We start from the raw sequence: 57,671 nt of genomic DNA, 5'->3' as shown, positions 1-57,671 counted from the left end.
AGATGGTTTGGAGACCAAGTCGCTCGACTGGACGTTCGAGGTACCGGAAGCAGATGTATTCGAACCCTTGGTTGCAAACGTCTATTTCCAACTCTTCGCGTATCATGTAGCAAATCTAAAAGGTCGATCGATAGATAAACCGCGTAACCTAGCGAAAAGTGTCACAGTAGAATAATATTTAATAAATTATTTGTTGGTTATGGAACAGTACTCTATTGCGATGCTGTAAGGTTCGTCTGCGATACTGTAAAATCGTTGTAGCCGTCTTAATTTACTAGAACCATATTTATATAACTACTAGTCATTGCTTATTCTTTAAACCGCTAATGTCTGACTGTATATGTATTTTCGCCAATAAAGGCGTGTGAACAGAAGAATTATAATGGTATCGTAGTAACTCATGTTTTGAGTAACTATAAGCATCATCGTAACAGGCGTAGATGGCTACCTCGGCTGGCCGACAGCACTCCGAATTGCAAACAATACTCTGGATCGAGTCGTTTTAGTTGATAACTTCGGACGACGGGAATGGGTCGAATCGGTCGGTTCGACGAGTGCAGTGCCACTCGCGTCAATCGACGGCCGATTGGAGGCAACTGAAGACACGCTCGGGATTACCAACCTCTCGTTCGTTGAGGGTGATCTCACCAATCGAGCGTTCGTTGACCACCTTCTTTCCGTTCACGAGCCGGATACGATCGTCCACACGGCAGCCCAACCATCGGCACCGTATTCGCAAATCAACGGTGAACGAGCGAACTTCACCCAGCACAACAACCTTCTGGCGACGCGGAATCTCCTCTGGGGGCTTCATGAGCATGGCCTCGAAAACACTCATTTCATCGAGACCACGACGACCGGTGTGTACGGCGCTCCAGAGTTCCCAATCCCCGAGGGTGGAGCAACAATGGAAAATCAGGGCGACCGCGACGACGTCCCCTTCCCCGCAATGGCTGGCAGCTGGTATCACCTGACAAAGTCACATGATGCAGCCAACATGCGGTTAGCACACAAGCAGTTTGATATCCCTATTTCGGACGTTCGAACGGCAATTACGTACGGGACCGAAACCGAGGAAACGGCAGCCGATCCACGTCTGGCAACTCGGTTCGACTTTGATTATTACTTCGGCGTTGTCACTCATCGCTTCTGCGCCCAGGCCGTTGCCGGCTATCCGATGACGGTCTACGGTAAGGGCAAGCAGCGGAAACCCTTCATTGCGCTCGAGGACGCAGTTGAGGGACTCGGTTAGCGCTCGACGACCCTGACTCCAGGCCTGATGATCACGTCGTTTACAATCAAGTTACGCGCGCGATAAGCATCGTTGAAATCGCGGAAACGATCGCCGATGTCGCCGACGAGTTCGACCTTGAGGTCGCCGTCAAGCACTTCGAAAATCCGCGAGACGAAGACGAGACGCACAAGATGGAGATTGAGAACGATCGGTATGCCGATCTGACCGACGGACAGTCGACTACGTTCGAAGAAGGAGTTCGGCAGATACTCGGAACGTTGGTCGACTACGAAGATACGGTCACGGCACACGAAGATCGATTCCTCCCCAGCGTATTGACCGACAACGAGAACGACGATACCGTCGTCGAGTTCGAGGATTCAAGCTCCGCAAAGCCCGTTCAGTCATCGACTAGTGCAGAAGATGAATGAGATGCGCGTGCTCGTAACGGGTGGATGTGGGTACATCGGAAGTGCGCTCATCCCACTGTTGCTCGACGACAATCGGGTTGAGGATGTCGTCGTCCTCGATTCACTTGTGTCAGGGACGCCAGCCAACCTTAGTGGTTCTATCGGCGAGACCCTATGCTTTCGCCGTGGCGACGTGCGGAAATATGGTGATGTCGAAAGTGCAATGCGCGATGTCGATACCGTAATCCATCTTGCAGCGATCACGGGTGCGTCCTCCACACATGATCGTCGAGAGGAGACGTTCGCAGTTAACCTCGACGGGACAGACAACGTGCTCACTGCCGCCGGAAAATTCGGCGTCGATCACGTCGTGTTCGCGTCCTCGTGCAACAACTATGGACGTGCAGCCAGTACGAATATCGACGAAGAGACGGCTCAGGATCCGCTTAATCCATACGCCGAGTCGAAAGTAGAGGCTGAACGCGTCCTTGAGTCAGCGATGGATGAATACGGGTTTGACGGAACCGCGCTCCGAATGAGTACGAACTACGGGTGGGCACCGGGAATCCGGTTCAATCTCGTTGTAAATCATTTCGTGTTCCGTGGCCTCACTGGTCGGCCACTGACTGTGTACGGCGATGGGCAGAACTGGCGGCCATTCATCCACGTAAATGATGCCGCACGGGCATACGTTCACGCTGCATTGAACCCCGATTCCTGGACACAGACAGTGTACAACGTCGGTTCGAACGAGTGTAATCATCGCATTTCTGAAAATTCCAAGATCGTTCGCAATGAGCTTGGCCGAGAACTGGATATCACCTACCTCGAGGAGAAAAATCCTGGGCCGTCCTACCACGTGAACTTCGACTGACTCGAGAAAACAGGGTTCGACCTCGAGTGGACACTTCAAGAGGGTGTTCGTGATCTGGCAAACCGAATGCAGCGAACGACAACAAAACAGGTCAAGATATGACGAAACCAAACACGTCCAATACAGGTGCGTCTGATACACCGCCAACAGTTGCGGTAACCGGGGCAACCGGATTTATTGGCAGCCGGGTTCTCCAGCAACTACAGTCCGTCCACCCAGACTGGAACGTACGTGGACTCGATAATCAGTATCGGGGACAAGTCGAGTCTGTCGGTGACGTCGACATTTCACATATCGATATCAGAAACCGCCGCCGACTCGAGGAGTTCCTCGATGGTGCAGATGTCGTCCTCCACCTCGCAGCATTAAGCGGTGTCGACGATTGTGACGAAAATCGAGACGTGGCTTACAAAGTCAATGTTACGGGCACGAATAACGTCGCCTGGTTCTGTCGAAAGACCGGTACGGCGCTCGTGTTCCCGTTCAGTATGGCTGTTCTCGGTGACCCCGAGACGTTCCCGATCACTGCAAATCTTCCACGGGATCCGCTGAACTGGTATGGCCGAACGAAGCTCCTCGGCGAACGGGCGATCGAGTCGTTCGCCGATGGATCGTTCCCCGCACATCTGTTCCTGAAGTCGAACCTCTACGGCGACCACGTTGTCGGCGATACGGTCGTTTCGAAGCCGACCGTAATCAACTTCTTCGTCGATCGAGCGACGGCTGGCGAGTCATTGACAGTGTACGAGCCGGGAACGCAATCGCGTAATTTCGTCCACGTCAAAGACGTCGCCAGAGCGTACGTCCGAAGTACGGAACGACTGCTCGAGCAACTGGCCAACGGCGAGACGGGCACAGAGACGTACGAGATTGCAGGGAACGAAGATCCATCGGTTATGTCAGTCGCAGAGACAGTGCAGGAACTCGCCCATGACGAGCTCGACGTATCAGTCGATGTCGAACTCGTCGAGAACCCCCGGAGCGCTGAAACGCTGGTCGAGGACTTTACAGTTGATACCTCGAAAGCGAACGAGATACTCGAGTGGGAGGCCCGTCACACGGTTGAGGAGTCGGTACGAGAGCTGTTACAGCGGAACGCGTAGGAATCGTTGCTCGGTTTTCAAGATCGGGCGTTTGATCGCTTCGAACACTCGGGTTTACAGTCTTCCACCGCCAACCGGCCGCTAATGGGTACGCGAACCGGTTCGACGGACCTGCTTCAGCAACTGGACCTGAAAGAGTACGAGGCGACGGCGCTCGCCCACCTGCTGAATGCTGGCCGGACGACAGCTCCAGATATCTCTGAGGCGACCGGCATCCCCAAAGCACGGGTGTACGGCGTGCTCGACTCACTAGCCGAATACGGATTCATCAAAGTGATTCCCGGTCGACCGAAGCAATACCAGTCGAAGTCACCGGAAAAAATACTCGAGCGAGCGAAGGAGAACCGACGACAGCGATACGAGAATTACTGTAAACGAGGTCGATGGGTTACGGGAAGAGTTCCTCGAGGAGTTCAGTCCACTGTACGAACAGGCCGACGAAGAACTGACGCCGATGTCCGAGTTATTCTACGTCGTCGACGTCGGCGACCCCAGCGAGACGGAGACCCGACAACTCTATCAGAACACGTCCGAAGAAGTCTCCGTCATCACGAACAGTTTCGCGTACTTCGACGATGTTAGGCCAGCCGTGGAGGACGCACTCGAGCGCGGGATCGATATTTCGGTGTTGTTTCTCGATCCACGACTACTTCCAGAGGCAAAGGCTGCGGTACAAGTAGAGATCGTTGACGAGCTCGCCTCGGCGTACTCCCAGATCGATTACCGGTTCAGCGAGACGGTCCTCCCCTGGCGTGGGACGTTTATCGATCCGAGCATGGACTACGATTCGGGAAAGGCGATTTTCCTCGTCGAGGAGACTGACGTTCCGAATCACCGACGCCAAGCGGCGATCACAGAGAATGGGTCGTTCGTCGCCGGCATGAAACAATACTTCGATCTAATTTGGGAGTACAAAAGTCTCGTCGATCGTCCGTCACGGTGATCGATGAACGGAGCTCGGGTGGAACAGCTACCATTCGATCGCAAATATCACGAAACGTCTTTATCTCTATCATGGTTATCGGTTGCTAATGCGGGTCTCCGTCGTCCTCTGTACGTACTCACCGGACATGTATGATCACTTCCGGGAAGCAGCTGAGAGCGTGCTCGAGCAGTCGTACGAAGACGTCGAACTCGTCGTCGTCGTCGACGGGGACGACGAATTGTATCGCCATGTGAAAGACGAGTACGGCAGTCGTGACGATGTCGTGCTCCACTGTAACGACGAGAACGTTGGGTTGTTAGCGAGCCGCAACACGGGCGCAGAGTTGGCGACCGGAGATGTTGTTGCCTTCATTGACGACGACGCGGTCGCAAGTGACGACTGGATCATGCTGCTTGTTGAGGCTTATGAGACTCACAATGCGATCGCGGTCGGCGGGAAGATGATTCCCGAGTGGGTTGCAGGCAAACCGGCGTTTCTTCCTGAAGAATTCTACTGGCTCGTCGGCGTGACACACAGAGGATTCACAGACGGACCCGGCGAGGTACGCAATACTTTCGGCTCGAACATCTCGTTTCGGCGTGATGTGTTTCTCGAGTTGGGTGGGTTCGACACTGATATCGGGGGTCGGCAGGGCGACGAGAATCTTCAGGGTGGCGAGACGGAATTATGTGCGCGAATGCGGGCGAAGTACGGCCGCGGCGTCTGGTACGTTCCCGAGGCTGAAGTCGCCCACAAGGTGTTCGATTACCGGACAGACTTCTTTTGGTTGTTGGACAGGGCGTTCTGGCAAGGATATTCGAAGCGCGGCATGGAATTTCTGGTACCCGAATCGACCGGCGAGGAATCGGCGTTCTTGGGCCGACTACTCACAGAATACGTTCCTGGACGTCTCCGTGAGGTCGTTCTGTCTCCGGATTCGGATCAACTCATACAGCTTCTGATGCTGTTCATATTCACGGCCACCGTCGGCATTGGCTACCTGTACGGCGCGAACAAGTACAACTCGATCCAGAGTCCAGACGTATGACTGATCTGAGGATTCTTTGGCTGACGCCTGACAAGCCCGACGAGATCAGCGTCGGCCGCGAGCGCATCGCTGACCATCTTGAAACCGCCGGACACGACGTGACTCTCCGGGGGACGACAGCCCGCACGATCGCCCGATCACTCCGTGACCGCGGCCGATTCGACATCGTCGTCGGCACCACACGACTTGGTGCGATTGCCGGCGTGGTGGTGTCCCGTGTTCACGGCGTTCCGCTCGTCGTCGACCATATCGATCCGATCAGGCAGTTGCGGGCCACCGAGCCTGACGCCGTTGTCAGGACCGTTCGCCGCTTGGAACACCTCGCTTTCCGGCTCGCAGCACATGTTCTCTACGTCTATCCTGAGGAGGAATCGCGACTAGACGGACGCGCGACTGCGACTTCGAAGACCGACCTCGGCGTCGAATACGAGCGGTTCGCCGATCCAGATCCGGCCGTCGTAGAGCGCACACGCGAGCGACTCGGAACCGTGCCAAACAAACTAGCCGTCTACATCGGCGGTCTCGAGCCCATGTACGAAATCGAAGCACTGCTTGAAGCCGCTGACGAACTCGACGACTGGACGCTGCTCGTGATCGGGGCCGGATCGCTGGAACCCTCAGTCGAGCGCGAAGCCGCGGACTCGGAATCGATTCGGTTTCTGGGAACGGTCCCTCATAAGGAAGTGCCGGGATATCTTCACTTCGCAGACGTTGGTGTTTCACTGGTCGATGATCCGTATACGCTGAAAATACTCGAATACGGGGCCGCCGGCTTGAATGTCGTCCAGCGAGCCGGGCGTGCTGAATCGCGGTTCGGCGGTCTCGTCGAGTACTGCTCGACCGAGCCAGCGTCGATTAGGGCAGCGGTAGAGCGCGCTAGCGACGGTACTAGAGGAGAGGCCCTTCAACAATACGTACGGAAATTTAGTTGGAATACAATTGCGGACGACTATCGGCGAGCTATCGAGGTTATTCCGCTCGACAGAACGGATCATCCCCGTGTATAGAAAAACACTCGTATCTAGACCCCTATCGATGAAATATGACAGATATTGTTCTCGTTACTGTTGATTCTCTTTGCGCTGATCACGTAGGCTGGCGCGGATTCAAACGACCAGTGGCGCCACATCTGGATAATCTTGCCGCCGACGCGCTTTCCTCCATCAATCCCAATGAACTCGATCACATTCGAGATGAGGTCAATACGTTACGCGATAGAATCAAAGAAATCAAAGAGTGCCTTGCGATGCTCGGATGTCACGAGGAATGACCGAGAGCGAGCCCGACCGGACGGTATTATTAGTCTCAAACCGCCGACTTAACGAGAATACTGGTCGAGCGGAGAAATTTAAAACCCGGAAGAAGCTGCTCGCAGAACGCGGCTGGCAGCTTGAGGTCGGGTATGTTGAGCCGTCGCTAACCGAGTTGCCGATCGGAATGCGTACTGTTGTTCGAAAGGCCAGAGACGCAGATGTTATCAACTCCGTAAGTAATCCACCACACCTGCAGATAGCTGGCGGTATCGCAGGTCGAGTCACGGGCACGCCGTGGCTGGCGGAGTTCCGTGACCCGCTAGTCGAGAATCCGGACGTCAACCTCGGGTCGCCGGCGGCACGAATTAGAAAACAACTCGAGAGCTACATCATAACCCATGCCGACAAAGTCGTCTGGTACGACGGTATTCAGATCGCTGATGACTACTTCATCGATACCTACTCCGATGTCTCCAACGTCGAACAGCTCCCTCCAATCGGGTTTGAAGCTGAGAAATTCAACGCGATCACACCCGAATCGTTCGAACCATTTACAATCACGTACGCTGGCTCGTTCTACGACGGCTGGATCGAACCTTACGGATTTCTCCGAGGACTGGACGCGTATATCGAAGGAGCCAATAATCCGAATATACAGGCCCATTTCTATGGCGACTGGGACAGCGACTACCAGCACGCCGTATCGGAGGAGGGTATCGGTGACTACGTTCAGACACACTCGTTCGTGCCTCACGAAGAAATCGTTGGCGTGTTAAAGGGATCTGACGCGTTGCTATACGTCGGTGGAACTGATCCTCGCAATAGCAATAATCTCCCTTCAAAGCTGTACGATTATATCGGTGCTAGACAGCCGATTTTAGCACTTGTTGATCCGAACTTTCGCGTAGCAGAAGTAATTCGTGACTATGGATTAGGAATTGTAGCCCATCCGGAGAACACAGAAGAGATACATAAAGCTATTACCCGACTTGTGAACGGCGAGTTCAATTTCGAACCTGCCAGTGCTACAGAGTTCACGAGAGAACGGAGTTCGGCAGCGTATATAGAGGCGCTTGAGGCGATCAGTTAGACATTGTCGTCGTCTGCGTATCCCAGCGCGTTCAGCCGCGATTTGATCTCGTCCATGTCGTTATCGTTGATGGCGGCCGATCGGTCAGTGGCTTCTTCTACGATTCGCTCCTGCGTTTCCAATTCTGCTTCGAGCATGTTGGTGAGCCTAGAGATCACATCAGGATGTTCGTTGGCGATGTTCTTCGTCTCGTCTGGATCCTCAGTGAGATCGTAGAGTTCGGTCTCACCGTCACCGTCGTACCAGTACTGATGTCGGAGGTAGTCCAGATCCCTAGGGATGATAAGCTTCCAGTCATCGGTACGGACCATCTGCATTCGGTGTTCGATAGCCTCGGCGAAAGCGAACTCTCGAGTGTCAGGTAACACATTGCCCCGGAGATCGGTCGGCGCTTCGATTCCAGCGAAGTCGAGAATCGTCGGGACGATATCGGTGTGCTGGACGAGGCCGTCTACGCGTCGATGGTCACGACGCGGGTCGTGGATGATTAGCGGAACGTGAACGGAGGTGTCATATAATCCAGTGTTATCGGAGAAGATACCGTGTTCGCCAAAGTTGTGGCCGTGATCAGCGGTGACGACGATCATTGTTTCATCGAGTTTGTTGGTCTCTCGAAGATACGTGACGAGGCGACCGAACTGCTCGTCAACCCATTTGATAGCTCCGTCGTAAGCTGCTTTACTCTCGGACATCGTCGTGTGCTTTCCAGTTGCATAGGTCTGATAAGCAGCTGACATAGGGCCTTTGGCTTCGGTACCAAAATACTTCTCGAGAGACTCGTCCGGACGATCCTCACCGGTAAACTGAGATTCGTATTTTTCGGGCGGGAGATAGGGAGGATGGACGTCCCAGTAATGAAGCAGGGTAAAGGTGGGACTGTCACTGTCGTCGATTCGATCAATAGCGATATCAGTAAGTTCCTCACAGTTGACCCGGAAATCATTGTATCCTACTCGGCGGTAGTACTGCTTCATAATCGGAAACAGCAGCGGTTCCGGGAGATCTACTACAGTATCGGTAATACGGTCGAAGATTGCTTCTGAAATGGAATCGGTTCCAGAATCGGCGTCCTGCCCGCCGCCATCAACGCCGTAGTTGTCGTATCCCCATTCGTGCCAGCGCCCCATCCAGTCGACACCGATGGTGTTGTAGCCGTGATCGTGAAGAATTTCCGGCAAGAATTGTGGTGCGCGCTGTTCGATCCGTGCGAGGTTTTCCTCGGTATGGGCGGTACCATGATGGGTGACACCATGCTCTCTGGGCGGCTTTCCCGAGAGGATTGTCGACATACAGACATCCGTGTAGTTCGAGACCGAAAACGCTCGTTCAAACACCATGGAGTTGTCGGCCAGCGAGTCAATATGTGGCGTTGTCTCAGCGTCTCGTCCCAAACACCCCACATCTGAGGCACGAAGTGCGTCGATTACCACGACGACAATATTCATGTGCTTCGATATACCGGTAACCCATTTACATTGTTTGGTTTGTGCTAGGACACAAGATAGTGATTTTGATCGGTATCCGAATTTTCTCTTTTACGAGCAAAGCGGTCACGGTGATCCGCTATACTGTTCATAGCCAGGCAAAGCCACAAACTCTGTAATGGTGTAGTTTGTGAACTCCGAAGGCGTTTCGCGCACTTTAGCGAATCTGCGGAAGAGTTATGACTATTCCGAGAGAATATCATATTGTGCTGGCATTATTGGGCACATCGACTCATAACTGGCCGGAATTGCGTCCGGTACCGTGGCGAGCGCTCGCTGCCATCGATCGGTGGACTCATGCCAGTTCGTCGTTCGGAACCCGACTTGATGCCATTCTGTTGTATCATTCTGTTGGTGGCGTACCAGGAACTGATTACCGTTGGGATCTGCCGACAGATATTTTTCGCGAGCAGATCCGGGCGCTCAATTCCCGGTTCGAGATCGTGGATCTGAAACGGCTTGTGGCGGAGCCGAACACGGCCACGAAACGAGTCGCGATCACCTTCGATGATGGATTTCGAAACGTCTTCGAGAACGCGGTTCCGATTCTTAGAGAGTTCGGCGCGCCAGCGACGGTGTTTTGCTGTCCTACTTACATCAATGATGATAATTTGAGCCGTCTCCGTGAGCGACATGACATGGACGATGGAGCACACAACGTCATCATGTCTGACTCACAGATACAGGCCCTCGCTGACGATCCGCTGTTCGCGCTGGGAAATCACACGTCCACTCATCCGAATCTAAAGACAGTTACTGACGAAAACCAGCGTAGAGAGGAAATCGTCGGCGGAAAACAGGCTATCGAAGATCGGTTCGGTGTGACGGTTGATCGGTTCGCCTATCCGTACGGGAAGTTCGACGACACGGCCGCGAGGATCGTCGCTGAAACACACGATATCGCGGTCGCTTCAGAGCCGTCGTTGATCGGGTTGGATCGTGATGCCTACCGACTGCCACGGATTGACGGATGCCAGCCGGCGTCGGTCCTCTGCTTTGAGATGTCGGATATCTCTCACCGACTGCGGATGCTGATGCGCCGGATCGGCTAGTTTTCAGGACGCTTATTTCGGTGGGGGGAAGTTGGGTGGATGTGCGGCTAGGACAGACTTCGGTGATCAAATTTGGGTCAACACTGCTAGCATCGGTTGCTGGCTTCGTTGCCACTCTATACATCGCCCAAGAACTCGGCAGCGCGATGCTGGGAGCATACTCGCTATTTATCGCCGTGTTAACGTGGCTGAAAACCGGGTTCGGGTCCGGTCTACACTACGCGATTAACAAACGGGTGAGCGAGGACGGAGACAGTAGCCGTGATCTGGGTGCCGGACTGATCGTCCAAACAGTCGCGTTCGTCTTCGTTTCTCTGGGGCTGATCGCGGTCCGTGACCCTCTCAACAAGTACCTGTCCTTTCAGGGAGCCGCGCTGATGATACTCACGCTCGGCGTCCTACTGGCGTTTTCGTTCGTGATCTCAACGCTCCACGGCGAACAGAAGGTCCATGTTGCCTCCCTTCTGAGGCCCATTGATCGGGTCATCCGGAGCAGTGTCCAGCTCGGCGTGGTCTTTCTGTCACTCTTGGGTGGCGGTGTCGCTGGTCTCGTCTGGGGGTATGTGGCCGGTGCGATTGTCGCCACGGCAGTTGGTGTCACTCTCGTCTCTATTCGCCCGCGACTCCCGGATCGCAAGCATTTCGAGAACGTATTGGGATTCACCCGTTACTCTTGGCTCTCGGGTCTCGAAGAGCGTTCGTTCTCTGCGATGGATACCGTGGTTCTGGGCGCGTTTGTTGGCACGAACCTCATCGGCTATTACGAGATCGCTTGGAACCTCGCTTCACTGTTGGCGATTTTTGCAACCGCAATTGTACAGACGTTGTTTCCTACAATAAGCAACCATACAAGCAACGACGAACACGACGCGGTGAGCAATCTTGTGACTGATGGACTGGCGTACCTTGGACTGTTTCTCATTCCCGGACTATTGGGTGTGCTTGTTGTGGGTGAACATGTGCTACGAATCTACGGGAGCGAGTTTCAACGTGCGAGCACGGTACTAGTCATACTGGTGGCTGCACGACTCATCTACGCTTACGAAGCACAATTTATTAGCACTCTAGATGCGCTCAACCACCCTGAAGTCGCCTTCCGCGTTAACCTTGTCTTCGTCACAGCCAACCTTGTGTTGAACGTCGTCTTCGTATCCCTGTTTGGGTGGCTCGGTGCCGCTGTGGCAACCGGGACTGCAGCCTGCATCGGACTTATTCTGTCGTTTCGGGCACTCCGTTCGTTCATCGAATTCGACCTTCCGCTCCGGGAGTTTGCCAATCAGTTAATCGCTGCTGTTGTCATGGGGTGCGTCGTGTGGCTCGGTGAACCTGTCGTCGTCCAGACGCCTGCTGGGCCGATACTGACTGCACTCCTTCTCGTCGGTGGAGGTGCGACAGTGTACTTTTTGGTACTAATTGGTATCTCCAACCGATTTCGGACGACTGTCCGAAACAATATCGCGATCTAAACAGTCTGCACTCACACCTTGGATTAAATCGAAGTACCATTGATATCTGAACGAAAAAAGCTACGCGTCTGCGTGCCAGGCTTGTAACCAGGAGCGCCTCGCCAGCGAGCGCGTGCCGGATCGCGCCTAACATGTCGGCCGTCTCCTTATTAATAACCTATCTTTTTCTTGGCCGACACGAGCTATTTTGGGATGTGACCAGTTAAGAACTGGCCAATAGATGACAAGGCTTATTCTTGACTTGGGTCTGGTGCAACCTAATGAGTACAGACACCGAACACGTCGAGGAGGGGACCGACACCTCTCTCCTCGAGTCGTGGCGAAACTGGTATCACCTCCCCGTGCTCGGGGTCGTGATGCTGTTTATGCTCTGGGTGCGGACCCAGTCGTACGATCGATTCGTCACCGATGACGGCACGCCTGCTTTTGCGGGTATCGACTCGTGGTATCACTGGCGGACGATCAACTGGACGGCCGAGAACTATCCGCACACGATGCCGTACGAGATCTGGACCGGATTCCCGACTGGACAATATGTCGGCCAGTTCGGGACGCTGTACGACCAGCTTATCGTTACGGCGGCGATGATCGTTGGCCTCGGAGATCCATCCCAGCAAACTCTATACACGGTTTCGTTGCTCGCGGTTCCAGTCATGGCCACGCTCGTTGCAGTTCCCGTCTTCTATGCGGGTCGGCGACTTGGCGGGACGCTCGGTGGACTCGTTTCAGTACTCGTCATCGCGCTCTCGACGGGGCAGTTCCTCTCGCGCTCGACGGTCGGCCAACTCGATCATCAAGCCGTCGAACCACTCTTTATGGCAATTGCGGTCGTCGCGATGATGGTTGCTGTCACTGTGGGTGAACGCGAGAAACCGATTTATGAACTGGCCGCTGACAGAGACTGGGATGCTCTCCGCACCCCGGCTCTCTACAGCGGACTCGCAGGACTCGCCCTTGCGATCTACATCTGGGTCTGGCCAGCGGCAGTCCTGCTGATCGGTATCTTCGGCGTCTTCTTCGCCGTCCAGCTCTGCCTCGACTACGTTCGTGGTGTTTCACCGGATCACGTCGCATTCGTCGGCGCAGTGAGCCTTGGCGTGACCGCGATTGTGACGACGTTGCTGATCGAGCAGCCAGGACTCGGGGTTACGCACTTCGGATATCTCCAACCTCTCACTGCGATCCTCGTCGCGGCTGGCTGTGTCTTCATGGCTTGGCTTGCTCGAGAGTGGAATAATCAGGGGATCGAACGCCGATACTATCCCGTTGCGATAGGTGGTATCGCCGTTGCCGTATTGCTGGTTATGTGGCTTGCAGTGCCGAGTCTCTATAACACGCTAATTGGGAATCTCACAAGTCGGCTGCTACCACTGAACCCGTCCGAGGCAACTCTCACTGTCGTCGAGGCCCAGCCACCGGACGACTTCTTCAACCGCGTCTTCCAGGAGTTCGGCAGCGCCTTCTACACGATGCTCGCCGGCCTCGCGTTCCTCGCGATCCGGCCGCTGTTCGGCCGCAAGTTCCGCGCCGAACACGCCCTCGTCATCGTCTGGTCGCTGTTCCTGATCAGCATGGCCGCGACACAGGTGCGGTTCATGTACTACCTCGTGCTCGCGGTCGCGATCGTCAACGCGGCGTTCGTCGCGGAACTCGTCCAGCTGTTCAATCTCGACCTCGAGAGCGGCCTCAACTCCGTCAAATCCCTCGAGACGTACCAGGTGGTTGCTGTCGTGCTCGTGGTCGTGCTCCTCTTTGCGCCACTCCTACCGCCCCTCGCACAGGCCGGTGGAACGGCGTGGGAGGTCGGCGAAGCGACGGGCCCCAACTCCGACGCCACGACGTGGGAGGCGTCGAACGAGTGGCTGCAGGAGAACACGCCCGCGCCGGGGAACTACGGTGGGGCGGACAACGCCGACAAGCTCGACTACTACGGCACCTACACGCCGGGTGATGGTGACTTCGAGTATCCGGAGGGTGCCTACGGCGTTATGTCGTGGTGGGACTACGGCCACCTGATAACGACGCAGGCCGAGCGGATTCCCCACTCGAACCCGTTCCAGCAGAACGCCCGCTCGTCGTCGGCGTTCCTGACCGCTGAATCCGAAGACCGCGGCGAACTGGTCCTTGATGGAATCGCCGCCGGCGAACCCGTTGCCGATCGGTCGACCGAAGAACTGCAGCAGGCGGTCTCTGGCGACAATTCGGACGAGCAACTCCGCTACGTGATGATCGACTATGCGATGGCCGGTGGCAAGTTCGGGGCGATCACCCAGTGGACCGGTCCCGACTACGGCTATTACGTGACGCCGGAGGACTACAGCGGCCAGCCGATCAGCGCCGATGAGGTTGGCCAGGTCTTCGGTGACCTGCCGTACGACGACACGATGACGTCGAAGCTGTACTTCGACGACGCTGAAGACATGGAACACTACCGGCTCGTTCACGAGAACACTGACCCGGGAACGACCTTTTTCGTCAGCTACGCACAGGTCAGTGACGGCCAGGTCGTCCACATCGGCGAAAACGGCCAGCCAGTCCAACCCGGACAGGGACAGCCCGCCGTCGTCGTCAACCGACGCGTCTCCCAGCAGACGCTGCTCCAGCTCCGGAACAGCCCGAACTACCAAGTCTTCGACGCCAAGAGCACGGCCGCCGTGAAAACGTTCGAGCGCGTCGAGGGTGCGACGATCAGCGGCACCATCGGCGACAGTGTGTCGAACGCCGACAACGCCACGGTCGCTGCCACGGCCGAACTCGAGACGAATTCCGGCCGGACGTTCAACTACACGCAGCGTGCCGATCTCGCGGCCGACGGGAGCTTCGAACTGACGGTGCCGTACGCGACGAACGACGAACGCAGCGTCGAGGACGGCTACACCAACAGCAGCGTCGAGGCGACCGGTAACTACAGCGTCAGCGTCGTTGCGACCGGCGACGGCGAGCCAACCTACTACAGCGGCGAGACGGCTGTCTCCGAGCCCGCAGTGGTGGACGGCGACAGCGTCGACGTCTCGCTCGAGGAAGTCACAACGCAGCCAAGCGGTGTGACTGACGGAACCGAAACTGACGATGGATCGACCGACACGGAAAGTACCGATGCGTCGGAGAACGGAACGGAGACCTCGTCTACCAACGCGCTCGCGCCAGTTACGGCCGAATCAGCACACTGAGGAAGGCCGGCCGCGACAGCTCGCGTCGCGGCTCGAGCGTCGATCTTGATTTGACGTGTGGCTGTTTTTGATCGGCGCTACGATTGGAACGACACCACGCTCGCCGCTATTGTACACTGTGATCAGTTATCGTGTTCAGCTGACGAAGTCTGTTGCAGGGTAATCGATATTGCAGGTTGCGTGTGATGAGCAGTGGTGCGATTTGTGACACGCGCGGACAAGTAGCCACCGAGACGGGCTGCTGTAACGATCTACCGGTGGGGCCGTAGCGATCGCGGCCCCACCCACTGGCTTCAGTAGTCCGTACGACTCATTCTACCCAGCAATAATAACCGGAGAAGCCGCCGCAAGCCGCCGATTGTGGTGCCATGCACGTTTTTCGCTCAATTATGTAATCATATATATGTAAGTATAAGATAATTTTATTTCGATCGGTGACAACCATTGGAATGCAATGTCCGAAGCAGACAGCATGAAGGACTACCTCGCACAGAACCCACGAATGATCGGCGCCCTGTTCACCCTGTTCGTCCTGCTCAGTCAGGCGGGCACGGCTGCGGCAGGCATGACGACTCAGGTCGGTCCCTAAACAGGTACGCGCAGTTAGTTCCGAATAGACGCTCCTTCTATCGCAGATTCGACTAAGCGTTCGAGTCTATCTCCTCGTCAGAAACGAGGGGGTTAGTCTATCGAAATCGATCCGATACCCTCGTTCCAGTGGAGAGTTCCATCGACGAGCACCGGCAGTTCGACCCACGTGAGATACTCCTCGAGTGCGGTTCGGTCGACCTCGAAAAACGGTGTGGAACTGGGGGTAAGATGTCGATCCTCGACGGACTCGAGAGTAGAAGCAGTCGCGCTCCCGAGTTTGAACTCTTTAGTCGAATACGACCGTGTCGCGAATTCGAACGCGTCGTCCGCCCCGTGTTTGAGTTCGATGATTCCCGGTGTGCCGCCATCGGATTGGGCAATGTCTGCCGACCCGTCACCGACGATGAGATACTGGTTGCCCAGCATCGAATTCTCGCGAGCGATCTCGAGCGCCCCTCGAAGCGGGAAGCCGCGATTTAACAGTCTGGCCATGGTCTCGCCGGCTGTTACTGCATGCTCGTTGATGACGTCGGCGTACGTGCTGACACCGCCGAACGCGCCTCGCCGGGTGAGTGCGAGCCCCTGTTCGTAGGAGCGACAGGCGTTCAGGAAGAAGACACCCACGTCGACGGACTCGAGGGTCCGGATGTCGAGGTCGCCGTCGGGACAGCGGAGGCCATCTTCGGTCGCGTGGCCGATGAAGTGAAAGAAGTCGTAGCTGCCGTCGGTCAGTAGGGTCGCCAGCTGGTCAGCGTCGACGCCGAACTTCGAGTCGATCTCGAAGGGAAGATCGGACCGGTTGCCGTAGCTGCCGTCAAGCAGGTCGTGTTCGTCTATCATGCGCGCGTCGTTACAGACGAGCAAAAGCTCGATCGATTCGACGGGTTCCCGGTGCTGGAGTTGATGTTGGTACGCCTCGAGCGTCGCTTTCGAGGCCTGCTGGGGCACGCCGTCACCGAACCAGGCGTGTTCAACGGATTCGTCCGTTACCGCCGGCACGATGAACTCCGACTCGGCCGGTCCCGGCGAAGACGAGCGTGCGGTCGTCGCCGAGCGGACGAGTTGAGAACTCGTCGCGTCCGTGTTCGGGATCGACTCGGGTGGTTGACTCGCCGTGTCGCGAACGATTCCAAGTTCGTTGACGATGAACGGCAGCAGCGTTGCGCTGTCCGGCTCGGACGGAACGTGGGCGGTCAGCGGCCACCGCGGAATGTGTGGTTCGAGAACGTCGAAAGGGACCGCGAGATATTGCTCGAGGCGCTCGGCGAGTGAGCAGTCGTAGGTGGCCGCAAAGTCAAAGGGAAGGTCGTCTTCCAGCATCGATCGCTCGAGGAGGTCGTACTGGAAGACCCCCTCAGTCCGAACGATGCAATCGAGGAAGAAAAACCGCTTCAGGAGGTTGGCGACCTCGTCTTCGAACGCATGGCCAGCCGAGATCGGATGGGTAAACGCTGGCGTCTCGAGTGCCGGCTCGTCACCCGGTTGTATCGTGGCACCCAGGAAAAACGCGAGCGGCGCGACCTGATACAGCGAGGCGTACGATCGCGGCACGGTAATCGTGATGTCGCCGTCCGGCCGGCCGACGGTGTCGGGGATCTCGAGTCGGTCGCCGAGTTCGATCAACGGCGGATGGCCACGCAGCGTCGGCCACGTTCGCTCGGGCGAGGTGGTCTTCAGTGCGGACGGGAGCGCAGAGACGGCGTCTATCATCGCGTCGATATCGGGAGGCGTGGTGATCGTTCCCCGCGGCTGGTCATGCAGCGATCGGACACCGAGCTCGATCGTCGTCTCGCGGTCGGTCGTGATCGTGATCGACGTCAGCCCGATATCGATCGTCCCTGGTGCGTCGATGCGACAGTAGAGCTTGATCGGGCCGCTCAATCCGACGAACTGTGTCCGATCCTCGAGTCGACCCGTTTCGCTGGCGTCGAAGCTCGCTTCCGTCTGCCCGGCTGCGTCGTGGACGGTGACGGAATACAGCTGATTGAACCCGAGTTCGTCGGTCTCGAGCCGGCAGGTCCGATCGACCGGGAAGCAAAACTGTGCTGGCTCGCTGGTGTCGAACGAGACGGAGCCGGGGGTCTCGATCTGGAGGCGGCGTTGCTCGATCGAGTCGTACACCTCGAGCCCGGTCGGGGCAGCCGTTTCCGCGAACGAGATCGTCATAGCTCAGCTGGTAGTGATTGCACCCTCTCGCCCCATGGTCAAAAAGAATTGTATCGGCCGGTCGGCCTATGCTCTGTCGATCCCGTTGGCCGACGGGATCGATGCCGCAGTGAGCGCTTGGAACGCAATCGTCGGGAACAGTGGGCTGACCGTACTCGGCTGGCGACCGCTGCCGCGATCCGGCGTCGACAGCGGTACCCGTTCGATGACGCCGCGATCCGCGAGTTCGTACAGAAACCGTTTGACCGTGCCGGCGGTCAGCGACGATCGAGCCGCGATCGCGGTCGCAATTTCACGAATCGGGCGGTCGGTTGCATCGAGCTCGGTAAGCGTCACCAGCACCTGCTGGCGCGTTTCCGGAAGCGCCAGCGCGCGACCGACGTGGACACCGTTTTCGGGCACGTCGGCCCGTGCAGTCTCGAGGTGGCTGTGCTCGATTCGATCCGCGTCCCCCTCGCGTGCGAGGACGGCAGCCCCGAACAGCGCCGCGAGCGCGTCGTGAGCGTTTCCATCGGCCCAGGCAGCCAGCTCGCGCACGGCTCCGTGATCGAGCGCGCCCGCTGCAAGCCCCGTCGAGGCGCGGTCGGTGATCACGTCGACGAGTTCGTGATCACGGTAGGCCGGTACGGTGACAGTCGCACCGTCCCACCCGTCGGGTTCGCGCTGGCCGACCGGGACGATCGCGACGTGTGCGTCGACTGGTGTCAGGAGGTCGCGAGCGCGCCCGACGTCGAGCGTCTCGGGTTCGTCGTGGTGATCGATCGCGACGATCACGCGACGATCGGGACGGTCGAGCCTGTTGCACAGCCGCGTGCGCAGTTCCTCGGTCCCGATGCCGCTCTCGGGGACCGGCTCGCTCGAGATCAGCGAGAGGACGGCCCGATAAAACGAAAAGGGGCTTTCGATACGACGACCGTCGACGGTCCCAAACCACGTGATCGGGCCAGCAGCCCCGGCCCGCGTCGTCGTGCCGATCGACCGCGCCGAGCCGCTGAACTGGTCGTTGAGCGCATCGAACAGCGCGGTCACGATCGCGGACGTTCCCGATCCCGGCGGGCCGACCACCGCGACCGGCGGCGGCAATTCGTCGTCGAAGACCGGTTCGAGCGCATCGAGCAGTTGCTCTAAGACGGGGCCACGGCCCACCGGCTCCGGCCGGTGGACGACGGGACTGAGCTGGTCGCGGTCGACGATAATGCGCCCGCTCTGTCGCGATGACCGCCGGCGAGCGATTCGCTCCTGTAAGTCCATTACTGGCCGTCTGCCTCCGCTGCCGGTCCGACGAGCGCTGCCTCGAGCACCTCGAGTGTGTGGGTAATCTCGTAGCCGGTGCCGTGTTCCATCTGCATCGAGCAGGTCGGACACTCCGTGAGTCCAGCCTTCGCGTCCGCGTCTTCCATGTGCTCGAACATTTCTGCCCCGATTTTCATGGAGGTTTCGTAATTCTCTTCCTTCCAGCCGTAGGTGCCGGAGATCCCCGAACAGGAGTCACCGACGTCGTGGGCATCGATGCCGTCGATTGCCTCAAGCACTTCGACCGTCTGGCCGTCCAGCCCCTGGTTTCGGGCGTGACACGGTGCGTGATACGCGAAGTCGTCGAACTCGTCGCCGACCGAGGTACCCTCGAGTTCGGCCTCGAGATCCTCGTGGACACGGAGGTACTCGACGGCGTCCCAGGTGTTTGCGGCGACATCCTCCGTGCCCTCGAAGTCGAACAGTTCGGGGTACTCCTGGCGGAGCGACATCGAACACGAACTGCAAGAGGCGATGATGTCAGCGCCGTCTTCGAGGGCCCAGGCGAGTTCGCGTACGTTCGTCTCGGCCGACCGGCGTGCGTCCTCGAGCATCCCGTTTGCGAACATGGGCGTCCCCGAGCAGTGCTGGTCGGGGACCATGATCTCGTAGCCGAAGTGTTCGTAGACCCGCACCAGCGCCTTGGCCACTTCGGGGGGGTTGTAGTTGGCGTAGCAGCCGTGGAAGTAGGCGATACGCTTGTCGGGGTTCTGGACCTGCGCACCGCCTCGTTTGGTCCACCACTCCCGGAAGGTCTCGGTCGCGAACTCGGGGAACTCCCGTTCGCCGGTGATTCCGAGGAGCTTTTCGCCGAGCCACTGCGTCGCCGACAGCCCCATCACGAAGTTCGTCGTCCGCGGGAACATCGACCCGAGCGGGGCGAGCCGGCGGTAGTTCGCGAGCATACGGTTGCGCCAGTACTCCCGCGAGAGTTTGCTCATGTTTTCTTCGACGTACTCGGCGCGGGCGGTGTTGTGCATCTGCGAGAGCGGCACCTCCGAGGGACAGGCGCTGTCACAGCGCATGCAGTTCGAACACTTCATCACCGAGTCGTCGATGTCGTGGTCGTCCTGGCGCTTGAGCCGCCACTGTTCGGGGCCCTGGAACTTCGGGCCGGGAAACTCGTCGTCGACCTCGGCGACAGGACAGTTGGTATCGCACGTCGAGCACTTGTAGCAGTTGTCCGCCCCCGGTCGGAGGTCCATCTCCCCGGCCTCGGGAAAGACCTGAATCGGCTCGAAGTCGTCGTCTCCCGGTCCGCCATCGTCGGTCGGCTGTTGTGCATCGCTCATCGAATCACCAGAGTCAGTCGGTCGCTGTCGGTCGCATCGGTCGGTCGGCTCCGTTCATCCATACTCGGTCGATCGCGTTCGCCACTCGAGTCGCGTGACTCGCCCGTGCCGGTCATTGTCCCGCCTCCGTCCCCGCACGCTGGCCTGCAACGTAGCCCGTCGCGAGCGAGACGCCGCTGCCGGATTTCTCTGCCGCGAAGTCGTAGCCGCCAAGCACCGCGCCAGCTGCACGAAGATTCGAAAGTTCGGGCTCGTCGCCGGGATCGAGCGGTCGGAGGTCGCGGTCGACCGGCAGGCCGAATCGTGCGTAGGGTTGGTCGCCGAAGACATCGTCGACGAACCAGTCGTAGCGGTCCGCCGGATGGGGAACGTGACAGTCAAAGATCGGCTCGAACACTCGCTTGCGCTCCGATCGCACGCCCTTACCGACCAGCCCGCCCGTCGCAAGCACGTACTGGTCGGCGTGATGGGGGATCTCGGTTCCGTTGCGGTCGACGACGACGTGGTCGATTCGCCCGCTGGTGTCGGTCTTGTACTCGATTACCGGCACACCTGTCGTCACTCGGACGCCGGCGTCCTCGAGCGCGTCGTAGAGCAGGTCCTCGAGTCGTAGCCCGGGCAGGCTCGGCGGCCCCATCGGGACCTCGAAGACGTCGACGCCGAGTCGCTCCGCGAGGTCGGCTCTGACTGCGTCGGCGTGATCGTCTCCGAGGATCGCGGGGAAGCCGACGCGGCTCTCGTCCTCGAGTTGGGACCGGACGATATCGGCGAGCGCATCGCGCGCGGTCGTCTCGCCCGCTGCCGTCTCCACGGTTTCGTCGTGGTCGAGCAGGTGAGCATAGCGCGTGACCTTCGCGTCGTCTCGGACGACCCCGGGGAACCGAACCGTCACGCCACGGGCCGCGAAGGGAGCGCCGGCGGCCTCGAGATGCGCGGCCGCAAGGGGGGCCTCGAAGTCCGGCAGCGTCTCGAAGCCGACGAGCAGGGTATCGCGGTCGTCGCTTGCGAGGCCGGCGGCGGTCGAAACTGGGTATCTGGCGGTCGGCTTGACCGTGCCGCCATGGGTCGGGACGAGTGCGTTCGCGTCCGTGTGGCCGCCGTCGTAGGCGTCGCCCGCGATCTCGTCGAAAAACGCGAGGGCCTCACGGACCCCCTCGAGCCCCACGCGCTCGTAGGGGTGGCCCTCCGGGAGGTCGGCCAGCGCCTCGAACGGGTCCACGAGCGGGCCGTTGCCCGCCGGTGTGTATCCCAACACGTCGATCAACCCGCTGGCGTTGCGAAGCGTGCTCTGTTTGTGCGAAACGAGTCGCACCTGCGCGCCTTCGTCTACCGCGGCGAGTGCAGCGGTTGCGCCTGCGAGGCCGCCGCCGATCACGAGGACGTCGTCTTCGATCGCCATCTAGCGGCCCCCTCGGATCCCGTCGATCCGGTCTCTCTCGGCTCGGCCGTCGTCGAAGGCCGCGAAATCAACGGTCGACGTCTCGCTTGCGGGATCGCGATCCCGATTCATCGTCGTCGCATGCAAGGCGTAGTTGAGCATCGCTTGCGAGAGCTGTTCGCCCCACAGCGCGTGGCGCTCGCCTTTCCAGCGTTCCTGAAAGAGTTCGTCGAGTGCCTCGCGGACCATCTCCTCGTCGTATTCGGGGTGGAGTTCGTTCGCCATGGGTTGACAGCAAAAGCCACCCTGGCAGTTCCCCATCGAGGCCCGCGTCCGGATGCGAACCGCGTTCAGGTCCGTCCCTGACTGGGCGATGGCATCTTTGATCTCCGCGCGCGTGACGCCCTCACACTGGCAGATCACCGGGTTCGGCTCGTCGGTCTCGAGCACCTCGCACGCCCGACTCCCGAGCCGCTGTCTGCTCCGGCGGGCGACCGGCGAGCGCAGGCCGAAGTCGTCCATCCCGGCCTCGAGCGTCGCGATGTTTTCGCTGCCGGGCAGTGGCTCGTCGGCGGTCGTACAGGCAGCGTTTACACCCAGTTTCTCGCAGACGTGATCCGAGATCTGTTCGGCCATCATCCGATAGGTAGTGAACTTGCCGCCGACGATGCTGGACATCCCCGCGACACCGTCGCGGTCGGCGTGATCGAGCAGGAAGAAGTCCCGGGTAATGTCGGTCGGGTCCTGCGTGCCGGTTCCCGGCGGCTCGTAGAGGGGGCGGACGCCCCAGAACGAGCGGATTGTCCGGGCTTCCTCGAGGATCGGCACCAGTTCCGAGAGGGTGTCGATCATCTGATCGACCTCCCACTGTTCTTCGGGATAGTCGTCCGGATCGGCGACCTCCTCGTCGGTCGTGCCTAAGATTGCGGTCGTCTCGTGGGGGACGACGATGTCAGCGTCGCCTTTCGGATGGCAGCGGTTGATTACGGTGTCGACCTGCCGGACGTTCATGATCGTCATCACGCCCTTGGAGGGGCGGACTGCGATCTCGAGGTCGGCCATCGCACCGATCTGGCCGGCCCATGCGCCGGTCGCGTTGACGACGTACTCGGCGGTGATCTCCTCGGTGGTCCCGGACGTGGCGTGCGTGCGTTTGCCGGGACCCGAGTCGTGGCGCACCTCGACGCCGTAAATGTCGTCGCCGTCGCGCAGGAGGTCGATCACTTCGGCGTGAGTCTCGATGCGTGCGCCGTGGTTCTGGGCGTCGATTGCGTTCGCGACGCAGAGTCGGAACGGGTCGACAGCACCGTCGGGGACCTCGATCGCCCGTTTGATATCGTCCGCGAGGTAGGGTTCGACCTCGCGGGCTTCCGACCCCGAGAGCACGCGGGCGGGGATCCCACACTCCCGACAGCCCTCGAGTTTCTCCTGGAAGTAGTCGTCCGAGTCCTCGGGTCGCTGGACGAACAGCCCGCCGGTCTCCTCGACGCAGTGACCGGCGATCTCCCGAAGGACCTCGTTTTCTTCGATACACTCCGTCGCACTGGCCTGGTCGGAGACGGCATATCGCCCGCCGCTGTGGAGCAGGCCGTGCATCCGACCGGTCGTTCCGTCTGTGAGGTTGCCTCGCTCGACGAGCGTGACCTCGAGGCCCCGCATCGCCAGATCGCGGGCGATGCCACAGCCAGTCGAGCCGCCGCCGAGGACGAGAACCTCCGTGTCACGGGCCATTCCTTCAGAAGCCACTACGGACAGCCACACCTTTATTTTATCGACGGCAAAGGAACAGCCATAACAATGGGCTGATATCGGGGCTGGTAGTCAGTTGATCCGAACGACACACAGCGACCGCATGTCGATTTTCTTCTGAGAATAGCGCTTATAGCGTTCACACTGCCTAAATTCTCACACCATCTTATGATGGCCGTGTTATGAGTTCGGTAACTTTTATAATGATTGTAGGAATTGTTTACTATTAGAACGCGTCCGTCAGTAAAGACATCGCGCGCGAGTGTGGATAACACCTATGACAACCAATACCTACGTCGGTGCGGTAGACCAGGGAACGACCGGCACCCGCTTCATCGTCTTCGATCACGAGGGACAGGTCGTCGCGAACGCCTACGAGAAACACGAACAGATCTATCCCGAACCCGGCTGGGTCGAGCACGATCCGACGGAAATCTGGGAGAACACCAAAGCCGTCATCAGACAGGCCCTCGGGCAGGCGGGTATCGGCCCCGATCAGCTCGAGGCTATCGGCGTGACCAACCAGCGAGAGACGACGCTGCTGTGGGATGCAGACACCGGCAATCCCGTCCACAACGCCATCGTCTGGCAGGACCGTCGGACGACCGATCGCGTCGAGCAACTCGAAGAGGAGGGAATGGTCGAAACCATCCGCGACAAAACCGGCCTCGAGGCCGACGCCTACTTCTCGGCGACGAAAGCCGAGTGGCTCCTCGACAACGCCGACCCGATCAAACTCGAGCGCACGCGCCCCGCGGACATCCGCGACCGCGCAGAGCAGGGTGAGGTCCTGTTCGGGACCATCGATACGTGGTTGATCTACAACCTCACGGGCAACCACATTACCGAAGTCACGAACGCCTCGCGGACGATGCTCTACAACATCCACGATCTCGCGTGGGACGACGACTTGCTGGCGGAGTTTAACATTCCCGAGGCGATGCTCCCCGAGGTCCGCCCCTCGAGCGACGACGCCACCTACGGGACGACTGATCCCGACGGCTTCCTCGAGGCCGAGGTGCCCGTCGCGGGTGCGCTTGGCGACCAGCAGGCGGCCCTGTTCGGTCAGACCTGTTTCGATGCCGGCGACGCGAAGAACACCTACGGCACCGGCTCGTTCTTCCTGATGAACACCGGCAACGAGGCCGTCGAATCCGACCACGGCCTGTTGACGACGATCGGGTTCCAGCGCTCGGGTGAAGACGTCCAGTACGCACTCGAGGGCGCGATCTTCGTCACCGGCGCCGCGATCGAGTGGCTCGAGGACATGACGCTGATCGACGATCCTGCCGAGACGGCGGAACTGGCCCGCAGTGTCGATACGACCGATGGCGTCTACGTCGTCCCCGCGTTTACTGGACTTGGCGCACCCCACTGGGATCAGCGCGCACGCGGCACCATCGTCGGGATGACACGTGGCACCCGCAAAGAACACGTCGTCCGCGCGACCCTCGAGTCGATCGCCTACCAGACCCGCGACGTCGCCGAAGCGATGGAGGCCGACTCGGGGATCGAGATGACGTCACTGAAAGTCGACGGCGGCGCGGTCAAGAACAACTTCCTCTGTCAACTCCAGTCGGACATCATCGGCTCGGAGATCGTCCGCCCGGTGGTCGACGAGACGACGGCGCTCGGGTCGGCCTACGCGGCTGGCCTCGCAGTCGGCTACTGGAGCGATCCCGACGAGTTGCGGAGCAACTGGCAGATCGACGCCGAGTTCGAACCCGAGATGGATCCGGACACCGCCGATCAGCGATACGACCGCTGGGATGACGCCGTCGACCGAGCGCGCGACTGGGCGCGGGACAGTGAGGAGTAAGCGATGGTCCAGACGCTGCTTCAGATTCCGGTTATCGGAATGGAGACCGACGCGTTCGTCCTCCTGCTCATTACCGCCCTCGCTGGCGGTGCGTTCGGTGCAGCACTCGGTGCACTGCCGTCGTTCGTCTTTACGGGCTTCGTCGTCTTCCTCGGCGAAGGTATCGCGATCCTGCAGCGCGAAGTCGGTGCGGTCGAAGGAATTCCGGCAGCCGAACTCGGCGCTGGCATTACCGGGACGATCGGCTTCGGCGCGGTGACTGGTCCCCATATCGCCTTCGCTGGCGGTGTCGCCGCGACAGCCTATGCCGGACGGCGCTATCCCGAGATGGAACCCGCCGGCTGGGACTACCACTTCGGAAAGAACATCCTGTACGCCTTCGGGACCAAACCAGACATCCTCGCCGTCGGGGCGATCTTCGGCGTAGTCGGCATGCTCATCACGCAGGTGCTAAACGGAATCGGCTTCCCGACGGACAACATCGCGCTCTCGGTCGTCGCGACGGCCTTCCTGGCTCGCCTCGCCTTCGGCTACCCGCTCGTCGGCAAGGTGGCTGGCTCGAGCATTCTCGATATGTCGCCGTTCGAGCGCGAGGAAAAACGGATGGCTGCCGACGGCGGCACAGAAACCGACCGGTTAGCGACCGAGCCCTGGCTCCCCCACCAGTACGAGTGGTCCGGCGTGGCGACCATCGGCGTCATCGGTGGAATCCTCGGCGGGTACATCTGGCTCGAGACCGGGAGTATCTTCCTGGGGTATGCGATCTCCGCGATGAGCCTGCTGTTTCTCAACCTCGGCGTCGAGAAGATTCCGGTCACCCACCACATCACGCTGCTTGGCGCGGTCGGTGCGATCATCGCGATGCCGGCTCTCGGAAGTGAACCGGTTGCATTGCTCGTCGCCGGTGTCTTCGGTGCGATCTCCGGCCTGCTCGCCGAGGTAAGCCAGCGAATCTTCTACTCCCACTCCGGGACCCACGTCGACCCGCCGGCGATGGCGATCACGGAGTTCATGTTCGTTCTCGGGGTGCTCTATCTGGTCGGACTGTTGCCCAACGCGGGCTACCTCGCACTCTGATGCGGGACGCTTCATCCACGGCCCGCTTTCCTGCGGTTTGTTTGACAACCAACACATGGCGCTGTTGTCGCCCGTCGCAAGTAATCGGTTTGCGGCCGTCAGTATCGATCACGCTTGAACCGACCGCTTTAGGTCACCCAGCCCTCGAGTCACGGCTATGACCGCTGACCCGCCGCTCGTCCTCGACGTCGACGGTACCCTGACCCGTCCCCAGGGATGGGGTATCGATCCCCGCGTCTTCGATCCGCTCCGCGAATGGGACGCGCCCGTCGTGATCGCCACCGGGAAGGCCTTTCCCTACCCCGTTGCGCTCTGTCACTTCATCGGAATTCCCGAACTCGTCGTCGCCGAAAACGGCGGCGTCGTCTACACCGGCGACGACGTCTTTTTCACCGCCGACCGCGAGGCTGCCCAGGCCGTCACCGAGGAGTACCGAGCCGCGGGCTACGACCTCGGCTGGGGCAACGAAGACACCGTCAACCGCTGGCGCGAAACCGAAATCGCTGTCAACTTAGAACAGCCCCTCGAGCCGCTGCGCGAGATCGCCGCCAAGCACGGGCTCGAGGTGATCGACACCGGCTACGCCTACCACGTCAAAGATACGAATCCGAGCAAGGGGGCGGGACTCGAGACGATCGCCGAGCAGACCAGTATCGATCTCGAGGACTGCGTCGCGATCGGCGATTCGGTCAACGACGTTTCGACGTTCGAGGCCGTCGGTCGTGGGTTCGCCGTCAACAACGCCGACGAGGTGGCCAAAGCGGCCGCCGACGAGGTCCTTGAGGAGGTCCGCGCCGACGGGACGCTCGCGGTGCTCGAGCGGGTTCGCGGAACGCGCTGATCAGTTCTGGCTTCTCGGAGGGCGCTATTGTCCGATAGGCGTGCTCGCCGTCTGAACCGACGCCGCTTACCCCTCTGCGTACCACAGCGCCAGTACTCCGATGAACACTCCCGCGAAAAACGACCCAACGACGACCAAGCCGCCGATCCGATCGCTAAAAACGATGATTGTGAGGACAATGCCAAGCAGCAGTGATACAAGTGCGATGAGGGCATCGAGACGGCGACGGACGCCACGTTCCATGTTTTACTGTCAGCTTGGCTGAGTATAAACCTGAAGGTAAACTGTAGAATCTCGTAACCGCCGATCGACAGCAGTCCGACCGGACGTGACGAGTGTCGAGCGTCGTGACCCGCGTGTTTGAGTTACCTTTCGCCGGTGCTCGAGTCGCCGTCGCCAGCCGTGTCGGTGCTCTCGTCGGTGTCCTCGTCGACCGACGACTGAACGCCGTCGATATCGATAGGCGTGCCGAGTTCGTCCGTGTCGATCGCCGAGTCGACTGTCCCGTCGTTCGTCGACGATTTCAGCGCTCGCCGGACGACAATGTATCCAGCCAGTGCCGCTCCGCCGGAGGCGATCGCCCCGGTACCCCGTATCGTCTGTACCCGAACGTGGCCGATTTCTTACCGATTGTATAGGCACCGATCATGGCCGACGATTGCACTGGGACGTGCAAGAGAGCGAGGCTTCCGTGCGGAAGCGAGGAGAAACGTCGGCAACCGTAGACGCTCTATATAGCTGTCGGATATTCTAGGAGCGTGATTGTGTGGCGGAGATACGCATTCGAAAGCGTATCGAGCAATCCATCGAGTCGAATTGAGGGCGCATCTCGGCAACACTCTATAGATTTGCCCATATTTATATTCGATCGGTCGAATCCCGCTATATGGAGACGCGAAAGGTCCAGGTGACGGGTGGATCGACCTACACCGTCTCGCTACCAAAGACGTGGGCGACCGAGAACAACGTCAGCGCCGGCACGACCGTGGAGTTCTACCCCGAAGACGACGCGCTGTTGCTGACGCCCCGGAGCGAAACCGAACGGCAGGAGGGAACCCTCGACATCTCGCAGCTCGAGGGCGAACGGCTTACCCGGGCCGTGATGACGATGTACGTCAGCGGGTTCGACATCATTCGCCTCGAGGCGGGCCGAATCACGACCGACCAGCGCCGGGCGATCCGCAGTGCGACGCAGGGACTGGTCGGCGTCGAAGTCTTAGAGGAGACGACCGATAGCGTGGTCATTCAGGACTTACTCGATTCCTCGGAGCTGTCGATCGTCAACGCCGTCACGCGGATGCGCCTGATCTCCCAGTCGATGCTCGAGGACGCGATTACGGCGTTGATCGAGAACGACGACGACATCGCACACGACGTGATCGAGCGCGACGACGACGTCGATCGACTCTGGCTCGTCGTCTCACGGATCTTCCGGGCGACGCTTCGCTCCCCGCGAGCGGCCGAAGAACTCGGTGTTCCCCGCGAGGACTGTTTCGACCTCCACTCGAGTGCCCGCCAACTCGAGCGCGTCGCCGACCACGCCGCCAAGATTAGCAATCTCGCACTCAAACTCGACGAGATTCCCGCGGACGTCGCTGAGGCGCTCGAGGCCCTCCACGAGGACGCAGCAACGATCCTGGAGAAATCGATGGACGCACTGTTCGCCGAGGAGACCGACGAGGCAAACCGGCTCGGGCACAGTGCCCGCGAGGCCGTCCTCGAGATCGACCAACACACCCGCCAGATCGACGATATGCTTCGGGACCTCGACCCGGTGCAGGCCCAGTCGCTCGGGTTGATCGTCGACTCGCTGTCCCGAAGCGCCGACTACGGCGGCAATATCGCCGAGACGGCACTCCAGAAGGCCGCACCGCGCCCCTGACGGTCGCTTGACTGGTCGTCGCTGTTCACTTCCACCCTCCTGCGGGAACGCTTTTTAAGCCCCACCTCGAAAGGAAAACGATGGAACTCGACGAGCGTGCCGAGGATCTCGCCTCCGACCTCGGTGTCGACAAAGAGGAGGTCAAAGCTGACCTGCAGAATCTAGTGGAGTACAGCGTCCCGATCGACGAAGCCGTCCAGAGCCTCCGACGGAAGTACGGCGATGGATCCAGTGGCGGTGGTGGGGCACCATCGTCGAAAGACGTTGCGGAGATCACGCCAGAGGATAGCTCAGTCACCGTTACCGGCGTCGTCCTGACGGCCGGCAAACGATCGATCCGCTATCAGGGCTCCGATCACGTCATCGTCGAAGGCCGACTGGCTGACGAGACCGGTGCCATCGACTACACGGCGTGGGAGGACTTCGGGCTCTCGCCGAGCGAGACGATCACCGCGGGCAACGCGGGCGTCCGCGAGTGGGACGGCGAGCCCGAACTCAATCTCGGCGAGAGCACCTCGCTTTCCTTCCTCGAGGAGTCGCTCGAGGTCCCATACAAGATCGGCGGCGACGCCCAACTGGCCGATCTGCAGACGGGCGATCGTGCCGTCACGATCGAAGTCAGCGTCCTCGAGTGTGAACGGAAGACGATCGATGGCCGCGACGGCGAGACGGACATCCTGAGCGGTGTTTTCGGCGACGAGAGCGGTCGGCTTCCGTTTACGAACTGGGACCCCGCCCCCGAAATCGAAGAGGGCGGCTCGGTTCGCATCGAGAACGCTTACGTCCAGGAGTTCCGCGGCGTCCCCGAAGTCAACGTCTCCGAGTTCTCGACGGTCACCGCACTCGACCGCGAGATCGACGTCGGCAGCGATACCGCGACGATGGATATCGGCGACGCGGTCGCCACCGGCGGCGTCTACGACGTCGAAGTCGTGGGCAACCTGCTGGCGGTTCGTGACGGCTCCGGGCTGATCCAACGCTGTCCGGAGTGTTACCGCGTTATCCAGAAAGGGCAGTGTCGTACCCACGGCGACGTCGACGGTATCGACGACCTGCGCGTCAAGGCGATCCTCGACGATGGGACTGGTGCCGTCACGGTCGTCCTCGACGACGAACTGACCGAACGGGTCTACGGCGGAACCTTAGAAGACGCCTTAGAACAGGCTCGTGAAGCCATGGATCAGGAGGTCGTCGCCGAGACGATCCGCGAGCGCATCGTCGGCCGCGAGTACCGCGTGCGCGGACACCTCTCGGTTGACGAATACGGGGCGAATTTAGACGCCGAAACGTTCGCCGAGAGCGACGACGATCCGGCCGCGCGTGCGACGGCCTTCCTCGAGGAGGTGGACGCATGAGCGCGAACGGCAACGAGAACGGCGACGAGATTCCCGGACGGGAAATCGCTTACCGCCTGTTCGCGGCCGAGTACGATGACGCCTCGCTCTCGTATGCCGAAAGCGACGAGGAACGCGCGCCGAACTACGTCATCTCGCCGACCGGCGCGCGGCTCAACCGCGTGTTCGTCGTCGGGACGCTCACCGAAGTCACGTCGGTCAATGACGAGATGGTCCGTGCCCGCGTCGTCGACCCAACCGGCGCGTTCGTCGTCTACGCCGGCCAGTACCAACCCGACGAACTGGCATTCCTCGAGCAAGCGACACCTCCCGCCTTCGTCGCGGTGACGGGCAAGGCCCGGACCTTCCAGCCCGACGATTCGGATCAGGTCTACACCTCGATCCGGCCCGAGAGTATCGCGGCGGTCGACGCCGATACCCGCGACCGCTGGGTCGTCAGCGCGGCCGAGCGAACGCTCGAGCGCGTCGGCACCGCCGCCGGAGCAGCCGAACTCGATGTCGAGGGCGACGCCCTGACCGACACCCTCCGTGAGGCTGGCGTCGAATCCGGCCTTGCAGCCGGGATCCCGCTTGCACAGGACCACTACGGCACGACGCCGTCGTATCTCGCGGCGCTGCGTGACTGTGCACTCGAGGCGGTCGAAGTCGTCGCGGGCGAACGCGACCAGGTGACCGGCCTCGAGCTCGTCCCTGACGCGACGAGCCCGGACTTCGACGCGACGGCGGCGTCGCTTGCCGATCTCGCCGATCTCGAACTCGACGCGCTCGAGGCCAACGTCGAACCCGAGCCCGACACGCCGTCGGACGACCGATCGGTGGAACCGGTTGCGGCGACGGCCGGCGATACGGCGGACGCAGGTGCCGGGGCCGCGGCCGGCACGGCGACGAGTACGCCGTCGGAGACGGCAGACCTCGAACCCGAAACCGACCTCGAAACCGAGACGGTCGACGCCGACCACGAGACAGACGGTGACGAGACCGCCGAGCCGGAGACCGAGTCCGAGCCGACAGCCAGTGAGCCAGCGAGCGACGAGCCAGCGGAGAGCGATGCCGCAGCCGCCGACACGCTCGAGACCGAAGACGAGGACGACACGACGGACGACCGCGGTGACTTCGACGCCGGTGACGTTGACGACGGGATGTACGAGATGGACGAGGAGGAACGCGAACAGCTCGAAGCGGAGTTCGGCGCGGAGTTTACGACCGGGAGCGAGGTCGACGATCCCGGCGAAGCCGATATCGAGGTGCCCGACCCTGCCGAAACCGAGGACACGCTCGCGGGAGAATCGGCACCCGAGGACGCCACCGAACAGGACAGCGAGATCGGCACAGCGCCCGAGTCCGGCCTCGACACAGCGGCGTCCGACGAACCGGCACCCGAAACCGTGGAACCAGAACCCGCCGCGGACACCGATGACGCTGCGAGCGACGACGAACCAGCCGCCGACGTCGACCTCGAGGACTACGTCGTTGAGACGATGGAGGAACTCGACGACGGCGACGGTGCCGACCGAACCGCAGTGATCGAGACGGTCGTCGACGACACTGGCGTTCCTGCCGACGAGGTCGAAGATGCGATCCAGGACGCGCTGATGGGCGGGCAGTGTTACGAACCCGACGACGAGACGCTGAAAGCGATCTGATCGACCGCGATGCGAGGCGATTCAACTCGTTCCGATCCTGGGGATGTGTCGCCGCCAGCACGCGTCGAACCCGTCCCCGGCGAACCGGCCGCGACCGCCACGATCGCAGGCGAGCGCGTGTTACTCGTCGCCGACTACCACGCTGGCTACGAGGCTGGCCTGCGATACGACCGCGGCGTCGAGGTTCCAAATCATGCGGCCGACCGCCGGGAGCGATTGCTGGCGCTGTGTGACCGCACCCGGCCCGATCGGCTTGTCGTCCTCGGCGATCTCATGCACTCGATCGGCGACCCGGGCGGGGCCGAACGCGGCGAGCTCGAGGTACTGTTCGAATCGTTCCCGGCCGACCTCGCGGTGACGGTCGTCAAGGGCAATCACGACGGTCGCATCGAGACCTGGCTCGACGAGAGCGACGAAATCGATGCGACGGTCGACATCGTCCCCGGCGGGGGGATCGCCCTCGGCAATCTCGGCGTCTGCCACGGCCATACCTGGCCCGATCCGGCGGTCCTCGAGACTGAGGTCGTCTGTCTAGGTCACGAACACCCCTGCGTGCGGCTTACGGACGAAGTCGGCGGGAGTCGCGTCGAACGCGCGTGGCTTCGCGGTCGCCTCGAACCCGAGCCGTTTCGCGAGCGGCCCGAGTATGAGGGCGTGTCGTGGCTCGTAGCAGAAACGGACCCGCCGCGCGTGGTCGTCATGCCCGCGTTCAACGACCTCGTTGGTGGGACGTGGATCAACGTGGCTGGCCAGTCGTTTCTCTCGCCGTTTCTGCCCGCGGGGGTGGCTGACGGCGAGGCGTACCTGCTCGATGGAACGCGACTTGGCGCGTACGAGTCGGTTTGACGGCGCGGTCGATCGGACGAGAAACTACCGCCGTACCGTTTCCGACCGAATCTCGTCACCGTCACGCCATTGATAATAGTAGTACTCGGTTCCCGCGATTTCCGTCACCGAGACTGTCGCTCGTTTCGGGACGCCGTCGGGATACGTCTCCGGCTCGAGACCGTCTGACGATGACGTGTCCTCGCCGTCGTGCTGGTCTTTCCACGCGGCCAGCGTTTCGAGATAGGAACTCACAGCACGCAGCGTCGCTTCGTCTTGTGCGATGAGTTCGTCGCGCGTCTCGTCGCTTACGCTGTCCAGTTCCGGCGGCGGAGTCGGTCGCTCGTCCGGAGTCATGTCTCCTGCTGGGAACGGGAGACCCGTAAAACGTCGTTTTTGCGTCGTGGTCGGGTCGCTCGACGTAGTTTGTTACTTGATGGCGCAACACATATAGAGTCATAATATTCACTAGTACCCCAACTACGTGCAAATTTATATACAAGAACGTGGCCCGTTCTGTCGACAATGACGTCACAAACGCACCGTCCTGCGACGCAAATCGGTCCCGTTCCGGACGACCTCGAGTCAGCCCGCGCGAAACTCGTGTATATCTATCTTGAAGCCAGCGGCGGGGCAACGGCCGACGAGCTCGGCGAATTCCTCTCGATGAAACAGATCAACATCCTGAGTGTGCTCAACTCGCTGTCGAATCACGGCTACGTCGAGCAGTCGGGATCGGAGTACGTCGTCGCGAACTGATCGTCGAGACGTGGCGTGGGAGACGCGGTGGTCGTCGCTTGTTCTGTCGTGTGATCACCACTCGTCGGAAGCCGTGTCGCCGCTCGACGCGCAAAAACGCGGGCGGTCTCAGAAGGTCTCGAGGTAGCGGTCGAGTTCCCACTCGGAGACGTCGATGAGGAACTCCTCGAACTCCTGGCGTTTGGCCTCGACGAACTTGGAGGCGACGTGATCGCCGAGTGCGCTGTAGATCACCTCGTCTTCCTCGAAGGCGTCGACGGCGTCGCCGAGATTCGACGGGAGCGTGTCGATCCCGTACTCTTCGCGTTTCTGTTCGTCGAACTCGTAGATGTTCTCGCGAACCGGGTCGGGACACTCGAGGTCGCGCTCGATGCCGTCGAGACCCGCGTGGATCATGACCGCAAGCGCGAGGTAGGGGTTACACGACGGGTCCGGCGAGCGCAGTTCGACACGTGAGGCGGCGGGAACGCGGGCTGCGGGCTTGCGGATCAGCGCCGAGCGGTTGCGGTCGGACCAGGCGACGTAGACCGGTGCCTCGTAGCCCGGCACCAGCCGCTTGTAGCTGTTGACGGTGGGGTTTGCGACCGCCGTGATCGCTGGCGCGTGCTCTAAGATGCCGGCGATGAAGGCGTGGGCGGTCTCCGAGAGGTCGAACTCGTCGTCCGGATCGTGGAAGGCGTTCTCGCCGTCTTCGGTGAACAGCGAAAGGTGGGTGTGCATCCCCGAACCGTTGATCTTCGGGATCGGTTTGGGCATGAACGTCGCGTGCTGGTCGTGCTGGGCGGCGATCGCACGGACGACGGTGCGGAAGGTGCCGACGTTGTCGGCCGTCGTCAGGGCGTCGTCGTACTCGAAGTTGATCTCGTGTTGGCCGCGAGCGACCTCGTGGTGGCTGGCTTCGATCTCGAAGTCCATCTCCTCGAGGCCGTAGATGATGTCGCGGCGGACGTCCGAGGCGAGGTCCTTGGGTGCGAGGTCGAAGTAACCACCGTAGTCGCCGGTTTTCGTCGTTGCACGGCCCTCCTCGTCTTCCTCGAAGAGGAAGAACTCCGGTTCAGGCGCAGCGTTGACTGTATAGCCCAGCTCGTCGGCGCGCTCTAAGGCGTTTTTGAGGACACGACGCGGGTCACCCTCGAACGGCTCGCCCGTCGAGGTGTCGATGACGTCACAGATCATCCGGGCCGATGCGCCGTCCTCACGGTTTTGCCACGGGAGGATCGCGAAGGTGTCGGGATCGGGTTTGAGCCGCATGTCCGACTCCTGAATGCGAACGAACCCCTCGATCGAGGAGCCGTCGAAGTAGATCCCCTCGGTAAACGCCTTCTCGGTCTGCCGAGCCGGCACGGCGACGTTCTTGACGGTTCCGAGGATATCGGTAAACTGCAATCGGAGGAAGTCGATGTCTTGCTCCTCGATCTCGTCTAGTACGCGCGTTTCCGCAGCAGTTAGGTTCCCGTTCGTCATCTTTTGCTCGAGTCAAACAACGGAACCAACTATTAAAGCTCTGCTGTTGTGGGCGAATATACGCAAATAGCTGAAAAAGTAGTCATATGTAGTGTATACTATGATGGTGGTCGAGGTATAGTTGATACTGGCTGAAAGCGATCGAGAAAACTGGATAAACGTGTAGCGTTCGATCGACAGGACGATTCATCTGGCACTCATTTTCGTTCGAGGCCGCAGTTCGATCGCCGGGGTCCGGTCTCTGTCACTGCATTACGGAGCGGGGCTGTGAGCCGGCGGTTGCAAACTCGGTCAGTGCCGTCAGGTTCGAGAGGCTGGCAGTGATCGATGCCCGCCAAACCGTTGCTGACGCACGGAGTGTGCGTTGCCACGCTACGAACGGTCCCGACAACGCGTGGTGTGATACGGTCTCGTTCGACCGTGGGCGCTTGGCGAGCGTGGTCTCACATTCGGGGCAGACGTACGCGAGAGACTTCCTTCGTGGGCGCAACTGCCAGTCGCCGTCGATGGTACTCGTGTGATCACACTCCCAGCAGAACAGCGTTGCTTTCCGCTGGGTCGGCGTCCCGTCATCCTGGCCAGTTGCGGATCGGATCATCGAACACGAATACAGGACCCACGCATAAAGATACAGCCGTTCAGCAGTTTACGTAACTATATATTTCAGTGAATATTCGCTCTGATACCGTCAATCGATTCGAAACATGAATTGTGTTACCATGCGACGATTAGCAGATGGAATTCGGTTCGACACCAACGCACGCCGTCACAGGTTTCCGTGATGGGGCGCTACGTCTCTCTATGACCTCGCCCAACAAGCCGCGTCAACTCGAGACCGGCGACGAACTCGACGAGTTCGTCGCGACACATGACGTTGCACTCGTCGAATTTTACACCAGCGGGTGTGCGATGTGTCAGGCGATGGAACCGGTACTGGGGAACGTCGCCCGTGCGACGGACATCGCGATCGGGATGATCAACCCCCGCGACGACGCTGACCTCGTCGGCCGCTTCAACGTCCAGTCGGTGCCGCTGTTGGTCTTGTTCGAGGACGGGACGGAAACCGCGCGACTGGCAGACGGATTCCAGGGCGGCGACGCCGTCACTGAGTTTCTGGCAACGAACGTCCCGGACGCTGTCGACGCGACCTGACGTCACCGCTCGCTCGGACGTCCCGCTCACCCGGGTTCGTCTGAGCCACCCGACGCTGGCACAACATCGAGCGAAGCCGCGACACGTTGGATCCAACGGCCTTGCAGCCTCGCTGGCCGGTGAGCGGCCGGGCGCGTCTCAGCCCATCACGTGGGTTCGTGTAAGCGAACTACTGTTTGTATCGGTCCTCACTCGTCTGGTTCGAGTTCGCTCGGGTCGAGTTCGCCGTCGAGATACTGTTCGCCTCGTTCGGACACCTCGTAGACGCCGGTCATGGGATTGTTCAGGAGGCCGTACTTGGTCAACTCTCGACACCGGTAGGCACCGAAGTTGCCCGGACAGAGTCCCGCCTCGTCGAGCTGGGAGGGTTCGAAGGCGTCTTCGGACTGCAGGAACTCGAGGATCGGTTTGTCTGCGGGATCCATCCACTCGGCGTCCGTTTCCTGTTCCGCTTCGTTTTCGGATTCGGTCTCGGCGGCCGGTTCGTCCGACGCATCGGTCGTGGACTCGTCCATAGAGAACCAATCGATCTCCTCGGAGGAATGTGTTTCTGAAACAGCCGCAAGCAGCACACGGGAACCACCGCGACGGAGAGCACAACTGGCGGTCACTGCCGCCGCTCGTATAGCAGCCCGTCGATCGACGTGACGATCTCTCGAGAGAAGCCGTTGAACAGCACAGCACATCCGATCGTCCAGCCCTCGTGCGATCGGGATGCCACTCGTTTCAGCTGTGACTCTCGTCGGCGTCCTCGAGAAGACCGAGTTCGGTGGCGACGAGATCTGCGATTTGATCGGCGATATCGGGATCGACCTCGGCGACGTCGTCGCCGTCGTGGAGTTGCTCGTTGTGTCGTTCGACCGCGTCGGCTACGTCTGCAAGCGGAATACGGGAGGTCGTCTCGCAGGCAGGGCAGACGATCGGGACACGCGGGCCGTCCTCGTCGGCGTCGTTCGTGTTCGCCATTTGCTGGGAGTCTCGCGCCGATCGTCAAAATCTAATTGATTCGACGATCGCGTGTCGCCCGCGGTATCGAGCTGTGACTCTCCAGATCAGCCATAACCCTGTCATTACAAACATATGTTAGAAACAACCGATTTCCGCCCGCTTTCATCGCTCTCCGCCGATTTCGGCCAGCAGTATTATAGTGATACAATCGAATTATCAGGTAGACGGGGGTACGACAGTCTGTTGGTGGGATATCCTACCTGATCCGTTCGCCCCGTCACTACATGCGAGGAGCTCCATGGTTCCTGGCTACATCTGTAGCCATTCCCTGTCTTTCCCGACATTACGCTGGCGGGCCGTCACAGCGTCTCGAGCCGGTTGGCCGTTCGGCGTTAGCTGCGATAGCGTGCGAAGACGGCAACTGACAGTGCGACGATGGCCGTGAGCACGCCGAATCCGGGCATCATATCGTCCGCGCTGGCTGATTCATCGTCGTCATCAGTCGTCTGTGAGTCGGTCGGATCGGTCGCGTTCGACTCGGTTGGGTCAAACCGCTCGTCGGCCGGTGCGTCGAGTTGGAGGACGACGACGACCTGCGCGTGGGTCGCGTTCTCGGCCGCGTTGTAGGTCCAGCCACCGCCCGCTTCGTCGTACGGTTCCGCAGCGTCGATCGGATCGATGTCCGTCTCCCAGCCGTCTCCCTTTGGAACCTGCTGGATGTAGCCGACGACGTCGATCCGGTCTGCGTACTCGCCGCTGATCTGGGCTTGACCGTACGTGAGCGTCGCGTCTTCGGAATTGCCGTGGAATTCGAGGCAGTGTGAGTCCATGTAGCCGTCACCCTGTGCGACGTCCGGACTCGTCCCGAACTGGTCGCCGTCGAGCGGGAATTCGTGGTGCTCGTTCATCGGGAACTCGACGGTCATCGGGTCGGCCTCGGAGTGCCACGTCGTCGCGCCGCCGGTCGGGATCGTCACCGTCGTGTTCGGTACCGACTCACCGATGACTGGATCGCCGTTCTCGTTGAGCAACGTGACACAGATCTTTCCGGAGCCCTCACCGAGATACGGCTCTCGATACTCGTCGCGCGGGTTCTCGTAGCTGACCCAGCTTCCGTCGTCGGCCGCCGCCTCGAAGTACGGATCACCCTGCTCCGGCGCGGGTTGGACGTACGCTTCCTCAGAGACCGTTTCGTTCCCGTCAGGCTGGGCACTAACAGCCCCGGTCGCAGCGAGCCCGACGATGACGCCCAGGGCGACTCCGAGGGCGAGCAGCCGTCGCCCAGTGGACATCGCTCGAGGCTGATCACGTCCCGCCATGGTCACGCCTCATCTCCGGCGATGCCTGCTGTGAAGCCGATCGCATACCTATTCGACTGCAGTGACTGTCTTGGTTGTACACCAGTCATCGAACTGACGTACCGGATAGTATGCCCTATATATGAGTCGCCTATACCGAGGGTAAGCGGGGCCTACGTGGAGTAGACACCGTCTAAACGACTGTTTCAGAACCGTCAGTGTTCGATACGGACGCTGTTCACGACACCGTCTTCTGGTGATTGCACGCGATAGACCGAATACGCATGGCTGGGTCCACGAGAGCGCCGGCCGGCCGCTTTTCGGAGCGGTCACGATACCACCACCGATGAGCAACGAACACCCGGATCGCGACCGCGTTCAGGATCGTGCCGAACAGCGCCAAGCCGAGCGAGCCGATCACACCGAATCGATTTTCGCGAACCTCGAGCGCGACCTCGGCGAACTGGTCGACGAGAACGCGGCTTCGGGCAGCGAGCGTGGGGGCGGAACGGACTAGTCCCGGCGGGCCATCGGCCCGGTCGCCACGTTGTGAGTGACCGTCGTTCTCAACGACTGATCGTGATAGCAGAACGGATTTACGTCCCCGTCACCACCTCTCGTGTATGGATTACGAATCGAGTCTCGACCGTGCGATGGAGGACGTCCCCGATATCGGGGGCGACGAAGAGCGACTCCAGATCCCCGATCCGGAGACACAGAAAGACGGCGCGTTCACGCGCGTAACGAACTTAGATGAGATCGCCGACGTCCTCTCGCGGGAGACCGAACATCTCCACCGGTTCATCCAGCGCGAACTGGGGACCAGTGGCAAACTCGAGAACGGTCGTGGCCGGTACAACGGGACCTTCTCTCAGAAGGACTTCGACGCGGCGATCGACGCCTACGTCGACGAGTACGTCCTCTGTTCGGAGTGTGGCCTGCCGGACACTCGGCTGGTCCGCGAGGATCGGACGCCGATGCTGCGCTGTGACGCCTGTGGGGCGTTCCGCCCGGTCACCAAGCGGTCGACCAGCAGCCAGCAGCAACAACAGCAGGATGCCGTCGAGGAGGGCAAGACCTACACGGTTGAAATCACTGGCACCGGCCGGAAGGGCGACGGTGTCGCCGAGAAGGGCAACTACACGATCTTCGTCCCCGGCGCTGAGGAGGGCGACGTCGTCGACATCTACATCAAGAACATTTCGGGCAACCTGGCGTTCGCCCGCATCGACTGAGACGGTCTGCTGTCCCGATGTCCCGGTGTACCCGCAGTGCGGGTTGCGGTTGCATCGGCACTGACTGACAGGAGTCCGTATGAGGCGAATTGCGCTGCCGAGTGAGCGGCGGATCGACCGCGCTTCGAATCGTTCTCGCCGACGCTGTCGCGCCGTCGCCCGCGGACCGCGAAATTAAAGTCAGGTTGTGCTAGTCACACTACTGTGGGAGTATCGTTCGACCTCTTCGGGACGCTCGTGACCGCCGATCGACCGGCCGACCCGGCCGCAGCCGTCGCAACGGAACTCGAGAAACGCGACGTCGCGGTCCCTGACGACTGGGCCGACGCCTACGCCGAAGCCCACGTCGACGCACCGGACGGCGCGGAAGTACCGCTGCCCGCACACGTCTCGCGTGCGCTCGCGAGTCGCGGCGTCGACTACGATCACAACGCGGCGAGACGTGCGGTCGTGGCGGCGTTCGACCCGACCGTCGAGACCAGACCGGGCGCGCTCGAGGCGGTCGACGCCGCTCGAGAGCACGGGCCGGTCGCGATCTGTTCGAACTGTAGCGTCCCCGAACTGGTCGGCCGGACGCTCGTCCGCTCGGACTTCGCGCGCGGCGACTTCGATGCGATCGTCACGAGCGTCGGCTGTGGCTGGCGCAAGCCTGCCCCCGAAATCTTCGAACTGACGGCCGAGGAACTCGGCGTCGCCCCCGACGAGTTGATCCACGTCGGTGACGATCCTCAGGCTGACGGCGGGATCGAAGGCGTTGGGGGAACGGCGCTGTTGCTCGAGGACGATCCGCTTGCGGACGTGCCGGCGCGACTGGCGACGCTGGCAGCGCAGTCATGAGCATCCGGGCACGGACTGTCGGTATTCCGGAGGTGACAGTGGCGTGCTGACGGCGCTTGCAGTCATCGGGCTGGCGGTCAGCCTCGATCTCCTGATCGGCGAGCCGCCGACCGCTGCCCATCCGGTGGCGTGGTTCGGCCGACTCGTCGGCGCGCTCGACCGGGACTGGAGCGCGACCGAGCGTGGCCAGCGACTGGCCGGCGTCGGCATCGCCGCGCTCGCCCCGCTCGTCCCCGCCGCCGTCGCCGGTGGAGCCGTTCTCGCCGCGACGGCAGTTCATCCGCTGGCCGGCGGCGTCGTCGCCGCCGTCGTCCTTTTTCTGACGATCAGCATCCGCTCGCTGCTCGAGCTGACCCGTACCGTCGTCGCGGCCACCGACGGCGATCTCGCGGACGCTCGCACGCAGGTCCGGGGGCTGGTCGGCCGGGACGCGTCGACGCTCTCGGCCGCCGAACTGCGCAGCGCCGCCGTCGAAAGCGCCGCCGAGAACCTCGCCGACGGGCTGGTCGCGACGGTACTCCCGTTCGCCGTTCTCGCACCGGTCTCGCTACCGGCCGCCGCGGCGATTGCCGCGTGGGTCAAAGGCGTCAACACGCTCGATTCGATGCTCGGCTACCCATCAAAGCCTGTCGGCACCGCGAGCGCGCGTCTCGACGATCTGGTGATGTTTCTCCCCGCCCGAGTCGCGGCGATCGCGATCGCTATCGCTGCGGCCGATCCGCTTTCGCTCGCCCGTGCTCGAGCGTGGGCACAGGTGCCGCCGTCGCCCAACTCCGGCTGGCCGATGGCGACGCTCGCCTGTGCGCTGGCGATCCGCCTCGAGAAGCCGGGCGTCTATACCCTCAACCCCGACGCCGCCCTGCCGACGCTGGCCGACGGCGAGCGAGGCGTCTCGCTCGTCGGCCGGGCGGCTGGCGTCTCGATCGTCATCGCTGCCGGCTTCGTCGTGTTCGTGTCGACGGGGCTGGGACTCGACTCGAGTCCGCTCGTGGAGGTGTTTCTGACATAGTATGATCGGCCGTTGGCTCGGGGCCGTCCGCGGGGCACTCGGCTTTCTCACACGGCTTCCGGTCGGCTTCCGAGACGGTGACTGGGAGGCGTTCCGGGTGACACCGGCAGCGTTCCCGATCGCTGGCCTCATTTCGGGCGTGCTGGCGGCGGTTCCGCTGCTCGCGACGGAGACACTTACAGCGACGACGGTCGCGCTTGGCTACCTACTCGCGGTGTACGCCGTGGTGGGGATCCACCATCTCGACGGCGTCGCGGATCTGGGTGATGCGCTGGTCGTCCACGGCGGTCAGGAGCGCCGCCGTGAGGTGCTCAAAGACACCACGACCGGCGTCGGCGCACTGCTGTCGGTGTCGATCACCGTCGCTGCGCTGGCACTTGGCGGTCTCGGGCTAGCGGGTCTCCCTGTTCGCGCAGCGATTGCCATCGCGGTCGGTGCCGAAGTCGGGACCAAACTCGGGATGGCCGCGCTGGCCTGTTTCGGTACCGCAGTCACCGAGGGCATGGGTAAGCAGTTCACCGACGGAGCCACCGCCAGGTCGTTCCTCGCGCCCGCAGCGATCGCCGTCGCGACGGTTGTCGTCCCGCGGTCACCGCTTGGTGCGGTCGCCCTCTGTGGGGCCGTCGCTGGCGTTGGCCTCCCCTGGTACTGGGCGAACCGCCAGCTCGGCGGGATCAACGGCGACATCTTCGGCGCGGCCAACGAAATCGGCCGCATCGCCGGGATCCATCTGGGGGTGATCGCATGGACGCTCTCGTGATGTGTGGCGGGAAAGGCACGCGCCTCGAGAGCGCCCACGAGAAACCCCTCCATCCGATCGCCGGGAGGCCGATGATCGATCACGTCCTGTCGGGCCTTGCAGCCAGCCGACTCGAGACGATCTATACCGCCGTCTCGCCGAACGCACCGGAGACGCGGGCACACCTCGAGTCGGCCGACGGCGTGACGACGATCGAGACGGCCGGCGAGGGCTACGTGGCCGATTTGATGAGCCTACTCGAGCGACCCGCCCTCTCCCCGCCGATCCTCACCGTCGCCGCGGACCTGCCGCTGCTCGAGGGTCCAGTCGTCGACCGCATACTCGCAGCACATGGCGACAGCGATGCTTCGCGGACCGTCTGCGTCCCCGTGGCACTCAAACGACGGCTCGGCGTCAGTATCGATACCCGACTCGAGTCAGCCGACCACCTCGCGCCGACCGGGGTCAACATCGTCGGCACCGCATCCGATTCCACATCCATGATCGACGTACACTACGACGCGCGACTTGCAGTGAACGTGAACCGGCTCGAAGACGCTCGTCTCGCGGCCGATCGGCTGTCTCGGTCGGCGGAGGGCCGCTAGATGCGAGTCCTGCTCGCCGCTGGAACGACCGAGACGGCGCTGATCGACGGCATCAGTGCTGCCGGGGCCGCCCCCGAGCTGATGGCGCATACGCCCTCGGCGGACGTCGAAATCCTCATCTACGGCGAACCGACCGTGTCGCCGGTGACGCCCGTGAGTCCGACCGGCTGTCCGACGCCTGCGGCCGTGACCCGCGCGGTGCGGGAGGTCGTCGGCTTCGACCTGTCCGTGATCGATGCGGGACTTGCCAAGTCGACGGCCGCGCCGACAGTCGACCTCGGCGTTCAGCCGGGTGTCGACGTCCGCGAGCCGGCGGCCGTCCCCGACGCGAACGCCACGTTCGACCGCGCCTACGACTACGGCGCGAGCCTGCCGGACGACGAGGTCATGATCGGCGAAACGGTCCCCGGCGGGACGACCACCGCACTCGGCGTCCTCACTGCACTCGGCGAGCCGGGCGGCGTCTCCTCGTCGCTGCCCGAGAACCCGATCGAGCGCAAGCGACAGGTCGTCGACGAGGCACTGGCCGAAAGCAACCTCGAGGCCGGCGACTGCGACGGCGACCCGCTCGAGGCCATCGAAGCCGTCGGCGACCCGGTCCAGCCGACGGTGACTGGCATCGCTGCTGGTGCGCTCGAGTCCGGCACCGACGTGACGCTGGCCGGCGGCACGCAGATGGTCGCCGTCGCAGCCCTGTTGCGCCATGCCGGGATCGACGCGGACCTGTCGGTCGCGACTACCTCGTTCGTCGCCGACGAGCAGGGCGACCGGCTCGCCGAGACCTGCGACCGACTCGACTGCGAGCTGACCGTGACCGATCCCGGCTTCGACGCGAGCGACCACGTCGCGATGGAGCGCTACTGCGCCGGCGAGGCCAAGGAGGGCGTCGGGATGGGCGGCGCGCTCTCGCTGGTCCCCGACGGCCGAATGGGCGAGGTCCGCGAGCGACTCGAGACGGTCTGTGACCGCCTCGGTATCGAAACCGACGCCGACGGCCCGGAGGGACAGTGAATCCTGACGCGATCCGTACCGGCTCGCGGGTCCCCCACGGTGGCGAGACAGACCGCGAGCTCCTGGACTTCTCGGCCAACACCAACTCCCGAACGCCCGCGGGCGTCGAGGACGTCTACGCAGCCGCGCTCGAGGAGTCCCGTCGCTACCCGGACGACGACTACCCCGAATATCGGGACGCGGCAGCGTCGTTCGTCGGCTGCGATCCCGAGCAGGTCATCCCGACGCCCGGTGGACTCGCCGCGATCCGGCTGGCGATGGAAAGTACCCTCGAGCCCGGCGACGAGGCGCTAGTTCCCTACCCGAGTTTCGGCGAGTACGCCCGCGAGGTCCGGCTGCAGGGGGCGACGCCGCGGTTCGTGCGCTATGACGACCTACACGAACTCGGCCCCTCAGTGCTCGAGCCGTGTGCGCTGGCGGTGGTCTGTACGCCGAACAACCCGACCGGTGACGCGATCGCGCCGGACGCACTCGAAACGCTCGTCGACCGATGTGGGGACGCCGAGACGACGCTGCTGGTCGACGAGGCGTTTCTCGGCTTCACCGACCGACCGTCCGCGGCCGAACTGGGCCGCGACCACGTCATTGTCGCCCGTTCGCTGACCAAGCTGTTCGGCCTGCCGGGACTCCGTGCCGGCTTTGCCGTTGCACGCGGCGAGCGGCGGGACGCGCTTGCAACTGCCCGCCGTGCGTGGTCGCTCGGGACGCCGGCCGCTCGCGTCGGTACACACTGTCTCCGACAGGACGAGTTCGTCCGCGAGACCCGCGAGCGCGTCGAACGCGAGCGCGAGCGGCTGCGCAAGGCGCTCGAGCAACGATTCGCTGTCCACGACTCGGACGCACCCTATCTCCTCTGTGACGTCGGCGACCGGGACGTGGCCACGGTGATCGGCGACGCTCGAGCGGCCGGCGTGGCGATCCGAGATGCGACGACGTTCCGCGCGCTCGATTCGCATATCCGCGTCGCGGTCAAGGATCGACCGGCGAACGACCGACTGCTGGGCGCGCTTGGCGTGGGTGACGCTGACAACGGGACAGTCGACTCCCACGACGATGACTGACGCCGAGTCAGCCTACCGCGCGATCCGACGGGATGGCGTCCTGCAGGTCAGCCGCCCGGACACCGAGTGGCTCTCGACCGGCTGGAACGGCGGTCGCTGTACGGCTGACTGCGCCTACAACGTCTCTGTCCCCGAGGGCTGGGAGCGAACCGATCTCGATGCATATGTCAACGAACGCCTCGAGCGTGCGGGATTCGAACCGACAGCCGCGGATTCGACCGGGCCGGCGCTGCTGACCGGCGTCGACATCGACGATGCTCGTGGTGCGCGCTGTGGCCCCGTTACGGCCTACGCGACTGCCGGGGTGTCGAACCCTGCTGCGTTGCCCATGGAGCCCGGGGCCGACACTGATTCGGATGAGGCCGTGGGTGACACCGTCGAGACAGAACTCGAGCCCGGCCGCGGCACGGTCAACGTCATCGTTGGAACGACGCGCGCGCTCGCACCCGGCGCGCTGGCGAACCTGATCGCAGTCGTCGCGGAGGCGAAGGCGGCGACGCTGTTATCCGAAACCGGCTTTCCGGGGACGACCACGGACGCGGTCGTCGTCGGCCACGACCCGGCAGGCCAGCCGGCCGACTTTTCGGGCAGCGGGACCGCGGTCGGCGCTGCGACCCGTGCCTGCGTCCGGGATGCCGTTCGGGCGTCGCTTCGCGCGCACTACACGGACACTGAGATGACTCCGCCGGCGTCGGTCGCCGACGCAACCTACGGCGTGTCGACCGACGCTTGTGCGGAGGTCTTTCGACCACCACTCGCGGACGAAGCCGTCGAACCGGAGTATTAAACCGCCACGATTCATATCAGCGTTCAATGGCCGCAGACGACGATCCGACAGCGATCCGCTCGCTTGCGCTGTCGCCAGGGGACGCCGCCGACGCCTACGTCTACAGTCAGGAAAACCCCGGCGAGGCCGTCCTCCGAGCGACGCCGCCGTTTCACGGCCGGATGCGTGCTCGCATTCACGTCTATCACGTCGACGACACCGAACTGACCGGTGCAGTCCACGTCTCGCCGGCTGAACTCATCGCAGACGACGTCGTCGCCGACTATCCCGACCTCGAGTCCGCACTCGCCGACGCGGACGCCGACCCGGACACGGCCGACGAGATCCGCGAGCGCCACGCCGAGGCCGTCGCGGAGTGGCAACAGCGCGCCCGCGAGGCGGTCGTCGACAGCGTCACGCTCGAGACCCCCGACGGCCCCCACCGCGTCGCGGTCAAGACGCTCGGGTAAGCTCGAGCCAAGGCCAAACCGGTATCACTAATTCTCCGGACTCGAGAGCGCCGATAATGAAACTCGCGCGGATCGCGACGGACGATGGACCGGTCGCCGGACGATACGAGGACGGCGTCGTACACACGGACGACGGCGTTTACGAGGTCGGAACGGACGCGGATTTCCTCCCACCCTGCGAACCCTCGGCGCTGTACTGTGTCGGGCGAAACTTCGCGGCGACGATCGACCAGATGGAGTACGAACGGCCCGACGAACCCGACTTCTTCATCAAACCGCCGGCATCGCTCGTCGGTCACGAAGACCCGATTCCGTATCCGTCGTTCAGTGACAAGGTGACCTACGCCGGCGAGCTCGCAGCCGTGATCGACGAACCCTGCCGTGATCTCTCCGAAGACGAGGTCCCGGAGGTCGTCCGCGGCTACACGATCATGAACGACATGGACGCGCTCGACCAGGGCGGGCGCACGCCCCGCAAGGCCTTCGATGCCTCTGGCCCGCTCGGCCCATGGATCGAAACCGCCGTCGATCCGACCGGGATCGACATGTACACCGACGTCGCCGGCGAGCGCCGCCAGGAGGCCAACACCGAACTAATGTTGTTCGATCCCTACGAGATCATCTCGCATCTCTCGCAACGCGTCACCTTCCGCCCCGGCGACGTGGTTTCGTTCGGCAGTCCCGCCAACCCTGGCCTCGTCGAACCCGGCGACACAGTCGAGATAACCTACGAGGGCGTCGGTACGCTCCGGAATACCGTCGTCGACTCGAGCGAGCGCGAACGGCTGGCGCTCGAGGGCGAGACGGTTCGGTCGTAGCGGCTCGGCTGCTCTGGACGTCTTTGTCATATACTAGAAAAACATTTACTTGTTATATACAAATAGATGTAAGTATGCGCGACATTGTTCGAGGAATCGGGTCAATCGGTATCAGTTTCTATCTTGGTTTCGGTATCGGATTCGTAGTCAGTCCAGATCCAACGGGGACGTTGCCGGTTCTCGTTGGATTGCTGTTCACTGTCGTCGTAACACCGGTTCTGTACTACGGCATCGGGAAACTGGTGTGAAATCAGCACCGCTGTTTTGCGCACTCCGTTGAGTGAGGGCTGTTGAAATCTTCTGTGGGTGATCAGTCTGGTGCCCTCGGGGGCAAGTACAAGCCGAGTATGGTCTACCGTCAACTAGCTTCTGTTTATAGTATGAAGCCTCCTCAATGGTTGTATGAAGGTACCCTCTCCTCCCTCAGAGAGCATCTCAAATTCGTAGCAACGGTCCTCGCGACGATTGCTGTCGTTCAATATACAGGCGTTTTCTCTGGGAATCCCGGAGAAATTGACCTGACCTATCTCGCCGGACTCGGTCTCCTTCTCCCAATCAGTGCATACCTGTTGACAGCCATTCTCGCAAACAGCAAGCGGTTGCCACAATGGAATAGGATGGTCCGAACTGAAGAGTGAGCAGTATCGTAACAACTGAAACTGGTTACACATTGATCGCACAGCCCTCGTGCGATCAGGCATGCACTGACTGTCAGTGGCTACGATAGTTCTCCAGAAACGTTGAGTGCGTCTCCTGTACTGACCGGCTGGTGGATCGGATAGCGAGACTGGGCGATTCGTTCGATAACGAACCCGCCAGCACCAACCCAAACCGACGGGTAGAAAGGCACTTGGCGACGACCACCTTCCCACGACACGTGAGCGCTGACGCCCCGCGACGCGTCGAAGTCTACCCCGGCCGCGAGGCCGTCGTCGAGTTCGACCCTGATCTCACCTTCGAGTGTGTCGACGACTGCACGTGGTGTTGTCACCACGGCGTGTTGCTGTACGACCGGGACCTCCTCGAGCTAGCCCAGCGAGCCAACCTCGCCGAGACCACGACGGAGTTCCGCGGCGAGAAGTTCGTCACCCGCGAGGGCAAAGACCGCGACGACCACGTCGCCGAGGACGGCTCGGCCTGTGCCTTTCTCCGCGAGGACGGCCTCTGTACACTCCATCTCGAGGAAGACTGGAAACCGACCCGGTGTTCGGTCTTTCCGCTCGGTGTCTGGCTCGAGGACGGCGACCTCCACGTCGACATCCGGGACTCGGCCCACGACCACTGTGAGGGCTTAAACGTCAGCGAGCGGCGAGTTATCGACAATCTCGAGGCGTTCTTGCCTGAACTGCTCTGGGACCTCGAGAACCCCGATTCGGACCGCGAACTGTGAGTTTTGTGAACGGTCAGTACAGAAGGTTCTTGAGAAAATAGTACCACGCAGCGGTATGGCTGGCACAGGTATTGTCGTGCATGCATCGACCGCTGGGCCTCAGAGAGGTCGTGATCCCTCGTGACCGACGACCTCGAGTTCAGCGTAGATCGCCGGACTGTCCTCGGCACACTTGCCGGCATCGGTGGGTCCGCGCTGGCTGGCTGTTCGGCGTTCGAGCGTGAGACCGATGGCCAGACGAGTCGACTGGACGGTGACGCTGCTCGAGAACTGGCGACGGAGTTCGCCCCAACGGTGTACTTCGACGCGAACGAGCCGTGGTTTCCGACGGACCCACGGCCCTACACCAGCGAGCGAAACGGCGAGACCGTCGTCACCGGGTTCGATGCCCTCGACGGGTACCACGAGCGATACAGCGACGGAGAGCCACCGAAGCCGACGGTGTTCTACAACGCCATCGAGTACGAGCAGTCGCCACTCGCCGTGGTCCAGTTCTGGTTCTACTCGGCGTTCGACCAGTTCACGACCAACTTCCACTGGCACGACTGGGAAGTGTTGCACGTCTTCGTCGACACGGAGACCGATGAGCCGCAACTGTATGTCGCCAGTTCCCACTCGCGGAAGGTGCCGAACAACGAGTTCCTGGACCCGGACCCGGACCTGGTGCCGCGTATCCTCTCGGAACTCGGCTCACACTCGAGTGCGCTCTCGGTCAACGACGTCCCTGATGGCTTCCAGCGGGTCGCCATCGAGGATCTGCTGGCGGACATCACGAATACGGCGCTCGAGGGTATCGAGGACCTCGCGGACCTCGAGATCCCGCTCGCGTACGGGCTGCCGCGAGACGAGGGGTCACGGCTCCCCTACCTCGTCCCGGAGTACGAGGGCGTCCCGATCTACGAGCACGAACGTTTGCCGTCCGTGACCCGCGAGTCGCTGATCAACGACGATCTGACGGTCCGGTCGTACGACGCGCTGACGTCGCCGCCGACGGGCCTGCCGACGCGCGAGACGGGACTCGTCTTCCGGCACCGCGAGCGCGATGCCGATGCCGACATCGAATACGACCTGGTTCCGAGCAGCGACCTCGAACAGATCGCGGCCTTCACCGGGCCACAGCTGAGCTTCGAGTTCGCCGTCCCCGACGTGGTCGAGGACGCCGTTGCTGGTCATATCACGACGACTGGTGTGCCGTGGAGCCAGCCCCGCTACGACAATCCGGCGGCCGACATCTCCGTTCCCAACCACCGGACGGCACTGGCCGACCGCTACGACGCGATCGGCGAGGCGGCCCCGATACACAGCGTGATCGCTCGCGTCACGGAGGCGGTCACGACCGACGACGCGCCGGAGAACGAGGGGCTGACCACGACGGAGACGGCCGTCGAGTCGGTCGTCCTGCTGGAGAGCGACCCCGAGGCCGTCCCGACGTTCGGTGGCGTCGCAGTCGTCCAGGACGTTCCGGCCGGCGAACACCGATTGACGGTCAACAGTGCGGGCCGCGCGCCACACAGCGAACACGTCGCCGTTGCAGACGACGGCACACCGACTGCGGCCGGTGTCGGCGGCGAGATTCCGCTGGTCGCCCATGATCGCGCGACGAAACTCGAGATCGGCGGTGAGAAAGCTGCGACCGATCTTTCGGCGGTCGCGCTCGAAGACGATTTCGCCGGCCGGCTATACGAGTCGCCGGTAGACGAAACCGACGCTGTCTACGTCCACACCGGCGGGGCCTACACGACCGAAGTTCGAGACAGTGACGATGCCATCGGCGCGTACCGGGTCAACCCGACTCCCGGGGGCGAGTCGACGGTCCGCATCGAGCGCCCCGAGACTGGCAAAGCATCGCTTGCGACGTTCGTGGCCGATATCGCCGACGAGACGCGCGCAGAGATTGCGGCGGTTAGCGATGACGACGATGCTGATCGCGGCGGCGGATCGTCGAACGCGGTCACCGGACTCGAGCGCGCCCTCGCAGCCGTCGTCGAGGCCGCACGAAGGGCTGCCGAGCGGGCACGCGATAGCGAGCGAGACACTGCCGACAAGCAGCTTACCACCGTTACTGAGCGCCTCCAGCGGGTCGAGCAGCGTCTCACTGAGGCACGTAGTGACTTGTCGGAGCCCCTCTCGAACGCGGCACAAAACCGGATGGCACAAGCTGATCGACGCACTGAACAGGCCCGGAACGCCGACAAACTCTCTTCCGACAAGTGAACGACCGCAGTGCGAGTCACGATACCATGACTCTCCAATCCTTTAAACGTCTGCCCCACGTAGATAAGCTGTGACAGAAGACTCCGGGCGACGGAACCTCCGTATGCCCAACAACGATGAAGTATTCGCCGTTGTCACCGAACACCTCGGTGGCAACCACGTCCAGCTCCGCTGTGAGGACGGCAAGGAGCGACTCGGCCGCATTCCCGGGCGCATGAAATACCGCACCTGGATCGAGCAAGACGACATCGTCGTCGCCGAGCCCTGGGATTGGCAAGACGAAAAAGCCACCATCGAGTGGCGCTACACCGGCCAAGACGCAGATCAACTGCGTCGCGAAGGCCATATCGATTGAACCTCGGTAGCGGCTTCGTTCACTACTAGATTTCTGCGTCGTGATCGATCACCCGGAGCGACTGCGCTCGCTCGCACAGTTCGATCCCCAACTGTGAGGGCTGGAAAATGGCCGCTCGACGCGCTCGAGGACTAACAGAAGTATACCCAGTAGGTATGGCCGTTCGAGCACGTGATTGTCGTATATTCACCGAACGCTGCGATCGAGTGCCGTACTTGCAAATCCGTCTCCTCACTGGGGAGCGAAACGCTCGCTTCGTCCCCGCAGTGCGGGCAGGTAACTACTTTCGTTGCGACTGTTTGCATCTTCGATCACCATGGTACCATACGGCACAGAAACGCATAACCGTTGGTAGCGATCGAACCGACAGTCACGAACGCGGTCCGAAAACTGTGCGCGGTCGTTACTCCCGACTGCCGAGGCGCGCGTCGAGACGCATCTCGACGTAGCGGGCTGCCCACGTCTCGCTGTGTGTCCGAAGCGCCTCGAGTACGGTCGGGATGAGTCCGTCCGTCGGGGCGTGGTCGACTGCGTCAGCGTCGTCATCTATCGCAGACTGCTCACCCGGTTTGCGGGGCCCTTCTGGAAAACTCACTGTGAGAGGAAATAGCATGGGTGGCGTAATAAACATTGAGGGAATTTTTCGCCGTGTTATACGGACTACTGTCAGTCATTTCCGGTGCAACCGCGACCCGCACTGCGGTTGCACCGGTACATCGTTACAGCAGACCGTATCAATCAATCCAATGCGTGGTCCGGCACGTGCCGGTATTTCCGAGCCAATCGACGTGGAATCGTCCCCTGCCACCATATGAATAGTTCACAAGGAGAGGCGAGACGAAAATACTCTTATTTCACCCTTCCAAACGCAGCGTTCACGGCTCAATGACAGCCTCATCATCGGTTTCGCGGATTCAGAAGGCGTTCCTGAAGTATCAGCACGTGTTCGTGTTCCTCGCACCACTGGCGTTCATCGTCGGCGTTTACTTCTTCGCGCCGACGCCAGCAGATGCCGGCACCGGCTACTGGCTCGAGTACTGGTGGCTGTTCATCGCGTTCGCCACCGGCGCGACGATCGTTAACACTGTCGGGATCAGTGGCTCTGCACTGTTCGTCCCGTTCCTCATCTTCGTCTTCCCACTGGTTGCGTATCCCTTGGAACCGAATACGCTGGTGAAGATCGGCCTCATCAGCGAGTCCTTTGGCCTCTCGAGTTCCGCGCTCGCCTTTATCCAGTATGGACTGGTCGACCGGCGACTCGGCACGGCGCTCGTCCTCGGCGGGATTCCGTTCGTCGTTGGCGGGGCGCTGCTCTCGTTTGTCATCCCCGAACCGCTGTTCCACGCGTTACTCGGGCTCGCACTGCTCGCGGCGGCGTTCCTGCTCTTCAAAGCTGACCTCGGCCACGAGGAGCCGGGTGGTGGCTCCGGCGGCGAAGCGGTCGCAGCCGACGGCGGCACCACTGGCGACCTCCCGAACGATGCCTCCAAACTCGGCCCGGCGGGCGTCGAAACGAACGAGGGTGGCATCGTTACCCGCATCGATCGTGACGGCAACGACTACCGATACTCTCGCTCGGGATATCTCGAGCGCTTTGCCAACTACAGTGTCGGCGGCGTCTTCCAGGGACTGGCCGGCTTCGGGATCGGTGAACTCGGCATCATCTCGATGCTCCGGACTGAGGTGCCCGTCCGCGTCGCGATCGGGACTAATCACATCGTCGTCGCGACGACGGCCGTGCTGGCATCGGTCGTCCACGTCTTCGGCGGCGGGCTGGTTCCCGGCGGCCATACGATGGACCTCGCGTCGACGCCCTGGAACATGGTCGTCTGGACGGTCCCCGCGACGACACTGGGCGGTCAGATCGCGCCCTACGTCTCGACCGCGCTGGATACGGGAACGATCAAGAAAGGCGTCGGCGGCCTGTTCGCGATCATCGCCGTTGCGCTATTCCTGATGGCCTTCGGCGGGTTCTGAGACGGCAGGATCTACGTCCAAGATCGTCGACCATTGCGATGACCCTTATCGGGTCGCCTTTTTCCACTCACCCAATCCGACGACGGTACCGTCTACTACTTCGGGGTCGGCCTCGGTCGCCGCCCAGACGAACATCGGCGCGACGGTCTCCGGATCGCGGCCGTGCCCGCCAGTGAGTTCCGTCGCGACGACCCCGGGGTCCAGACAGCCCACGACGTACTCGGTATCGGCGGCGAACCCGCGAACGACCGCCTCCGCCGTCGCCTTCGAGATAGCATAGGAACCATAGCCCGCCGTGCCGTCGCTGGCGACCGACCCCGTCGGAACGAGGACCCGTGCCCCGTCAGTTAGGTGCGGAATCGACTCGCAGATCGTCACGTACACCCCGCGGCCGTTCGTCCGCCAGTGATCGTCGAACGCAGCGTACGATTCGTCGTCGGTCGGTGTGTGGCCGGCGTCACCGTGATAAACCCCTGCCGCGGGGACGACGATATCGATGCCACCCGTCTCACCCGCCCGCGAGGCAGTTCTGGCCAGCCGTTCCACGTCGTACTCGTCCCGGACGTCGGTTCGGCACCCGTCCGCAGTCGCGCCCGTCGCCTCGAGTGCGTCGACGGTTGCCTCGACTTCCTCAGCGTCTCGAGCGCCGACGACGACGGTTGCCCCGTCGGCCGCGAACGCGTCGGCGACGGCGCGCCCGATACCACGCGTCCCGCCAGTAACAACAGCTGTCAGTCCATCCATACGCCCTCTACGGGGCCAACGCACAGGAATACACCGGTCGGTTCATTCATGATTGACGATACGAACGGCACGTCCCGATCCGACACCCTCACCGATAACGGATCGAATTCCCTACGTATGTATGACACACGCTTAACATTGATCGTATACTTATGTCGGGCATGGAATCGCTGGCCGGCGTGTCGGTCGTCGTGATCGGAGGCGGAATCGGTGGGCTCTCGACGGCTTGTTATCTCGCCGACGCGGGGGCGGACGTGCGCGTCATCGAAAAAAACGAACAGGTGGGTGGCCGAGCGAGTCGCCTCGAGCAAGACGGGTTTCGGTTCGATATGGGACCCTCGTGGTATCTGATGCCCGATGTCTTCGAGCGGTTTTTCGGCGACTTCGACCGGACGCCGAGTGACTACTACGAACTCACTCATCTCGATCCACACTACCGGATTTTCTTCAAAGACGGCGATCAGGTCGACATCACGCCCGACCTCGAGCGAACGAAAGCCCTCTTCGAGGAGTACGAGACGGGTGCGGGCGAGGCCTTGGAACGATACCTCGAGAAGTCCCGGGAAAATTACGAGGTCGGAATGAAACACTTCGTCTACGAAGACCGCGAGCGTCTGCGAGACTACATCGACCTCGATGTGGCCCGGCAGGCGCGTGGCCTCTCCTTGCTCGGGTCGATGCAGGGCCACGTCGAGGGCTACTTCGACCATCCGAAACTCCAGCAGATCATGCAGTACACGCTGGTATTTCTTGGCGGCTCGCCGACGAACACGCCAGCCCTGTATAACCTGATGAGCCACGTCGATTTCAACCTCGGTGTCTGGTACCCCGACGGCGGGATCGGCGCGGTCGTCGACGGGATCACTGAACTCGGCCGCGAGCTCGGTGTCGAGTACGACACCGACCGGCCGGCAACCGAGATCAAGGGCCGTACCGGTGGGTTCGAGGTCGAAACACCGGACGGTCCCGTCCGCTCGGATCTAGTCGTGAGCAACACCGACTACGCCCACACCGAGCAGAACCTGCTCACGCCCGAACGCCGCGGCTACGACGCTGACTACTGGGAGAAACGAACCTACGCCCCCTCGGCGTTCTTGCTCTATCTGGGCGTCGAGGGTGACGTCGACGAGTTGGCCCACCATACCCTCGTGTTGCCGACCGAGTGGGACCAACACTTCGAGCACATCTTCGATGACCCACGCTGGCCCGACGATCCCGCCTACTACCTGTGTGTCACGTCCGAGACCGACGACACCGTCGCCCCCGAGGGCCACAGCGCCCTGTTCGTCCTCGTGCCGATCGCGCCCGGCCTCGAGGACACGCCCGAGATCCGCGACAAGTACCGTAACATGATCCTCGAAGATATCGCCACGAACACCGGGACCGACCTGCGCGACCGGATCATCCTCGAGGAGCGGTTCTGTATCGAGGACTTCGCGAACCGGTACAACAGCCACGAGGGGACGGCGCTCGGACTGGCACACACGCTCCGACAGACCTCGCTGTTCAGACCGCCTCACCGCTCGAAGGAAGTCGACGGACTCTACTTCGTGGGGGGCGATACCACACCTGGGATCGGCGTCCCGATGTGTCTCATCAGCGGCGATCTGACCGCCGAGAAAGTGCTTGCAGACCACGGCGGCGGACTCGAGCCGTGATGGGGCCAACGGCCGACAACCGGAATGGACGATCGCACGCTCGCGATAGACACACTGGAGACGTGAGATAGAGAGACCACGGATGAGTTCGAACTCGCGGGTGACCGACGGTGGCATCGGCGCACACCTCTCGTACCTGCTGGTCCTCTCGCGGCCGCGATTCTGGCTGTATCTGGCGGGGCCGGTGCTGGTAGGCGCAGTCTACGCCGCAAACACTGTCAGTGACCTGTTCGCCCCCGCTCCAGTCACCCTGTTCGGGTACTTCCTCCTGCCCGCGAACGTCTTTCTCTACGGGATCAACGACATCTATGATCAGGAGATCGATACGGCGAACCCGAAAAAGGACGACCGCGAGGCACGCTATCGCGGCCAGGGATACGTCCCCGCCGTCGTCGGACTCTGTGCAGCCTTGCCGCTGCTATTCGTTCCACTGCTCTCGACCGCCGCGATCCCCTGGCTGGTCGCCTTTCTCGTCCTCGGGGCGGCCTACAGCGCTCCGCCGGCGCGGTTCAAGACGACCCCGTTCGTGGACTCGCTCTCGAACGGCCTCTATATCACGCCGGGCGCGGCTTCCTACGCCGCCGTCGCCAGCACTCAGCCACCCGCTCTCGCCGTCGTCGGCGGCTGGCTGTGGGCGATGGGGATGCATACCTTTTCGGCGATCCCCGACATCGAACCAGACCGCGAGATGGGGATCCGGACGACCGCGACGGTGTTAGGTACGCGTCGCACGTACGTCTACTGTGGCGTCTGCTGGCTCGCCGGCGCGGCCGCGTTCGGAGCCCTCGACGTTCGGTTGGGCGCGCTCATGCTCGTCTACCCGGCGCTCGTCGCCGCGATCGCCACCGCGAGCGTTGCCGTCGACCGAGCGTACTGGTGGTTCCCGGCAATCAACACCGTCGTCGGTGCCGTGCTGACGATGGGCGGGCTCTGGGAGGTGCTCCATGGATAGCGGCGAGTCGAAGACGTCGGCCTCGAGTACCGGGACGGATACAAACACTAACCGAACACCGTCGGTCCACGACAGCACCGCCGACGAGTCGACGCGAGCCGTCGTGCAGCGACGCCTCGAGGCACTCATCCGCGAGAACCGGTTTACCATCGCAGTCGTCTTTCCGGTCATCGGCGCGGTGACGCTGGTCGCGAGTGCGGAGGGGCTCTTGCCACCGCTGCTGTCATACAACCCACTGTTGATCCTGTTTGGGACGCTGGTGATGCGCTCGCCGCTGGTGGTGGCCTTGCTTCCCGAACTCGACCGCCGGGCGCTCGTCCCGCTCGTGGTTCTGACGGCGTATACGTACGCGATCGAACTCGTCGGCATACAGACGGGCTGGCCCTATGGGACCTTCGAGTATGGAATTCGACTCGGGCCGATGCTGGGCGGGGACGTGCCGCTTGCCCTGCCGCTGTTTTTCGTCCCGCTGGTTCTCAACGCCTATCTGCTTACCCTGTTGGCCCTCGGCGCGCGGGCCGGCCGGCTCATCCCGCGGGCCTTCTCGGCGATCACTGCCGTCCTCGCGATCGACCTGGTGCTCGACCCTGCGGCCGTCGCCATCGGCTTCTGGTCGTACGTCCCGCCCGGCGGCTACTACGGCGTCCCAGCGTCGAACTACTGGGGGTGGCTCCTCTCGGGAGCCATCGCTGTCGTCCTCGTCGACCTCGCGTTCGATCGGGCGGCCGTCCGCGAGCGCGTCCGAACCTGCGAGTTCGCGCTGGACGATCTAGTGAGTTTCGTGCTCCTCTGGGGAACGATCAACGCGCTGTACGGGCAGTGGCTGGCCGCCGGCGTCGCCGGGCTGTTCTGTCTCGTCCTCCTTCGGACCGAGCGCTACGACCTCTCGATACCCTCAGCCGTGCGTTCCGGTGACAGGAACTGACCGAGCGGGCTCTCGAGAGCGATATTGAGCCAGATTGTATCACTGGCTTCGGGACACCCGCACGGCGAGGCTGGTGTGGACTCGAGATTGAGAGGTGTCCGTCTGCGAGTTCCAGCAGGAGTCTTTTGCTCATCAGTAGCTAACTGCTAGCATGGCTCAGAAGGCACCGGTCGAATGTCCGGTCTGTCGCGAATCGCCGGCCGCCGGCGAGCAACTCGAGGACCACCTCCTCACGGCCTGTCTCTTATACACATCTCTGATGGC

The 57,671-nt window shown here is 61.7% G+C and carries 53 protein-coding genes and 4 pseudogenes (1 of these 57 running past the window's edge); 40 read left to right on the top strand and 17 right to left on the bottom strand.

From position 1 onward, the window contains the following. From glmS to C476_RS14520, 9 genes and pseudogenes are all read left to right on the top strand, one after another. Positions 1 to 175, top strand: partial view of a glutamine--fructose-6-phosphate transaminase (isomerizing) gene (glmS, locus tag C476_RS14555; RefSeq protein WP_008014273.1) — the 3' portion only. 1,631 nt of this gene lie to the left of the window's left edge; 175 of the gene's 1,806 nt are visible here — the last part of the coding sequence; its start codon lies off the left edge, out of view; its stop codon occupies positions 173 to 175. Between the two features lie 240 nt (positions 176 to 415). Continuing rightward, positions 416 to 1,581: pseudogene (locus C476_RS19440) on the top strand (NAD-dependent epimerase/dehydratase family protein); the annotation flags it as partial. A gap of 85 nt (positions 1,582 to 1,666) precedes the next feature. Continuing rightward, a pseudogene (locus C476_RS14545) lies at positions 1,667 to 2,620 on the top strand (NAD-dependent epimerase/dehydratase family protein). Continuing rightward, on the top strand, positions 2,617 to 3,621 hold the full coding sequence (locus tag C476_RS14540) for an NAD-dependent epimerase/dehydratase family protein (RefSeq protein WP_008014269.1): 1,005 nt from the start codon (positions 2,617 to 2,619) through the stop codon (positions 3,619 to 3,621). The pseudogene C476_RS14545 and the gene C476_RS14540 overlap by 4 nt, the downstream one beginning before the upstream one ends. Positions 3,622 to 3,705: 84 nt before the next feature. Next, positions 3,706 to 4,564: pseudogene (locus C476_RS19815) on the top strand (TrmB family transcriptional regulator). A gap of 88 nt (positions 4,565 to 4,652) precedes the next feature. After that, entirely contained in the window at positions 4,653 to 5,594 is a 942-nt protein-coding gene (aglG, locus tag C476_RS14530) for a glucosyl-dolichyl phosphate glucuronosyltransferase (RefSeq protein ID WP_008014266.1), read from the top strand. Beyond that, positions 5,591 to 6,601, top strand: a complete 1,011-nt coding sequence (locus C476_RS14525; protein ID WP_008014264.1) for a glycosyltransferase — start codon at positions 5,591 to 5,593, stop codon at positions 6,599 to 6,601. The genes aglG and C476_RS14525 overlap by 4 nt, the downstream gene beginning before the upstream one ends. 35 nt (positions 6,602 to 6,636) lie before the next feature. Further along, positions 6,637 to 6,864: a hypothetical protein gene (locus C476_RS18435; RefSeq protein ID WP_152418220.1), complete on the top strand. Its 228-nt coding sequence runs from the start codon at positions 6,637 to 6,639 to the stop codon at positions 6,862 to 6,864. After that, a complete protein-coding gene (locus tag C476_RS14520) occupies positions 6,861 to 7,937 on the top strand; it encodes a glycosyltransferase (RefSeq protein WP_008014262.1) in 1,077 nt (358 codons plus the stop codon). Before C476_RS18435 ends, C476_RS14520 begins: the two co-directional genes overlap by 4 nt. On the opposite strand, the gene C476_RS17930 is transcribed toward C476_RS14520, so the two are convergent. After that, entirely contained in the window at positions 7,934 to 9,382 is a 1,449-nt protein-coding gene (locus C476_RS17930; protein WP_083857070.1) for a sulfatase family protein, read from the bottom strand. The genes C476_RS14520 and C476_RS17930 overlap by 4 nt on opposite strands. A 218-nt stretch (positions 9,383 to 9,600) precedes the next feature. On the opposite strand from C476_RS17930, the gene C476_RS17925 reads away from it, so the two are divergent. From C476_RS17925 to C476_RS19685, 4 genes are all read left to right on the top strand, one after another. Then, on the top strand, positions 9,601 to 10,473 hold the full coding sequence (locus tag C476_RS17925; protein ID WP_083857069.1) for a polysaccharide deacetylase family protein: 873 nt from the start codon (positions 9,601 to 9,603) through the stop codon (positions 10,471 to 10,473). 41 nt (positions 10,474 to 10,514) lie between these two features. After that, positions 10,515 to 11,939, top strand: a complete 1,425-nt coding sequence (locus tag C476_RS14500) for an oligosaccharide flippase family protein (protein WP_160162902.1) — start codon at positions 10,515 to 10,517, stop codon at positions 11,937 to 11,939. Positions 11,940 to 12,199: 260 nt separating this feature from the next. Further along, on the top strand, positions 12,200 to 15,109 hold the full coding sequence (locus C476_RS14495) for an oligosaccharyl transferase, archaeosortase A system-associated (protein ID WP_008014254.1): 2,910 nt from the start codon (positions 12,200 to 12,202) through the stop codon (positions 15,107 to 15,109). A gap of 454 nt (positions 15,110 to 15,563) precedes the next feature. Then, positions 15,564 to 15,698, top strand: a complete 135-nt coding sequence (locus C476_RS19685; RefSeq protein ID WP_008014253.1) for a DUF7503 family protein — start codon at positions 15,564 to 15,566, stop codon at positions 15,696 to 15,698. 92 nt (positions 15,699 to 15,790) lie between these two features. Here C476_RS19685 and C476_RS14490 read toward each other — a convergent pair whose 3' ends face one another. The 5 genes from C476_RS14490 to glpA form a co-directional block, all read right to left on the bottom strand. Next, entirely contained in the window at positions 15,791 to 17,866 is a 2,076-nt protein-coding gene (locus tag C476_RS14490) for a hypothetical protein (protein WP_008014252.1), read from the bottom strand. A 66-nt stretch (positions 17,867 to 17,932) separates the two neighbouring features. Then, complete coding sequence (locus C476_RS14485) at positions 17,933 to 19,117, bottom strand: Cdc6/Cdc18 family protein (RefSeq protein WP_008014251.1); 1,185 nt, start codon at positions 19,115 to 19,117, stop codon at positions 17,933 to 17,935. Beyond that, positions 19,117 to 20,451 carry an anaerobic glycerol-3-phosphate dehydrogenase subunit C gene (locus C476_RS14480; RefSeq protein ID WP_008014250.1) on the bottom strand — a complete coding sequence of 445 codons (1,335 nt, stop codon included), beginning with the start codon at positions 20,449 to 20,451 and terminating at the stop codon, positions 19,117 to 19,119. The genes C476_RS14485 and C476_RS14480 overlap by 1 nt, the downstream gene beginning before the upstream one ends. Positions 20,452 to 20,563: 112 nt before the next feature. Next, a complete protein-coding gene (gene glpB, locus C476_RS14475) occupies positions 20,564 to 21,850 on the bottom strand; it encodes a glycerol-3-phosphate dehydrogenase subunit GlpB (protein ID WP_008014248.1) in 1,287 nt (428 codons plus the stop codon). Then, entirely contained in the window at positions 21,851 to 23,560 is a 1,710-nt protein-coding gene (glpA, locus tag C476_RS14470; RefSeq protein WP_008014245.1) for an anaerobic glycerol-3-phosphate dehydrogenase subunit GlpA, read from the bottom strand. It lies immediately after the preceding gene. Between the two features lie 295 nt (positions 23,561 to 23,855). Between glpA and glpK the strand changes: the two genes are divergently transcribed. The 3 genes from glpK (at position 23,856) to C476_RS14455 (ending at position 27,315) form a co-directional block, all read left to right on the top strand. Beyond that, positions 23,856 to 25,397 (top strand): glycerol kinase GlpK, encoded by a 1,542-nt coding sequence (gene glpK / locus C476_RS14465; protein WP_008014242.1) that lies wholly within the window; start codon positions 23,856 to 23,858, stop codon positions 25,395 to 25,397. 3 nt (positions 25,398 to 25,400) lie between these two features. Beyond that, positions 25,401 to 26,474, top strand: coding sequence for a hypothetical protein (locus C476_RS14460; protein ID WP_008014240.1), 1,074 nt, complete (start codon positions 25,401 to 25,403; stop codon positions 26,472 to 26,474). Between the two features lie 157 nt (positions 26,475 to 26,631). Continuing rightward, a complete protein-coding gene (locus C476_RS14455; protein WP_008014238.1) occupies positions 26,632 to 27,315 on the top strand; it encodes an HAD-IIB family hydrolase in 684 nt (227 codons plus the stop codon). A gap of 66 nt (positions 27,316 to 27,381) precedes the next feature. Here C476_RS14455 and C476_RS19015 read toward each other — a convergent pair whose 3' ends face one another. Next, on the bottom strand, positions 27,382 to 27,558 hold the full coding sequence (locus C476_RS19015) for a hypothetical protein (protein WP_008014237.1): 177 nt from the start codon (positions 27,556 to 27,558) through the stop codon (positions 27,382 to 27,384). A 122-nt stretch (positions 27,559 to 27,680) separates the two neighbouring features. Continuing rightward, positions 27,681 to 27,964 (bottom strand): annotated as a pseudogene (locus tag C476_RS19415) (hypothetical protein). Between the two features lie 237 nt (positions 27,965 to 28,201). On the opposite strand from C476_RS19415, the gene C476_RS14445 reads away from it, so the two are divergent. The 4 genes from C476_RS14445 (at position 28,202) to C476_RS14430 (ending at position 33,041) form a co-directional block, all read left to right on the top strand. Then, positions 28,202 to 29,197, top strand: a complete 996-nt coding sequence (locus tag C476_RS14445) for a phosphate uptake regulator PhoU (RefSeq protein ID WP_008014235.1) — start codon at positions 28,202 to 28,204, stop codon at positions 29,195 to 29,197. An 80-nt stretch (positions 29,198 to 29,277) separates the two neighbouring features. Next, on the top strand, positions 29,278 to 30,552 hold the full coding sequence (locus tag C476_RS14440; protein ID WP_008014234.1) for a Single-stranded DNA binding protein: 1,275 nt from the start codon (positions 29,278 to 29,280) through the stop codon (positions 30,550 to 30,552). Continuing rightward, a complete protein-coding gene (locus C476_RS14435) occupies positions 30,549 to 32,195 on the top strand; it encodes a hypothetical protein (protein ID WP_008014233.1) in 1,647 nt (548 codons plus the stop codon). The genes C476_RS14440 and C476_RS14435 overlap by 4 nt, the downstream gene beginning before the upstream one ends. A 9-nt stretch (positions 32,196 to 32,204) precedes the next feature. After that, positions 32,205 to 33,041, top strand: coding sequence for a metallophosphoesterase (locus C476_RS14430; RefSeq protein ID WP_049911912.1), 837 nt, complete (start codon positions 32,205 to 32,207; stop codon positions 33,039 to 33,041). A gap of 24 nt (positions 33,042 to 33,065) precedes the next feature. Here the strand turns inward: C476_RS14430 and C476_RS14425 are convergent, their stop codons facing one another. Next, positions 33,066 to 33,377 carry a hypothetical protein gene (locus C476_RS14425; RefSeq protein ID WP_008014231.1) on the bottom strand — a complete coding sequence of 104 codons (312 nt, stop codon included), beginning with the start codon at positions 33,375 to 33,377 and terminating at the stop codon, positions 33,066 to 33,068. A gap of 168 nt (positions 33,378 to 33,545) precedes the next feature. Between C476_RS14425 and C476_RS14420 the strand changes: the two genes are divergently transcribed. After that, a complete protein-coding gene (locus tag C476_RS14420; protein ID WP_008014230.1) occupies positions 33,546 to 33,779 on the top strand; it encodes a helix-turn-helix domain-containing protein in 234 nt (77 codons plus the stop codon). A gap of 108 nt (positions 33,780 to 33,887) precedes the next feature. Here the strand turns inward: C476_RS14420 and glnA are convergent, their stop codons facing one another. Both glnA and C476_RS14410 read right to left on the bottom strand, forming a co-directional pair. After that, entirely contained in the window at positions 33,888 to 35,243 is a 1,356-nt protein-coding gene (gene glnA / locus C476_RS14415) for a type I glutamate--ammonia ligase (RefSeq protein WP_008014229.1), read from the bottom strand. A 244-nt stretch (positions 35,244 to 35,487) separates the two neighbouring features. Continuing rightward, positions 35,488 to 35,841, bottom strand: coding sequence for a hypothetical protein (locus C476_RS14410; RefSeq protein ID WP_008014228.1), 354 nt, complete (start codon positions 35,839 to 35,841; stop codon positions 35,488 to 35,490). Positions 35,842 to 36,044: 203 nt separating this feature from the next. On the opposite strand from C476_RS14410, the gene C476_RS14405 reads away from it, so the two are divergent. Continuing rightward, positions 36,045 to 36,395, top strand: a complete 351-nt coding sequence (locus C476_RS14405) for a thioredoxin family protein (RefSeq protein ID WP_008014227.1) — start codon at positions 36,045 to 36,047, stop codon at positions 36,393 to 36,395. A gap of 188 nt (positions 36,396 to 36,583) precedes the next feature. Here the strand turns inward: C476_RS14405 and C476_RS14400 are convergent, their stop codons facing one another. From C476_RS14400 to C476_RS14390, 3 genes are all read right to left on the bottom strand, one after another. Further along, on the bottom strand, positions 36,584 to 36,910 hold the full coding sequence (locus C476_RS14400; protein WP_008014225.1) for a hypothetical protein: 327 nt from the start codon (positions 36,908 to 36,910) through the stop codon (positions 36,584 to 36,586). A 211-nt stretch (positions 36,911 to 37,121) separates the two neighbouring features. Further along, positions 37,122 to 37,361, bottom strand: coding sequence for a hypothetical protein (locus C476_RS14395; protein WP_008014223.1), 240 nt, complete (start codon positions 37,359 to 37,361; stop codon positions 37,122 to 37,124). A gap of 374 nt (positions 37,362 to 37,735) precedes the next feature. Further along, on the bottom strand, positions 37,736 to 38,662 hold the full coding sequence (locus tag C476_RS14390; protein WP_049911911.1) for a hypothetical protein: 927 nt from the start codon (positions 38,660 to 38,662) through the stop codon (positions 37,736 to 37,738). Between the two features lie 325 nt (positions 38,663 to 38,987). Here C476_RS14390 and C476_RS18740 point away from each other — a divergent pair, with 325 nt between their 5' ends. The 14 genes from C476_RS18740 to C476_RS14320 all read left to right on the top strand — a co-directional run bounded on the left by C476_RS18740 (position 38,988) and on the right by C476_RS14320 (position 51,151). Beyond that, complete coding sequence (locus tag C476_RS18740; protein ID WP_008014219.1) at positions 38,988 to 39,158, top strand: hypothetical protein; 171 nt, start codon at positions 38,988 to 38,990, stop codon at positions 39,156 to 39,158. Positions 39,159 to 39,264: 106 nt separating this feature from the next. Then, positions 39,265 to 39,876 (top strand): translation initiation factor IF-2 subunit beta, encoded by a 612-nt coding sequence (locus tag C476_RS14385; RefSeq protein ID WP_008014218.1) that lies wholly within the window; start codon positions 39,265 to 39,267, stop codon positions 39,874 to 39,876. Between the two features lie 204 nt (positions 39,877 to 40,080). Next, positions 40,081 to 40,713 carry an HAD family hydrolase gene (locus C476_RS14380; protein WP_008014217.1) on the top strand — a complete coding sequence of 211 codons (633 nt, stop codon included), beginning with the start codon at positions 40,081 to 40,083 and terminating at the stop codon, positions 40,711 to 40,713. Between the two features lie 43 nt (positions 40,714 to 40,756). Then, a complete protein-coding gene (gene cbiB, locus C476_RS14375) occupies positions 40,757 to 41,722 on the top strand; it encodes an adenosylcobinamide-phosphate synthase CbiB (protein WP_008014215.1) in 966 nt (321 codons plus the stop codon). A 1-nt stretch (position 41,723) separates the two neighbouring features. After that, the gene (gene cobS, locus C476_RS14370) at positions 41,724 to 42,482 is read left to right on the top strand and encodes an adenosylcobinamide-GDP ribazoletransferase (protein ID WP_008014213.1); all 759 of its coding nucleotides are present in this window, start codon (positions 41,724 to 41,726) and stop codon (positions 42,480 to 42,482) included. Continuing rightward, positions 42,482 to 43,066, top strand: coding sequence for an NTP transferase domain-containing protein (locus C476_RS14365; protein WP_049911916.1), 585 nt, complete (start codon positions 42,482 to 42,484; stop codon positions 43,064 to 43,066). Before cobS ends, C476_RS14365 begins: the two co-directional genes overlap by 1 nt. Beyond that, positions 43,067 to 44,077, top strand: coding sequence for a nicotinate mononucleotide-dependent phosphoribosyltransferase CobT (gene cobT / locus C476_RS14360; protein WP_008014209.1), 1,011 nt, complete (start codon positions 43,067 to 43,069; stop codon positions 44,075 to 44,077). It begins immediately after the preceding gene. Continuing rightward, positions 44,074 to 45,138 (top strand): pyridoxal phosphate-dependent aminotransferase, encoded by a 1,065-nt coding sequence (locus C476_RS14355; protein WP_008014208.1) that lies wholly within the window; start codon positions 44,074 to 44,076, stop codon positions 45,136 to 45,138. The genes cobT and C476_RS14355 overlap by 4 nt, the downstream gene beginning before the upstream one ends. After that, a complete protein-coding gene (locus tag C476_RS14350) occupies positions 45,131 to 45,925 on the top strand; it encodes an adenosylcobinamide amidohydrolase (RefSeq protein WP_008014206.1) in 795 nt (264 codons plus the stop codon). Before C476_RS14355 ends, C476_RS14350 begins: the two co-directional genes overlap by 8 nt. Positions 45,926 to 45,951: 26 nt before the next feature. Then, positions 45,952 to 46,374: a hypothetical protein gene (locus tag C476_RS14345; RefSeq protein WP_008014203.1), complete on the top strand. Its 423-nt coding sequence runs from the start codon at positions 45,952 to 45,954 to the stop codon at positions 46,372 to 46,374. 56 nt (positions 46,375 to 46,430) lie between these two features. Beyond that, entirely contained in the window at positions 46,431 to 47,192 is a 762-nt protein-coding gene (locus tag C476_RS14340; protein ID WP_008014201.1) for a fumarylacetoacetate hydrolase family protein, read from the top strand. 877 nt (positions 47,193 to 48,069) lie between these two features. Next, complete coding sequence (locus tag C476_RS14330; protein WP_049911907.1) at positions 48,070 to 48,582, top strand: YkgJ family cysteine cluster protein; 513 nt, start codon at positions 48,070 to 48,072, stop codon at positions 48,580 to 48,582. 120 nt (positions 48,583 to 48,702) lie between these two features. Further along, positions 48,703 to 50,796, top strand: coding sequence for a hypothetical protein (locus C476_RS14325; protein ID WP_008014194.1), 2,094 nt, complete (start codon positions 48,703 to 48,705; stop codon positions 50,794 to 50,796). Between the two features lie 70 nt (positions 50,797 to 50,866). After that, positions 50,867 to 51,151, top strand: a complete 285-nt coding sequence (locus C476_RS14320; RefSeq protein ID WP_074854731.1) for a translation initiation factor eIF-1A — start codon at positions 50,867 to 50,869, stop codon at positions 51,149 to 51,151. Positions 51,152 to 51,282: 131 nt separating this feature from the next. Here C476_RS14320 and C476_RS19930 read toward each other — a convergent pair whose 3' ends face one another. Both C476_RS19930 and C476_RS14315 read right to left on the bottom strand, forming a co-directional pair. After that, positions 51,283 to 51,456, bottom strand: coding sequence for a hypothetical protein (locus C476_RS19930; protein WP_449289261.1), 174 nt, complete (start codon positions 51,454 to 51,456; stop codon positions 51,283 to 51,285). Between the two features lie 98 nt (positions 51,457 to 51,554). Next, on the bottom strand, positions 51,555 to 51,746 hold the full coding sequence (locus C476_RS14315) for a hypothetical protein (protein WP_008014189.1): 192 nt from the start codon (positions 51,744 to 51,746) through the stop codon (positions 51,555 to 51,557). Positions 51,747 to 52,036: 290 nt separating this feature from the next. Between C476_RS14315 and C476_RS14310 the strand changes: the two genes are divergently transcribed. After that, positions 52,037 to 53,128 (top strand): sulfite exporter TauE/SafE family protein, encoded by a 1,092-nt coding sequence (locus C476_RS14310; RefSeq protein WP_008014187.1) that lies wholly within the window; start codon positions 52,037 to 52,039, stop codon positions 53,126 to 53,128. 45 nt (positions 53,129 to 53,173) lie between these two features. Here the strand turns inward: C476_RS14310 and C476_RS14305 are convergent, their stop codons facing one another. After that, positions 53,174 to 53,872 carry an SDR family NAD(P)-dependent oxidoreductase gene (locus C476_RS14305; RefSeq protein ID WP_008014185.1) on the bottom strand — a complete coding sequence of 233 codons (699 nt, stop codon included), beginning with the start codon at positions 53,870 to 53,872 and terminating at the stop codon, positions 53,174 to 53,176. A 161-nt stretch (positions 53,873 to 54,033) separates the two neighbouring features. On the opposite strand from C476_RS14305, the gene C476_RS14300 reads away from it, so the two are divergent. From C476_RS14300 to cruF, 3 genes are all read left to right on the top strand, one after another. Continuing rightward, positions 54,034 to 55,530, top strand: coding sequence for a phytoene desaturase family protein (locus tag C476_RS14300; RefSeq protein WP_008014184.1), 1,497 nt, complete (start codon positions 54,034 to 54,036; stop codon positions 55,528 to 55,530). An 82-nt stretch (positions 55,531 to 55,612) separates the two neighbouring features. Next, positions 55,613 to 56,482, top strand: coding sequence for a prenyltransferase (locus tag C476_RS14295; protein WP_008014181.1), 870 nt, complete (start codon positions 55,613 to 55,615; stop codon positions 56,480 to 56,482). Beyond that, positions 56,475 to 57,407 carry a bisanhydrobacterioruberin hydratase gene (gene cruF / locus C476_RS14290; protein WP_008014179.1) on the top strand — a complete coding sequence of 311 codons (933 nt, stop codon included), beginning with the start codon at positions 56,475 to 56,477 and terminating at the stop codon, positions 57,405 to 57,407. The genes C476_RS14295 and cruF overlap by 8 nt, the downstream gene beginning before the upstream one ends. Positions 57,408 to 57,671: the final 264 nt, after the last annotated feature.

The organism is Natrinema limicola JCM 13563 (assembly GCF_000337475.1).
Taxonomy (GTDB): domain Archaea; phylum Halobacteriota; class Halobacteria; order Halobacteriales; family Natrialbaceae; genus Natrinema; species Natrinema limicola.
Note: the sequence above shows the minus strand (reverse complement) of the source record. Positions and strands in the feature narration are given on the sequence as shown.

Bases quoted from the DNA above. Each gene is read 5' to 3' on its own strand.
- C476_RS14540 (WP_008014269.1), top strand. From the start codon at position 2,617: ATGACGAAACCAAACACGTCCAATACAGGTGCGTCTGATACACCGCCA.
- aglG (WP_008014266.1), top strand. From the start codon at position 4,653: ATGCGGGTCTCCGTCGTCCTCTGTACGTACTCACCGGACATGTATGAT.
- C476_RS14525 (WP_008014264.1), top strand. From the start codon at position 5,591: ATGACTGATCTGAGGATTCTTTGGCTGACGCCTGACAAGCCCGACGAG.
- C476_RS18435 (WP_152418220.1), top strand. From the start codon at position 6,637: ATGACAGATATTGTTCTCGTTACTGTTGATTCTCTTTGCGCTGATCAC.
- C476_RS14520 (WP_008014262.1), top strand. From the start codon at position 6,861: ATGACCGAGAGCGAGCCCGACCGGACGGTATTATTAGTCTCAAACCGC.
- C476_RS17930 (WP_083857070.1), bottom strand. From the start codon at position 9,382: ATGAATATTGTCGTCGTGGTAATCGACGCACTTCGTGCCTCAGATGTG.
- C476_RS17925 (WP_083857069.1), top strand. From the start codon at position 9,601: ATGACTATTCCGAGAGAATATCATATTGTGCTGGCATTATTGGGCACA.
- C476_RS14495 (WP_008014254.1), top strand. From the start codon at position 12,200: ATGAGTACAGACACCGAACACGTCGAGGAGGGGACCGACACCTCTCTC.
- C476_RS19685 (WP_008014253.1), top strand. From the start codon at position 15,564: ATGTCCGAAGCAGACAGCATGAAGGACTACCTCGCACAGAACCCACGA.
- C476_RS14490 (WP_008014252.1), bottom strand. From the start codon at position 17,866: ATGACGATCTCGTTCGCGGAAACGGCTGCCCCGACCGGGCTCGAGGTG.
- C476_RS14485 (WP_008014251.1), bottom strand. From the start codon at position 19,117: ATGGACTTACAGGAGCGAATCGCTCGCCGGCGGTCATCGCGACAGAGC.
- C476_RS14480 (WP_008014250.1), bottom strand. From the start codon at position 20,451: ATGAGCGATGCACAACAGCCGACCGACGATGGCGGACCGGGAGACGAC.
- glpB (WP_008014248.1), bottom strand. From the start codon at position 21,850: ATGGCGATCGAAGACGACGTCCTCGTGATCGGCGGCGGCCTCGCAGGC.
- glpA (WP_008014245.1), bottom strand. From the start codon at position 23,560: ATGGCCCGTGACACGGAGGTTCTCGTCCTCGGCGGCGGCTCGACTGGC.
- glpK (WP_008014242.1), top strand. From the start codon at position 23,856: ATGACAACCAATACCTACGTCGGTGCGGTAGACCAGGGAACGACCGGC.
- C476_RS14460 (WP_008014240.1), top strand. From the start codon at position 25,401: ATGGTCCAGACGCTGCTTCAGATTCCGGTTATCGGAATGGAGACCGAC.
- C476_RS14455 (WP_008014238.1), top strand. From the start codon at position 26,632: ATGACCGCTGACCCGCCGCTCGTCCTCGACGTCGACGGTACCCTGACC.
- C476_RS19015 (WP_008014237.1), bottom strand. From the start codon at position 27,558: ATGGAACGTGGCGTCCGTCGCCGTCTCGATGCCCTCATCGCACTTGTA.
- C476_RS14445 (WP_008014235.1), top strand. From the start codon at position 28,202: ATGGAGACGCGAAAGGTCCAGGTGACGGGTGGATCGACCTACACCGTC.
- C476_RS14440 (WP_008014234.1), top strand. From the start codon at position 29,278: ATGGAACTCGACGAGCGTGCCGAGGATCTCGCCTCCGACCTCGGTGTC.
- C476_RS14435 (WP_008014233.1), top strand. From the start codon at position 30,549: ATGAGCGCGAACGGCAACGAGAACGGCGACGAGATTCCCGGACGGGAA.
- C476_RS14430 (WP_049911912.1), top strand. From the start codon at position 32,205: ATGCGAGGCGATTCAACTCGTTCCGATCCTGGGGATGTGTCGCCGCCA.
- C476_RS14425 (WP_008014231.1), bottom strand. From the start codon at position 33,377: ATGACTCCGGACGAGCGACCGACTCCGCCGCCGGAACTGGACAGCGTA.
- C476_RS14420 (WP_008014230.1), top strand. From the start codon at position 33,546: ATGACGTCACAAACGCACCGTCCTGCGACGCAAATCGGTCCCGTTCCG.
- glnA (WP_008014229.1), bottom strand. From the start codon at position 35,243: ATGACGAACGGGAACCTAACTGCTGCGGAAACGCGCGTACTAGACGAG.
- C476_RS14410 (WP_008014228.1), bottom strand. From the start codon at position 35,841: ATGATCCGATCCGCAACTGGCCAGGATGACGGGACGCCGACCCAGCGG.
- C476_RS14405 (WP_008014227.1), top strand. From the start codon at position 36,045: ATGACCTCGCCCAACAAGCCGCGTCAACTCGAGACCGGCGACGAACTC.
- C476_RS14400 (WP_008014225.1), bottom strand. From the start codon at position 36,910: ATGGACGAGTCCACGACCGATGCGTCGGACGAACCGGCCGCCGAGACC.
- C476_RS14395 (WP_008014223.1), bottom strand. From the start codon at position 37,361: ATGGCGAACACGAACGACGCCGACGAGGACGGCCCGCGTGTCCCGATC.
- C476_RS14390 (WP_049911911.1), bottom strand. From the start codon at position 38,662: ATGGCGGGACGTGATCAGCCTCGAGCGATGTCCACTGGGCGACGGCTG.
- C476_RS18740 (WP_008014219.1), top strand. From the start codon at position 38,988: ATGAGCAACGAACACCCGGATCGCGACCGCGTTCAGGATCGTGCCGAA.
- C476_RS14385 (WP_008014218.1), top strand. From the start codon at position 39,265: ATGGATTACGAATCGAGTCTCGACCGTGCGATGGAGGACGTCCCCGAT.
- cobS (WP_008014213.1), top strand. From the start codon at position 41,724: ATGATCGGCCGTTGGCTCGGGGCCGTCCGCGGGGCACTCGGCTTTCTC.
- C476_RS14365 (WP_049911916.1), top strand. From the start codon at position 42,482: ATGTGTGGCGGGAAAGGCACGCGCCTCGAGAGCGCCCACGAGAAACCC.
- cobT (WP_008014209.1), top strand. From the start codon at position 43,067: ATGCGAGTCCTGCTCGCCGCTGGAACGACCGAGACGGCGCTGATCGAC.
- C476_RS14350 (WP_008014206.1), top strand. From the start codon at position 45,131: ATGACTGACGCCGAGTCAGCCTACCGCGCGATCCGACGGGATGGCGTC.
- C476_RS14345 (WP_008014203.1), top strand. From the start codon at position 45,952: ATGGCCGCAGACGACGATCCGACAGCGATCCGCTCGCTTGCGCTGTCG.
- C476_RS14340 (WP_008014201.1), top strand. From the start codon at position 46,431: ATGAAACTCGCGCGGATCGCGACGGACGATGGACCGGTCGCCGGACGA.
- C476_RS19930 (WP_449289261.1), bottom strand. From the start codon at position 51,456: ATGCAAACAGTCGCAACGAAAGTAGTTACCTGCCCGCACTGCGGGGAC.
- C476_RS14310 (WP_008014187.1), top strand. From the start codon at position 52,037: ATGACAGCCTCATCATCGGTTTCGCGGATTCAGAAGGCGTTCCTGAAG.
- C476_RS14305 (WP_008014185.1), bottom strand. From the start codon at position 53,872: ATGGATGGACTGACAGCTGTTGTTACTGGCGGGACGCGTGGTATCGGG.
- C476_RS14300 (WP_008014184.1), top strand. From the start codon at position 54,034: ATGGAATCGCTGGCCGGCGTGTCGGTCGTCGTGATCGGAGGCGGAATC.
- C476_RS14295 (WP_008014181.1), top strand. From the start codon at position 55,613: ATGAGTTCGAACTCGCGGGTGACCGACGGTGGCATCGGCGCACACCTC.
- cruF (WP_008014179.1), top strand. From the start codon at position 56,475: ATGGATAGCGGCGAGTCGAAGACGTCGGCCTCGAGTACCGGGACGGAT.